Consider the following 57,671-nt stretch of genomic DNA (forward strand, 5'->3'; position numbering starts at 1 on the left):
CGGGGGGGTGGGGGCGGGGGCGGGGGGGGGGGGGGGGTGTTGGGGGGGGGGGGGGGGGCCCCCCCCCCCTTTTACGGGAGGGGGCGGGCTTGGGGGCCACCCGGCAGGGCACCCAGCCGCACCTCCGCCACCCCCGCCACCCCCTCCACCTCCAGCACCCACACCGCATTGGCCCCCTCCCGCAAGACCGCCCCCGGCACGAAGAGCCCCCGCTGCGGCCCCACCCCCCAGTACCGCCCCACACAGAACCCGTTCACCCAGGCGAACCCCCGCGTCCACCCGGGAAGTTCCAGCACCGCGTCCCCCGCCCCCACCACCTCCACCACCCCCCGGTACAGCCCGGCCCGCCCGTCCCCGGCCCCCTCCGAAGGCACCCCGTGTGCCGCGTCGAACGCCCCCAGCGGCACCCCCCCCGCCCGCACCCCGTGCACGTACTGCCGCTCGTGCAGGATCCCGCCCGTGAGCCCCTTCGCCTCCCCGAGCCGGGGCCCGTAGGAGACGCGCCCGAGCGACTCCACCCACAGCTCGACCCGCGCACCCCCCGGCACGGGCCCGGGCAGCGCGGGGGAGTCCTCGGTGAGCACCCCCGCCCGCACCCCGTCGACGTACACCACGGCTCGGTCCCGCAGCCCCGGCGCGCTCAGCGGATACGCCCCGCGCGGCCCGGGCAGCGTGACGGAGTAGCGCACCAGGCCCCGGTCGACGCCCAGGTCCTCGAAGGCGGGCGGCAGGGCGTGCTCGGCCTCGGGCGTGCCCAGGCACGCGGCCACCGCGGCCGGCGACGCCCACTCCCCGAGCCGCCCGGTCACGGGCCGGGCCAGCTCCGCCGGAGCGGGCGGCAGCCCGGGCGGGGGCCCGTCCGCGTACCGGGCGAGGACCTCACGGAAGAGCCAGAACTTCTCGGTGGGCCGCCCGTACTCGTCGATCGGCGCGTCGTAGTCGTACGACGTCACATCCGGCTCCAGGGGCCCGTCGTGCAGCGCGCCGCCCCGGTTCGCCCCCGCCCACCCGGCGAAGCTCGTCCCGCCGTGCGCCATGTACAGGTTCACCGACGCCCCGCACTCCAGGATCTCCCGCAGCGCGTCCGCCGCGTCGCGCGGCGCGCGCCCCACGTGCTCCGCGCCCCAGTGGTCGAACCAGCCGCACCAGAACTCCATGCACATCAGCGGCCCCGCCGGCCGGTGCCGGCGCAGCACGCCGAAGGCCTCCCGCGCCCGCGAGCCGAAGTTCACCGTGGCCAGTACGCCGGGCACGCTGCCGCCCGACAGCATGTGGTCCTCGGGCCCGTCGGACGTGCACAGCTCCGCCGTCACCCCGAGCCCCCGCACCAGGTCCGTCAGCGCCCGCAGGTACACCCGGTCCGAGCCGTAACTGCCGTACTCGTTCTCCACCTGCACGAGCACCACCGGACCGCCCCGGTCGTGCTGCCGCGCCACCACCTGCGGCAGCAGCCGCGCGAACCAGCGCTCCACGTGCGCCAGGTACCGCGCGTCGCGGGTCCGCACCCGCGGCCCCAACTCACCCGTCAGCCACCACGGGAGCCCGCCGTTGTCCCACTCGGCGCAGATGTACGGGCCGGGCCGCACGATCGCCCACAGCCCGGCCGCGCCCGCCGCGTCCAGGAACCGGCCCAGCGCCCCCACGTCGTGGAACTCTCCCGGCCGCGGCTCGTGCACGTTCCACGGCACGTACGTCTCCACGCAGTTCAGGCCCATCGCCCGCAGCATCGCCAGGCGGTGCCCCCACTGCGCCTCGTGCACCCGGAAGTAGTGCAGCGCCCCCGAGAGCAGCCGCACCGGCCGCCCGTCCAGCTCGAACCCGTCCTCGCCCGCCCGGAAGCCGCCCATCGCCCCGCCCGCCCCGCTTCCCGTACCGCCCCGTCACGTCCCCGCCACGATCACCCCTGGCGGACGGCCCGGTCCATGGACAAAGATCGGGCCGGGTTGGACACAACCGCTCGGCGCGGACCGCGTACGGCGTACGACAGCGATCGCGCACGGAGAAGGAGGCGGCCGCGGATGTACCACACCTGGATGCGGTATTTCACGCCCGGCCCGGTCCACCACCGCCTCGGCCTGGTGTGCCTCGGCGTCGGGCTCCAGCACGGGGCGCTGCCCGCCGTCGGCCCCCGCACCCTCGACCACCACGTCGCCCTCGTCGTCAGCGCGGGCGGCGGCTGGTACGCCGCCCCCGACGGCCGCCGCCAACCCGTGACCGCGCCCGCCCTAATCTGGCTCGTGCCCGGCGTCCCGCACCACTACGGCGCCGGCCCCGGCCACGGCTGGGACGAGTGCTTCGTCGACTTCGCCGGGCCCGCCACCGCCACCTACACCGAACTCGGCTACATCGAACCCGCCCGGCCCGTCGTCCCCCTGTCCGACCCGGCCCCCGCCCGCGCCGTCGTCGGCCGCATCGCCCGCGCCGCCCGCCGCGGCAACCCCCTCCTGGAGGTCGAGACCGGCGCCGCCGTCCACGAGCTCCTGGTCGCGCTGCGCCGCGCCCGCGCCGACCTCGCCCCCGGAGGCGACCCCGTCCTGGAGGCCCTGGCCCGCGACGCCTGCACCCCCCTGACCGTCGCCGAGCACGCCGCCCGCCAGGGCATGAGCCCCGCCGCCCTGCGCGCCGCCGTACGCCGCGGCGCCGGATGCAGCCCCAAGGACTACCTCCTCGGCGTCCGCCTCGGCCGCGCCAAGGAACTCCTCGCCGCCACCGAGCTGCCCGTGGCCGCCGTCGCCCGCCGCGTCGGCTACGACGACCCCGCCTACTTCTCCCGCCTGTTCACCCGCCGCGTCGGCACCGCCCCGGTACGCTTCCGCGCCCAGCAGGGCCGCGCCGTGCCCGGCGGCTGGTCCCGGCAGGTCCCCGACCCCGGCGATCCGCCGCAGCTCTCCCTGGACGGCCCGGGCGGCCCGGACGCGGCAACGTAGGCTTCCGTGCCATGACCACGAAGCACCCCGCCGACCCCGCCGTGCTCGCCGAGCTGACCCGGCTGCGCGACAGCATCGACAACATCGACGCGGCCGTCGTCCACATGCTCGCCGAACGTTTCAAGTGCACCCAGCAGGTCGGCCACCTCAAGGCCCAGCACCACCTGCCCCCCGCCGACCCGGCCCGCGAGTCCCGTCAGATCGCCCGCCTGCGCGAGCTCGCCGAGAACGCCAAGCTCGACCCGGCCTTCGCGGAGAAGTTCCTCACCTTCATCATCGCCGAGGTGATCCGCCACCACGAGCAGATCGCCGACACCACGGGCGGCGACGGGAGCCGCACCGCGTGAGGCCGGACCCGGCCGCCGGGGGCCCGCCTAGCGGCGCAGCGCCCGCGCCCCCGCGTACCGGGCGCTGTCGCCCAACTGCTCCTCGATCCGGATGAGTTGGTTGTACTTGGCGGTGCGGTCGGAGCGGGAGAGCGAGCCGGTCTTGATCTGGCCGCAGCCCGTGGCCACCGCCAGGTCCGCGATCGTCGTGTCCTCCGTCTCCCCCGAGCGGTGCGACATGACGACGGTGTAGCCCGCCCGGTGGGCGGCGTCCACGGTCGCCAGGGCCTCCGTGAGGGTGCCGATCTGGTTCACCTTGACCAGGATCGAGTTGGCGACGCCGGACTCGACGCCCTCCCGCAGCAGGGTCTCGTTCGTGCAGAACACGTCGTCACCGGTGAGCTGGCAGCGCCCGCCGACCCGCGCGGTCAGGTCCCGCCACCCCGCCAGGTCGTCCTCGGCCATCGGGTCCTCGACCGACACGACGGGGTAGGAGTCGATCAGCTCGACCAGGTGGTCGGCGTGCTCGGCGGGCGTGCGCCGTACGCCCTCCCCGGCGTAGTCGTAGACGCCGTCGCGGAAGAACTCGGACGACGCCGGGTCCATGACCAGGCCGACGTCCGTGCCCGGCCGGTAGCCCGCGCGCTCGATCGCCCGCACCACGAAGTCGAGCGCCTCCTCGGCGGTACGCAGGGCCGGGGCGAAGCCGCCCTCGTCGCCCACGCCGGTGGAGTGCCCGGCGGCCAGGAGGTCGCGCCGCAGGGTGTGGAAGATCTCGGACCCCGTCCGCACGGCCTCCGCGAAGGTCTCCGCACCGATCGGGGCGATCATGAACTCCTGGAAGTCCAGGGGATTGTCGGCGTGGGCACCCCCGTTGACGATGTTCATCATCGGTACGGGCAGCAGCCGGGCACCGGCACCCCCGAGGTAGCGGTAGAGCGGCAGCCGGTGCGCGGCGGCCGCGGCCTTGGCGGCGGCCAACGAGACCCCGAGGAGCGCGTTGGCGCCGAGCCTGGACTTGGCGGGGGTGCCGTCCGTGGCGACGAGGACGGCGTCGAGCCCCGCCTGGTCCTCGGCCTCGCGACCGGTGACGGCGGCGGCGAGCTCCGTGTTGACGTGCCGTACCGCCCGGTCGACGCCCTTGCCGTGCCAGCGGGCCGGGTCGCCGTCGCGCAGCTCGACGGCCTCGCGGGCGCCGGTCGAGGCGCCCGAGGGGACCGCGGCCCGGCCGAGGGATCCGTCCGCCAGCTCCACGTCCACCTCGACGGTGGGGTTGCCCCTGCTGTCGAGGATTCGGCGGCCGGTGACGGAGGTGATGGCGGTCATGGGAGTCCTTCCCGTTGTCGCGTACGCGCCGGGACCCGGCTGCGACGACGGTGGCGCTGGACCCGGCAGCAAAACTCTACAGCAAAACTGTGCAGTCGAGCTGTTCAGTCTCTCTGTTCAGGTCACCTGTTTAGCTCACCTGTTCAGGCTCGCTGCTCAGCTCTGCTGTTCAGGTCCGCTGCCCAGCCCTGCTGGTCAGTCCTGCTGTGCAGGCGCGCTGCGTTAACATCCGGTATGCCCCTTCCGGAATCCGCCGCCGTCGCGGCCGAACTGCGCACCGCGATCGGCAAGCTCACGCGGCGCGTGAAGCTCGAGGACCAGATGCCGTTCGGCCAGGTGGCCGTCCTCGGCGCGCTGGACCGCAGCGGCGCGATGACGACCAGCGACCTGGCGGCCGACCAGCGGGTACGCCCCCAGTCCATGGCCCGGGCCGTGGGGCTGCTCATGGAGCAGGGGCTGGTCACGCGCCGGGCGCACCCGACCGACGGCCGCAAGAGCCTGGTCGAGCTCTCCGCCGCGGGGCGGGCACTCCTGGAGGAGGAGCGGGAGCGCAGGGCGGACTGGCTCGCGCGGGCGATCGAGGCGGAACTGACGGGCGAGGAACGGGAGTTGCTGGCGCGCGGCATCGGGCTGCTGGAGCGGCTCGCGGCGCACTAGAAGAGCCCGGCGGACCAAAACCAGGACCCGGCCCCGCGAGGGCCGCAGCTCCGGCCGCAGCGCGAACCGGGCCCCCGCCGCGGCCAAAGGCGACAGCGCCCCGGGACACCCACTGCCAGGCGCCCCGCCAGATCAGGCACCATAACGAGATGCCCGCACTGACGCGCGACGAAGCGCAGACCCGAGCCCAGCTCCTCGACATCCAGCGGTACGAGATCAGCCTCGATCTCACCACCGGCGAGGAGACCTTCGACTCCCGCACGGTGATCACCTTCACCGCCGCCGCCGACGGCGACACCTTCGTCGAGCTGAAGCCCGCACACCTGCGCTCCCTCACGCTCGACGGCACCCCCCTCGACCCCGCGGACCTGACCGGCAACCGCTTCCCGCTGCGCGCCCTCACCGCGGGCCCGCACCGGCTCACCGTCGACGCCGCCATGCGCTACTCCCGCACCGGCGAGGGCATGCACCGCTTCACCGACCCCACCGACGGCGAGACGTACGTCTACACCCAGCTCTTCCTGGACGACGTGCAGCGCGTCTTCGCCGCCTTCGACCAGCCCGACCTGAAGGCCGTCTTCGAGCTCACCGTCACCGCGCCGCGGGACTGGACCGTCCTCGCCAACGGCGTCACCGAACGCGACGGCGACGGCACCTGGCGCGCCGCCCCCACCCCGCTCCTGTCGACCTACCTCGTCGCCGTCGCCGCCGGCCCCTGGCACTCCGTCCGCACCGAACACCGCGGCCTGCCCTTCGGCCTGCACTGCCGCCGCTCCCTCGCCCCCCACCTCGACGCCGACGCCGGGGAACTCCTCGACATCACCCGCGCCTGCTTCGACCGCTACCACGAGAAGTTCGCCGAGCCCTACCCCTTCGACTCCTACGACCAGGCCTTCGTCCCCGAGTTCAACGCCGGCGCCATGGAGAACCCCGGCCTCGTCACCTTCCGCGACGAGTTCGTCTACCGCTCCGCCGTCACCGACACCCAGCGCCAGACCCGCGCCATGGTCGTCGCCCACGAGATGGCCCACATGTGGTTCGGCGACCTCGTCACCCTCGCCTGGTGGGACGACATCTGGCTCAACGAGTCCTTCGCCGAGTACATGGGCTACCAGACCCTCACCGAAGCCACCCGCTTCACCGACACCTGGGTCGACTTCGGCGTCACCCGCAAGTCCTGGGGCTACGACGCCGACCAGCGCCCCTCCACCCACCCCGTCGCCCCCGACCCCGACGCCGTCCCCGACACCGCCTCCGCGCTGCTCAACTTCGACGGCATCTCCTACGCCAAGGGCGCCGGCGCCCTGCGCCAGCTCGTCGCCTGGCTCGGCGAGAAGGACTTCCTCGCGGGCATCAACACCCACTTCGCCCGCCACAGGTTCGCCAACGCCACCCTCGCCGACTTCATCGACTCCCTCGCCTCCGCCACCGACCGCGACGTCCACGCCTGGGCCGAGGCCTGGCTGCGCACCACCGGCGTCGACACCTTCACCCCCAAGGTCACCCACAGCGGCCGCGAGTGGACCCTCGCCCTCGACCGCGACGGCAGTCGCCCCCACCGCGTCGCCATCGGCGTCTACGACCGCGACCTGTCCGACGGCCGCCTGCTCGTCCTGCGCGAACGCTACGAGACCGACGTCCCCGAGCACTTCCCGCCCACCCCCCGCGACGGCGGCCGCCCCGCGCTGATCGTCCCCAACGACCACGACCTCACCTACGCCAAGATCCGCCTCGACGACGTCTCGCAGGACACCGCCCTGCGCTCCCTGTCCAGCGTCCCCGACCCCCTCACCCGGGCCGTGCTGTGGAACGCGCTGCGCGACATGGTCCGCGACGGCGACCTGCCGCCCGCCGTCTACCTCGCCACCGCCCGCACCCACCTGCCCGCCGAGACCGACCTCGCCCTCGTCTCCGGCGTCCTCACCTTCGCCCACACCGTCATCACGGACCGCTACACCCCGCAGCCCCACCGGCCCGCCGCCCTCGCCACCCTCGACGCCCTCTGCCAGGACATCGTCCGCCGCACCGAGGACGGCTCCCACGCGGGCCTCAGGCTCATCGCCGTACGCGGCCTCATCGACGCCGCCACCCAGGCCGAGCCCCTCCAGACCTGGCTCGCCCTCGGCGCCGTACCCGGCGGACCCGAACTCGACCCCGAGCTGCGCTGGCGCGCCCTCGCCCGCCTGGCCGCCCTCGGCGAGGCCGACGAGGACACCATCGCCGCCGAGCTGCGCCGCGACCCCAGCGCCACCGGCCAGGAGGGCGCCGCCCGCTGCCGCGCCGCCCTGCCCGACCCCGAGGCGAAGCGCCGCGCCTGGGACGCCCTGTTCGCCACCGACGAGCTGTCCAACTACCTGTTCACCGCCACCGCCCAGGGCTTCTGGCAGGCCGGACAGGACGACCTCGTCCGCCCCTACGTCGCCCGCTACTTCGACGACGCCGTCGGCCTCGCCGCCCGCCGCGGCCCCGCCATCGCCGAGGCCGCAGGCCGCCACGCCTTCCCGCTGCCCGCCGTCGACGACGACACCCTGCGCCTCGGCGAGACCTGCCTGGCCCGCACCGACCTCACCCCGGCCCTCCGCCGCCGCCTCACCGACCAGCTCGACGACCTGGCCCGAGCACTACGCGTACGCCGCAGGGCCGAACAGGGCTGACCCGCGGGGCCGCCCCCCGGCACGCCCACCGAGCAGCCCACCACCCCGAGCCCCGACACGGGCCGCTCCGCGATGCCTGGCGCGCGACCCGGCCCCAAGCCCCGCGCGCAGCCAGCCCCGAGGCCCGGCCCCGAACCCGCCCCGGCACCGGGCCCGATGCCCGGCCCGACGCCGGTGTACGACCTGCCGCTGAACCCTCCCGACCGCAGCTAGGGGAGCGCGGCCCGGCCCACCGCGCCGGGTCGTCCCGACGCCCGGCCTAGGACCGATTCCCTAGGCCGGGCTCCTCCCCGGCGACGATCCAAAGACGATCTCCCCTTGCCTAGGCTCCCGGGCAGACACCCCGACCACACCCCGAGGAGCCCTCATGATCGCCGTCACCGGAGCCACCGGAAACGTCGGCCGCGCCCTCGTCGGCCGCCTCGCCGCCGCCGGCACCCCCGTACGCGCCCTCGTCCGCGACCCCCACCGCGCCCGCCTGCCCGCCGCCACCGACGTCACCCCGCTCACCGTCACCCCCGAACCCGCCGCCATGACCGCCCAGTTCACCGGCGTCAAGTCCCTCTTCCTGCACGCCTCCGTCACCAGCGACCACACCGCGGCCTTCCTCGCCGCCGCCCGCGCCGCGGGCGTCGAACACGTCGTCGTCCTGTCCTCCATCGCCGTCGAGGACGACCCCGCACACGACACGTTCATCCACACCTGGCACCGCGGCCTCGAACAGCACGTCCGCGACAGCGGCCTCGACTGGACCTTCCTGCGCCCCGGCGTCTTCGCCACCAACACCCTGCAATGGGCCCCGCAGATCCACGCCGGCGACACCGTACGCGGCCCCTACGCCAAGGGCGTCTCCTCGCCTCTGCACGAGGCCGACATCGCCGCCGTCGCGCACCACGCCCTCACCGAACGCCACTCCGCGACCGCCCACGTCCTCACCGGCCCCGAGGCCCTCACCACCGAGGAGCAGCTCGCCGCCATCGCCCAGGCCCTCGGCCGTCCGCTGACGTACACCGAGATCCCGCCCCAGGACGTCGTACCGGAGATGTTCCCGATCATCCCCGCCGATCTCGTCCCCGGCTTCGTCGAAGCCCTGGCCACCACCGTCGGCACCACCCCGCCCCTGACCACCACGGTCCAGGACGTCACCGGCACCCCGGCCCGCACCTTCGCCCAGTGGGCCAAGGACCACGCGGACGACTTCAGGCCCACCAGCGCCTCCGGCGCCTGAGGACGAGCGCCGGGCGAGGACTCCAGCCCGTCCGGCGTTCGAGGACGAGGCGCGGAGCGCCGAAGAGGGGGAAAGGGGCGAAGCCCCGGACGAGAGGCGGGGCCCAGGGGCGGCTGCCCCCGGTTCCGGGAAAGGGGCGCCCGCGCGCGGAGCGCGCTGATGCGCGGGGCGGGCGGGGAACCCCCGGCAGGGCCCTACCACCCCGCGGGACGCAGACACGTTTTCCCCGCACGGCCGTACCCCTTTCGAGTACCGATCCCCGCCCACCCGGCCCCCACCCCACACACACCCACCACTCTGGTGACCCCGTCCGTCCACCCGGAGGTCACCGCCATGCGCACCCCGCCGCCCCTCGCCGGAGGCGTCCACGGCCCCGGCGCCCTGCGGCCCCTGCTCACCACCGTCCTGGACGCCCTGCACCAGGGCGCCCAGGACCGCGGCGGCCCCCTCCCGCGCGGCGGCCCCGCCGCCGTCGCCGACCGCCTCCGCCACACCGCCGGCGACCTCCTGCCCACCCACGGCACCGGCGCCGAAACCGCCCTGCGCACTCTCGTCCGCGCCCTCGCCGCGGGCGCCGCCGACCCCGCCGAACCCCTGTGCGCCGCCCACCTCCACTGCCCCCCGCTCGCCCTCGCCACCGCGGCCGACCTCGCCGCCTCCGCGCTCAACCCGTCCCTCGACTCCTGGGACCAGGCCCCCGCCGCCTCCGCCCTCGAAGCCCTCCTCACCACCACCCTCGCCACCGAGGTCCACGGCCGCGGCGACGCCCTCGTCACCACCGGCGGCACCGAGTCCAACCACCTCGCCCTCCTCCTCGCCCGCGAACAGGCCGCCGCCCACCACCAGAAGCCGCACATCATCACCGGCGCCAACGCCCATCACTCCCTGCACCGCGCCGCCTGGCTCCTCGGCCTGCCCCGCCCCCACACCCTCCCCACCCCCGCCGGCGTCCTCGACCCCACCACCCTCGCCGACACCCTCACCCACCTCACCCGCACCACCGGCACCCCGAGCCACATCCTCGTCACCGCCACCGCAGGCACCACCGACGCCGGCCTCATCGACCCCCTCCCCGCCCTCGCCGACCTCTGCCACGCCCACGGCGCCCGCCTCCACGTCGACGCCGCGTACGGCGCCGGACTCCTCTTCAGCACCACCCGCCGCCACCAGTTAGCCGGCCTCGACCGCGCCGACAGCACCACCCTCGACCTGCACAAACTCGGCTGGCAACCCGCCGCGGCCGGCCTGTTCACCGTCCGCGACCCCACCGACCTCCACCACCTCGACCACCGCGCCGACTACCTCAACGCCGACGACGACACCGAAGCCGGCCTGCCCGACCTCCTCGGCCGCTCCCTGCGCACCACCCGCCGCCCCGACGCCCTCAAGATCGCAGTCACCCTCACCGCCCTCGGCCGCACCGGACTCGGCACCCTCGTCGACCGCGTCTGCGACCGCGCCCACGACCTCGCCCGGCTCATCACCACCCCCCCCCGCTTCGAGCTCTACGCCCCACCCACCATCAGCACCGTCCTCTTCCGCCCCCGCGCCACCGACGACCACCACATCGCCCACGCCCGCCGCAGACTCCTCACCGACGGCACCGCCGTCCTCGGCCGCGCCCAGCTCGACGGCCGCCGCTGGTTCAAGGCCACCCTCCTCAACCCCCACACCACCCCCGACGACCTCGCCACCCTCCTCAAGCTCGTGGAAGGAACCACCCCCCGATGAGCGGCACGCCCGACACGCCCACCCCACCACCCACCACCCCCGACCACCACCCGCGCGACCTCGTCGGCGTCGGCATCGGCCCCTTCAACCTCTCCCTCGCCGCCCTCGCCCACCCCCTCGACGGCCTCGACACCGCCTTCTACGAACAGCGCCCCGCCTTCCACTGGCACCCCGGCCTCCTCATCGACGGCGCCACCCTCCAAGTCCCCTTCCTCGCCGACCTCGTCACCCTCGCCGACCCCACCAACCCCTGGTCCTTCCTCAACTACCTCAAGACCCGCGAACGCCTCTACCCCTTCTACTTCGCCGAGCACTTCCACATCCACCGCGCCGAATACGACGCCTACTGCCGCTGGGTCAGCGACAACCTCCCCCACCTCCACTACAACCACCAGATCGACGCCATCCGCTGGAACCCCGAACGCGCCGTCTTCGACATCGACTACACCCAGCTCGACCGCGACGGCGAAGCCGAAGCCGTCGGCCGCACCCACGCCAGGAACATCGCCCTCGGCATCGGCACCGCCCCCCACGTCCCCGAACCCCTCAAGCCCCTCGCCGACGCCCCCACCGTCCCCGTCATCCACGCCGCCGACTACCTCCTCCACCGCGACCGCTTCCTCACCGCCGACCACATCACCGTCATCGGCTCAGGACAGTCCGGCGCCGAAGTCTTCCTCGACCTCCTCCGCCACCGCCCCGCCGGCGCCGAAAAACTCCACTGGCTCACCCGCACCCCCGCCTTCGCCCCCATGGAGTACTCCAAGCTCGGCCTCGAACACTTCACCCCCGACTACACCCACTACTTCCACGCCCTGCCCGAAACCGTCCGCGACCGCCTCGTCCCCAGCCAGTGGCAGCTCCACAAGGGCATCGACGCCGACACCATCGCCGCCATCCACGACGAGCTCTACCGCCGCACCCTCCACGGCGGCTGGCCCGACGCCGTCCTCACCCCCGGCGTCCACGTCCGCACCGCCGGACGCGTCGCCACCACCCGCGTCGAACTCCACCTCGAACACGTCGAACAAGGCACCCGCTCCCGCCTCACCACCGACGCCGTCATCCTCGCCACCGGCTACCGCGAACGCCCCCTCGACCGCCTCCTCGCCGCCCTCGACCCCTACCTGCGCCGCGACGCCTCCGACCGCCCCCGCGTCGACGAACGCCACCGCCTCGTCCTCGACCCCACCGTCACCGGACACCTCTACGTCCAGAACGCCGAACGCCACACCCACGGCGTCGGCGCCCCCGACCTCGGCCTCGCCGCCTGGCGCGCCGCCCGCATCCTCAACCACCTCACCGGCACCACCCCCTACCCCCAGCCCCAGCGCACCGCCTTCACCCACTTCGGCCTCACCCCGCCGACCGGCCGCGCCACCCCCCGCACCCCCGCGGAGCAGCGCGGCACCCTCGTCCGCCTCAAGAACTGACACCCACCCCGGACACACCCCCGGACACCACCGGCATCAGCCACCCACCACCTCCGCCAGCGCACCCACCGGCGCCACCACCCGCCCCGACCGCGGACACGACCACACCGCCACCTCCCCGACCACCCGCGCCTCCAGCGGATGACCCCGCGGATGGTCGGGACACTCCGGCCACGCCGCCGGCAACAACCGCGCCGCCAACGCCTCCACCGCCCACTCCTGCACCTGCTCCGCCAGCTCCGCCACCTGCTCCGCCGGACCCACCCCCGCCGGCACCGAAACCCCCAGGCCCGAACCGTCCGGCTCGTACAGCATCACCAGCGGATCCCCGTCGAAATCCACCTCCTCCCGCACGATCGGCCGCACCGCGCACGTCGCCCACACATCACGCCGCACCACCGCCAACGCGGCCGCCAGATCCCTCTTCATGACACCGAAACCTCCTAGAACACCGGAGTACCCGCACGCGTCAACCGCCACCCCACCCGCGCGAACTCCGCCGGATCCACCGTCCCCTTCGCCCGCACCCACGCGATGATCGTGTTCCGGATCTCGTCCGAATCCGCCCACACCTGCTTGGCCCTCGCCACATGCGGGAAGTTCCCGCCCCCGCTCGCCCGGTAATTGTTCACCGCCAGCACGAACTGCGCCCCCGGATCCACCGGCTCCCCCTCGAACCGCAGATCCACGATCCGCGACCCCACCGGCTGCGCGATGTCCACGTCGTACGTCACCCCGTACAACGCGTCGTAGTTGTAGTCCGGCACACCCTCCGCGTTCGTCAGCTTCGCCGGATCCACCGGCACACCCGGCGCCGTCCGCGCGTAGTACCGCGCCGAGAACTCCAGGTACTCCTTCACCTGCGCACCCGTGAGCAGCCGCGCCTCCAGCGTGTTCTCGAACGGATACAGGCCCGCCGCGTCCCGCAGCGTTACCTCACCCTCCGGAATCCGCGCAGACCGCGAGAAGCACGACGCCTGCGACACCACCGGCACCCCCGCGTACGCGCCACCCGCCAGCGCCGCCCGCACCGTCTCCGCCTGCACATGGTTGATCAGATCGATGATCGGCACATCCTTGTACGGACCCTCCGCCGTACTCATCGCCGCCTTCGACGTCCCGATGACCTGGTTGACGTACGCCACGACCTTCCGGTGCTCGTCCCCGAGCAGCCGCGTGATCCGCCGGTCCTCCGCCACCGTGTTGGAGTTCAACACCCGCGCCCCCACCGACTCCACCCGCCACCGGCCCTTCGACCACACCAGACCGAAGTCGAACAACGTCAGCCGCTGCCCCCACTTCAACGGCTCCGACAGGACCACCTTCCTGCCCGTCGCCCTGTTCTCCACCACGTACTCGGGGATCTCCGTGTGCGCGTGCCCCACCAGGATCGCGTCGATCCCCGGCACCCGCTCCGCCACCAGCGCCGCCGCGTTCTCCACGTACGGCAACTGATCCCCGTACGACGACGTACCGCTCGACCCCGAGTGCGCCGACACCACCACCACGTCCGCACCCATCGACCGCAGCCGCGGCACCCACTTCGCCGCCTGCTCCTCCAGACCCGGGAACGTCATCTTCCCCTGCACATGCGCCCTGTCCCAGATCGCGATCCCCGGATTCGTCAGCCCCAGCACCGCCACCCGCACATCCCGCCCGCACGGCGTCCGCAACCGGTGCATGCTGTACGGCGGAAACGCCGGCCGCTGCGTCCGCGCGTCCAGGGCATTCGCCCCCAACAGCGGAAAATCGCACTGCTCCTGGAACTTCCGCAGCACCGGAATGCCGTAATTGAACTCGTGGTTGCCGAGCGCCGCCGCGTCATAACCGATCGCGTTCATCGCCTGCGCCATCGGATGCACCGGACCACCCTGCGCGGTGATCGGATCCACCTTCGCGTAGTAGTACGAGAGCTGCGTGCCCTGAATCGTGTCACCCGCGTCGATCAGCAGCGTGTTCCGCCGCCCCTTCTCCTCGCGGACCTGGTTCACCAGCGTCGATATCTTCGCCAGGCCCACATCGTTGTGGTCCTTGTCGTCGAACTCCCTGTCCGTGAAGTAATCCCAGTTGAAGACGTTCCCGTGCAGATCGGTCGTCCCCATCACCGTGAACGCGTACCGCCTCGCCCCGGCACCCCGCCCCCCGGGCGCCGCCTCGGCCGTCACCGCCGGACCCGCGAGCGCCACACCCGCACCCGCGGCGGCGGAACTCCCCAGGAACGACCTTCTGTCGAGCGGCATTTCGTCTCCTTCATGAACTTTCAGGATCTACGCGTACGGACGACGCGCGTAGATTCTGGCCCAGGACACCGAGCCGACAACAGCCCCGCCAGGTTTCGATCCGATGACCACCCACCACCGCGCGGCAGTGCCACAGTGGACCCCATGACCAGCGACGAGCCCACACCCACCACCGCCTACGCCACCCCCGACGCCCCCCGCGTAGCCGTCCGCGGCGAAGCCCACCTCGAAGTCGACCCCGAAATCGCCCGCATCGGCATCACCGTCACCGCCCGCGGCACCGACCGCCGCGACGCCCTCGACCACCTCACCCGCCGCAACAACGACGCCCTCACCCTCGTCAAAAGCTACGGAGACGCCGTCGAACGCATCGAGACCGGCGCCTTCTCCATCACCCCCGAACTCACCAAACGCGGCAAAGGCGAACGTGTCCGCACCTACCACGGCCGCGTCCACCTCACCGCCGAACTCACCGACTTCACCGCCCTCGGCGAACTCACCACCCGCCTCGCCGACCTCGACCTCACCCACGTCGACGGCCCCTACTGGACCCTGCGCCCCACCTCACCCGCCCACCGCACCGCCCGACAGCAAGCCGTCACAGAAGCCGTCCAGCGCGCCCGCGAATACGCCGAAGCCCTCGGCACCACCCTCGACGCCCTCCTCGACCTCGCCGACACCGGCACCGACAACGCCCCCTACCCGCCCTACCCCCCGGCCCCCGGCATGACCCGCGCCGCCTTCGCCGGCGCCGCCCCCGAAACCGCCGCCCCCCTCGACCTCGAACCCCAACGCCAAACCGTCTACGCCCAGGTCACCGCCCGCTTCACCCTCCACCCGCCGCAACTCTGAGCCACCCCGCCCACCCCCTCCGTCACCACCCCGCCGCCCGACACCCCTTGAACACGCTCATCGGAGCAGCCCCCCGCACACTTCAACAGTTGTCAACCCCCCGTCACGGAAAGGTTGTTGAGACGTCACGCCCAACCGGACCTCTACCGGCCGGTAAGCCCTACTGTCGAACCATGCGCCGAGCGAAAATCGTCTGCACCCTGGGACCCGCCACCGACAGCTACGACCAGATCAAGGCCCTGGTCGAAGCCGGAATGGACGTGGCACGCTTCAACCTCAGCCACGGCACCCACGCCGACCACGAGGACCGCTACCGGCACGTACGCAAGGCCGCCGAGGAGACCGGCCGCAGCGTCGGCATCCTCGCCGACCTTCAAGGCCCGAAGATCCGCCTCGGCCGCTTCACCGAAGGCCCCGTACTCCTCGAACGCGGCGACGAGTTCACCATCACCGTCGAAGAAGGCGTCGAAGGCGACCGCAACCTCTGCGGCACCACCTACCACGGCCTCGCCGACGACGTCACCCCCGGCGAACGCATCCTCGTCGACGACGGCAAAGTCACCCTCGAAGTCACCGCCGTCGACGGCCCCCGCGTCACCACCACCGTCGTCGAAGGCGGCATGGTCTCCGACCACAAGGGCCTCAACCTCCCCGGCGTCGCCGTCTCCGTCCCCGCCCTCTCCGACAAGGACGAGACCGACCTCCGCTGGGCCCTGCGCACCGGCTTCGACGTCATCGCCCTCTCCTTCGTCCGCAGCGGCCGCGACATCCAGGACGTCCACCGCATCATGGACGAGGAGGGCCACCGCCTCCCCGTCATCGCCAAGGTCGAGAAACCCCAGGCCGTCGACAACATCGACGACATCGTCGCCGCCTTCGACGGCATCATGGTCGCCCGCGGCGACCTCGGCGTCGAAATGCCCCTCGAACAGGTCCCCATCGTCCAGAAGCGCGCCATCAAGCTCGCCCGCCGCAACGCCAAACCCGTCATCGTCGCCACCCAGATGCTCGACTCGATGATCGACAACTCCCGCCCCACCCGCGCCGAGGCGTCCGACGTCGCCAACGCCGTCATCGACGGCACCGACGCCGTCATGCTCTCCGGCGAGACCAGCGTCGGAAACTACCCCGTCGAAACCGTCCGCACCATGGGCCGCATCGTCGAAGCCGCCGAGGAGGACATCCTCGCCAAGGGCCTCCCCGCCCTCACCGAACGCAACAAACCCCGCACCCAGGGCGGCGCCGTCGCCCGCGCCGCCGCCGACATCGGCGACTTCCTCGGCGCCAAGTACCTCGTCGCCTTCACCCAGTCCGGCGACACCGTCCGCCGCCTCTCCCGCTACCGCTCCCCGATCCCCCTCCTCGCCTTCACCCCCGACCCCGCCACCCGCGCCCAGCTCAACCTCACCTGGGGCGTCGAGACCTTCCTCGGCCCGCACGTCGACTCCACCGACGCGATGGTCGGCCAGGTCGACGAACACCTCCTCAAGATCGGCCGCTGCCACCCGGGCGACACCGTCATCATCACCGCCGGCTCCCCACCCGGAGTCTCCGGCACCACCAACCTGGTCCGCGTCCACCACATCGGCGAAGCCACGCGCTAGTCAGTACTTGGCCCCGACATACGCGTCCATGAGCGCCACGGAGCCCTTGCGGGCGATGGAGACGTTGAACGGGTCGCTGCCCCGGGCGAGCGTCGTCCACTCGACCCCCACCTTGTCGAGGGTGTCGGTGAGCAGCTTCCGGATGTCGTCCGACTTGTTGGTGAAGAAGTACCGCGGATACTCGTAGCGCTTGCGCTCACCACCCACGACCCGGGTGGTCCAGTTGATGATCCGACACCCGTCGGAGTGGATGAGCCCCCGAACGAACTCCCACGGGTACGCGTCGACGATGTCCCGCTGCCAGGGTTCGAGGACGATGCTGCGCTCGTGTTTGCGGCCGGGGCCGTGCTGGGGGAAGAGGCACCACATGTGCATGGAATAGAGCTTCACGTCCCGGCAGCCTTTTCGCCGCACTCTGCATACGGAGTTTCCAGGGAACACCAAGCGCATGGCCTGCTCGCACTCGTCCATGAGGCCGGGGTGGGTCTCGGCGCAGGTGATCGAGAGGCTCGGAGCTCGCATGGCGCGGTTGTGGCTGATGTGCCCGTCACCCAGGTAGAGACCCAGCAGGTAGGAGTACGCCGCGAGGTGCAGGTCGCCGTCGCAACGGGGGCAGGGCGGCTGGACGCGTCCGGGGCACTCGCCGCGCTTCGCTCGGTCTGAGTGCTTCCAGTAGCTGATGGTGCCTACGGGGACATTCAGTTGTCGGGCGACGTCGGCATTCTTGGCTCCGCCGCGTAACAGCGTCAGCGCCTTCTGTCGCACTTCTGTGCCGTGGAAGTTCATGCGACTACTCTGCGCGACTGATCGTATCCCTGTGCAGCAAAAAGCGGAGGTTCACGAGAACGTGATCCTCCGCTACAGCGTGTGCCGGGTACGGGATTCGAACCCGTATGTCCTTTCGGACAGATGTGTTTGAGACATCCGCGTAAGCCTATTCCGCCAACCCGGCTAGAGCGCCGCGCGCCCCCGGGAAGCATACCGGTTCACCGCGCAGCACCGCAGCTAGGTACTCTGACGAGGCAGTGCACCTGCCATGAACGAGGAGCTCCCGTGACCGCGCCCGAGTCGCCCCAGCCCGTTGACGCGTCCGACGACAAGTCGCACGTCCCGCCGCTGACGACCCGTGTCGTCATCGCCGAGGACGAGGCCCTGATCCGCCTCGACCTCAAGGAGATGCTGGAGGAAGAGGGCTACACGGTCGTCGGCGAGGCCGGTGACGGCGAGACCGCCGTGGAGCTGGCCCGGGAGCACAAGCCGGACCTGGTGATCCTGGACGTGAAGATGCCGGTCCTCGACGGCATCTCCGCGGCGGAGAAGATCGCCGGGGAGTCGATCGCCCCGGTCCTGATGCTGACGGCGTTCTCGCAGCGGGACCTGGTGGAGCGCGCCCGGGACGCGGGCGCCATGGCGTACCTGGTGAAGCCGTTCAGCAAGAGTGACGTCGTACCGGCGATCGAGATGGCGGTGTCGCGGTTCACGCAGTTGCAGGCGCTGGAGCAGGAGGTCGCGGACCTCACGCAGCGCCTGGAGACGCGGAAGCTGGTGGACCGGGCGAAGTCGATCCTGCAGACGGAGTACGGCCTGACGGAGCCGGCGGCGTTCCGGTGGATCCAGAAGACGTCGATGGACCGTCGCCTGTCGATGCAGCAGGTGGCGGAGGCGGTCATCGAGGACGCCGAGGAGAAGAAGGCCGCGAAGGGCTGATCATCCCCGATGCCCTGGGGGGCGCCCCACCAGGGGCGCGGGGAACTGCGCGAGCAACCCCCACGGGCGGTCAGCCGACAGCAGCCGGGTGCGCCCCGTAGGGGGCGCGGGGAACTGCGCGAACAGCCCCCACCGGCGGTCAGCCGGAGACAAGCTGCACAGCGAAGAGGGCGGCCACCCCGAAGCCGGGGCGGCCGCCCTCTTCGCAGCTGGCGGGGCCCGGGGCCGAGCCCCGCTCAAGGCCCAGGGGCCAGGCTAGTCCTCGCCGAGGTAGGCCTTGCGTACGGACTCGTCGTGGAGGAGATCCGCTCCGCTCCCGGAGAGGACGACGCGCCCCACTTCCATGACGTGGCCCTGGTCCGCCAGGGACAGCGCTGCTTGGGCGTTCTGTTCGACGAGCAGGATGGTGGTGCCCTGGGCCTTGAGCTCGGCGATGGTGTGCATGATCTTCTGCATCATGATCGGGGAGAGTCCCATGGAGGGCTCGTCGAGCATGAGCAGTTTGGGCTGGGACATCAGGGCGCGGCCCATGGCGAGCATCTGCTGTTCGCCGCCGGAGAGGGTGCCGGCGGCTTGTTTGCGGCGTTCGCCGAGGATGGGGAAGAGGTCGTAGGCGCGCTGGATGTCTTTCTGGATGGCTGCTTTGTCGTCGCGGAGGTAGGCGCCGAGCTGGAGGTTCTCGGTGATGGTGAGGCGGGGGAAGATGTGGCGGCCTTCGGGGGAGTGGGCGAGTCCGAGGGCGACGATCTTGTGGGCGGGGATGCCGGTGAGGGGGCGTCCGTCGAAGGTGATCTTCCCGGAGAGGGGTTTGAGGAGTCCGGACAGGGTGCGCAGGGTGGTGGTCTTGCCGGCGCCGTTGGTGCCGATGAGGGTGACGACCTGGCCGGCTTCGACGGAGAAGGAGATGCCTTTGACGGCTTCGATCTTGCCGTAGGCGACCCTGAGGTCCTCGACCTCCAGCAGTGCGGTCACGGGGCTTTTCCTTCCGGGCCGGTGGCGCGGGGTGTGGCGCCGTCTTCGTGGTGCGGTGGTTCGGTGTCCGGCGGGGTGTCGGCGGAGGGGGCCGTGGCGGGGGTGTCGGCCGCGGGGGCCGTGTCCGGGGTGTCGGCCGGGCCTGCTGCCCGCGGGGCGGGGGCCGGGCCGGCTCCCTCCTGGTGGGCTTCGGCGGCTTCGACCTCGGCGACCTCGGCGGCGCCGGGGGCGCCTTCGAAGGGGGTGCCGAGGTAGGCGGCGATGACGCGCTCGTCGGCCTGGACGACGTCGGAGGTGCCTTCGACGAGCTTCTCGCCCTGGACGAGGACGGCGACGCGGTCGCAGAGGTTGAAGATGAACCGCATGTCGTGCTCGATGACGAGGACGGCGATGCCCTGGTCGCGGATGGCGAAGACGAGTTCCTCGGCGGCGCGGGTCTCCTGGGGGTTCATGCCGGCGGTGGGCTCGTCGAGGAGGAGCAGGCCGGGTTCGCTGGCGAGGGCGCGGGCGATCTCGAGCTTGCGCTGCTCGCCGTAGGGGAGGTTGCGGGAGAGGTGGTCGGCCTTGTGGGCGAGGCCGACGAACTCCAGGAGTTCCATGGCGCGGGCGTGGGAGGCGGCTTCGGCCTTCTTGAAGCCGGGGCCGCGCAGGAGGGCGGACCAGAGGCCTTCCTTGGTGCGGGTGTGCCGGCCGACGAGGACGTTCTCCAGGACGGTCATGTTGGCGAAGAGCCGGATGTTCTGGAAGGTGCGGGCGATGCCGGCGGTGGTGACGAGGTGGGGTTTGGCGGGCAGGACGGTGCCTTTGTAGGCGACCTTGCCTTCGGTGGGGACGTAGAGGCCGGTGAGGCAGTTGAAGAAGGTGGTTTTGCCGGCGCCGTTGGGGCCGATGAGGCCGACGATTTCGCCGCTGTTGACGGTGAGGTCGACGGCGCGTACGGCGGTGAGGCCGCCGAAGCGCATGGTGACGCCGCTGGCCTGGAGGACGGTGGTGGTGGTCGCTGTGGTGGTCATGGTGGTCACGCCCCCGCCTTGTGGACGCCGACGGTGCCTTCGGGCAGTTTCTGCTGGTCGGGTACGTCGAGTTGGTCGGTCTCGTGGTATTCGAGCTGGGCGCGCTTGTTGGCGACGAGGCCTTCGGGGCGGAAGCGCATGAGCAGGATGAGGGCGAGGCCGAAGAGGAGGAGCTGGTAGTCCTCGAGGAACTGGAGTTTGGCGGGGATGAGGTAGAGCAGGGCGGCGCCGATGAGGGGGCCGCTGATGGTGCCCATGCCGCCGAGGATGACGGCGGCGAGGAGGAAGGCGGAGTTGGGCGGGACGGTGTTGGCGAAGAGGTACTGCTCGGGGGTGATGCTGTAGGAGACGTGGGCCTGGACGGTGCCGGCGAAGCCGGCGAGGGTGGCGCCGAGGGCGAAGGCGATGAGTTTGACGCGGAAGCCGTTGATGCCCATGGCGGTGGCGGCGGTCTCGTCCTCGCGGATGGCGACCCAGGCGCGGCCGATGCGGGATTCGCCGCTGCGGCGGAAGACGAGGACGACGACGGCGGTGAACAGGAGCATCAGCAGGTAGTAGTTGGCGGGCCTGCTGAGGGTGAAGCCGAGGACGTCGTGTTCGATGCCGAGGTTGTAGCCGAGGAGTTCGAGGTCGGGGATGTTGGGGATGCCCTGGGCGCCGTTGGTGAGGTCGGGTCCTGACCTTCCGTTGAGGTTGTTCATGGTGATGCGGAAGATCTCGCCGAAGCCGAGGGTGACGATGGCGAGGTAGTCGCCGCGCAGCCGCAGGGTGGGGGCGCCGATGATGACGCCGAAGGCGAGGGAGGCGGCGGCGCCGGTGAGGACGGCGGCCCAGAAGGGGAAGTGGACGTCGAAGGTGGAGGCGGGGGAGCCGGAGACGAGGGCCGCGGTGTAGGCGCCGACGCCGAGGAAGGCGACGTAGCCGAGGTCGAGGAGTCCGGCGAGGCCGACGACGACGTTCAGGCCGAGGGCGACGGTGGCGAAGATGAGGATGTTGACGCCGATGAGGGCGTAGCTGGCGTCGCTCTGGGTGAAGGGGAAGAGGGCGGCGGCGACGAGGGCCGCGGCGAGGGTGACGTTGCGGTGTTTGGCGGTGAGGGCGTTGAGGCGGGGGATGAGTCCGGCGCGGTGGAGTGCGGTGGCGCCGAAGCAGGCGGTGATGAGGAAGCCGATGAAGAGTTCGGAGTAGGCCTCGATGCCGTAGGCGAAGACGTAGAGGCCGATGCCGAAGGAGGCGGCGATGATGAGGATTTCGGCCCAGTCGGGGAGGGTTCTGGCGCGGGGTGGTGCGGGGGCCTTGAAGCTGTGGCGCAGGCGTTGCCAGGGGTTGGTGGTGGGGGTGTCGGGGGTGGCGGGGGTGTCGGAGGGGAGTCCGAGGGCGCCGATGGCGGCGATGAGGGCGCCGATGCCGGAGACCCAGGCGCCGGGTTCGAGGTTGACGATGCCGCCGAGGTGTTCGGCGATGGCGCCCATGGTGTAGCCGGTGGTGCCGAGAACGCCGAGGCTGAGCAGGAGGACGGGGCTGTTGGTGCCGCCGGGGGTGAGCCAGGTGAGGCCGCGGATGCGGTGTCCGGCGAGGGTGAGGACGAGGGTGAGGGCGGCGCCGGTGAGGGTGACGACCTGGAGTCCGCCGGGGTAGCCGGTGACGGTGAGGTTGCCGGGGAAGGCGGTGGTCCAGGTCCAGGCGAGGAAGGTGCCGAGGAGGGCCGCGGCGGAGCCGGTGAGGACGAGGAGCCGGGCGAGGCGTTCGGGCAGGGGCAGGGTGGAGATGTGGGGGCCCGCGTCGGTTGTGGTGAGGCGCGGGGTGCCGGGGGTGCTGGGTGTCTTGGTTGTCATGGGTATCACGCTCGATCCGCGACGCGTTCGCCTAGGAGCCCTTGGGGCCTGAGGAGGAGGACGAGGATGAGGAGGGCGAAGGCCCACACGTCCTTCCAGGCGCCGCCGCCGAACTGTTCCATGCCGGGTACGTCGTGCATGTAGCCGGTGGCGAGGGCTTCGGCGACGCCGAGGACGATGCCGCCGAGCATGGCGCCGTAGATGTTTCCGATGCCGCCGAGGACGGCCGCGGTGAAGGCTTTGAGGCCCATGATGAAGCCCATTTTGAAGCCGACCTGGCCGTTGTGGAGGCCGTAGCCGACGGCGGCGACGGCGGCGAAGGCGGCGCCGATGGCGAAGGCCATGACGATGATGCGGTCGGTGTTGATGCCCATGAGTTTGGCGGTGTCGGGGTCCTGGGCGGTGGCTTGCATGCCGCGCCCGGAGCGGGTCTTGTTGACGTACCAGCCGAGGATGAGCATGCAGGCGGGGGCGGCGATGATGAGGAAGAAGTCGCCGCGTTGGATGTCGGCGCCGAAGATGTGGACGGGGTCGCCGCCGAATTGGGGGAAGGTGCGGTCCTTCTTGGCGTCGGGGTACCACTTCCATACGGCCTGCTGGAGCAGGATGGACAGGCCGATGGCGGTGATGAGGGGGGCGAGTCGTGGGGCTCCGCGCAGGGGGCGGTAGGCGAAGCGTTCGGCTGCGGTGCCGACGGCGACGGAGCATATGACGCCGCCGATGATCATGAGGGGGACCGCGGCGAGCAGTGAGAACCCGTCGGGGAGCCAGAGGAAGACGGTGAGGGCGCCGAAGCCCCCGACCATGAAGATCTCGCCGTGGGCGAAGTTGATGAGCTGGACGATTCCGTAGACCATCGTGTAGCCGATCGCGATGAGACCGTACATCGCGCCGAGGATGAGTCCATTGGCCAGCTGTTGCGGCAGTTCGTTCACCGCAGGGCCTCCGTTGGATGGTTCGGATACGGCACCGCGCGGGAGCGCTGGTAGCGCGTCCCGCGCGGCCTTGTGTCAATGGGTGCGTGGGGTGGGTGTCAGCGCGGCTTGTAGGCCTCGCTGAACTTGGACTCCCACTTGTTCTGCTTGTTGACCTGGTAGGCGGTCATCATGGTGTTCGTGGTGTCGCCGTACTCGTCGAAGGAGACGGTGCCGGTGACGCCGTCGAACTTGACCTTGCTCATGGCTTCGAGGACTTTTTCGCGGCTGTCGGAGGGGAGCTTTCCGTCGTTGTCCTCGACGACGATCTTCACGGCTTCGATGATGGCCCAGGTGGCGTCGTAGGTGCCGCCGCCGTAGGTCTCCATGTTCTCTTTGTAGTTCTTGTTGTATTCCTCGATGAACTTCTTCGCGGAGTCGAGTTCCTCGACGGGTTTGCCGACGGAGGTGCCGAGGTCGCCGACGGCCTTCTTGTTGAGCTTGGGGAATTCTTCGCTCTTCATGCCGTCGCCGCCCATGAGCGGGATCTTGGCGCCGGATTCCTTGAGCTGTTGGCTGAGGGGGGCGGCGGCGGGGTATTCGCCGCCGTAGTAGACGGCTTGGGCGCCCTTGCCCTTCACCTTGGAGACGACGGACTTGAAGTCGCGGTCCTCGGGGTTGACGTGGTCCTGGCCGACGATCTTTCCGCCGAGGTCGGTGAAGGTGTCCTTGAAGGAGGCGGCGAGGCCGGCGCCGTAGGTCTTCTGGTCGTCGATCAGGTAGACCTTCTTGATGTTCGCCTTCTGGTAGAGGTACTGGGCGGCGAACTGGCCTTGGACCTGGTCGGTGGTGGCGGTGCGGAAGAAGGTCTTGAACTGGCGCTTCTTGTCGCCCTTCTTCCAGCCGTCGCCCTGGGTCAGCTCGGTGCCGGTGTTGGCCGGGGAGATCTGGGTGAGGCTGGCGTCGCTGAAGGGCTTCTGCATCGACTGGGAGACGCTGGAGTTCAGCGGGCCGACGACGCCGAGGACGTCGTCGTTGCTGATGAACTTCTGGGCGTTCTGGCCGCCGACGGAGGGCTGGGCCTGGTCGTCGAGGGGCTGGAGCTTGAACTCCACGCCGTCGACGGTGTTCTCCTTGTTGGCGGTCTTGACGGCCAGTTCCGCGGAGTTGCGCATGCCGATGCCGAGGGCGGAGAGGTCGCCGGTGAGGGGGGCGTCGAACCCGATGACGACGGTCTTCTTGTCCCCGGCGTTGTCGTCGTTGTTGTCCTTGTCGCGCGACCCGCAGGCGGTGAGCGTGAGTGCCCCGGTGGTCAACACCGTGGTGAGGATGAGCGCGGAACGGTTTCGCACGATTGGTCCTTTCCCCAGGCGCGGCCCTCTGCTGAGGGGCCGTGAAGATCGCCGGGCCGTACTGGTGGTGGTACAGGGCCGTGCAATTCAGTTCGCGCCCGGCGGCGCGGTGACTGGCCGTGACTCTAAGGGCCTTATTGATCCTGGAGGAGTGGTCGGACCTAGGCTGTGACGCTCTTGTTATGCCACGGAGTATTCCGCGCTGGCCCGCAGGGGTTGGTTGTGGCGGAATATGCACGCTTCGGCGCATCGGGCGCGGTGCCGCGTGCAGGACTGTTTCCGCGTTTTACTCATGACGCCGGTGTTCGGGGGGTTGCGGGCGGGGCCCTCCGAAAAAGATCTTCCAGGGCTGGACGCCGCTCTTCGATCTTGTTTCGCACGGGCTGTCCGTATTACGGAGTGTGACGCGAAAGAAAGGGAGCCCAGCATTCCGTGCCACCTTTCCGCGTTCGCGGATGTGTACGGTCAGGAGTGTTTTAGCGCAGCACTCCTGTTCCTCCGGTGAAGCCCCAGTCCGAGGGGCCTGCTGCGACACCGGGGCGCGCCGCGGGGCGGCCGAGCCGACGCCGGACGCTGCGCGCGGCGCGGGTATTCCAGCCCGTCCGGCGTTTGAGGACGAGCGCGGAGCGCGAAGGGGTTGGCCTCAGCCGGTGTTGGGGGCGGGCGCGTGATGCGGAGGCCGGGTTGGGCCGGTGCCGGCCGCTGCGCGCGACGCGGGCGCCTCAGGCCGCACCGGGCCGGTGCTGGACGCTGCGCGTGGCGCGGGTATTTCAGCCCGTCCGGCGTTTGAGGACGAGCGCGGAGCGCGAAAGGGTGGGCTCGCAGGGCGCGCGGGGTGGGCGCGAGGCGCGCGGGTCAAGGCCGATCGGCGGCGGCCGGGCCTGGCCAGGGCCGCCGATCGGCCGGGAGCGGGAGAGCCCGAGCGGTCAGCTGGAGCCCGGCTCGGCAGGGCGGAGGAGGCAGGTGAGCCGCGCGCTGCACACCCGCCGCCCCTCCTCGTCCGTGATGGCGACCTCGTACGTCGCCGTCGTACGGCCCCGGTGCACCGGCGTGGCCACGCCGGTGACGAGGCCGGAGCGCACCCCCCGGTGGTGGGTGCAGTTCAGGTCGACGCCCACGGCGACCTTCCCGCTGCCCCCGTGGAGCATGGAGCCGACCGATCCGAGCGTCTCGGCGAGCACGGCGGAGGCCCCGCCGTGCAGCAGCCCGTACGGCTGGGTGTTGCCCTCCACGGGCATCGTGCCGACGACGCGCTCGGCGGAGGCCTCAAGCACCTGCACGCCCATGCGGCTGCCGAGGTGCCCGGCGGAGAAGAGGGCGGGCAGGTCGACGCCGAGTGCGGCGTACTCGTCGATGACCTCTTGCGGGAACTTCGTTGTGTGCTGCTCGCCCATGGGCCGGGCTCCGTTCGTCGACGACACCTGAAGGTCAGCTTCCGCTGAGCGAACGCTCAGTCGGTGGCTGATTGTTCCAGTCGTACGACGACGGACTTGCTGGCGGGGGTGTTGCTGGTGTCGGCGGTGGCGTCCAGCGGGACCAGCACGTTGGTCTCCGGGTAGTAGGCCGCCGCGCAGCCGCGGGCGGTCGGGTAGTGCACGACGCGGAAGCCGGGCGCGCGCCGCTCGACGCCGTCCCGCCACTCGCTGACGAGGTCCACGTACGCGCCGTCGGCGATGCCGAGCGCGTCGGCGTCGGCGGCGTTGACGAGGACGACGCGGCGGCCGTTCCTGATGCCGCGGTAGCGGTCGTCGAGGCCGTAGATGGTGGTGTTGTACTGGTCGTGGGAGCGCAGGGTCTGCAGGAGCAGGCGGCCTTCGGGCAGGGCGGGGTACTCCACGGGCGCGGCGGTGAAGTTGGCCTTGCCGGTGGCGGTGGGGAAGCGGCGCTCGTCGCGCGGGGCGTGGGGGAGCGCGAAGCCGCCGGGGCGGGCCACGCGGGCGTTGAAGTCCTCGAAGCCGGGGACGACGCGGGCGATGCGGTCGCGTACGCGCGCGTAGTCCTGCTCGAACTCCTCCCAGGGGGTGGCGGACTCGGGGCCGAGGACGCGGCGGGCCAGGCGGCACACGATGGCGGGCTCGGAGAGGAGGTGGGGGCTCGCGGGCTCCAGGCGGCCGCGGGAGGCGTGCACCATGCCCATGGAGTCCTCGACGGTGACGAACTGCTCGCCGCCGGCCTGCCGGTCGCGTTCGGTGCGGCCGAGGGTCGGCAGGATGAGGGCGCGGGCGCCGGTCACGGTGTGGGAGCGGTTGAGCTTGGTGGAGACGTGGACGGTGAGGCGGGCGCGGCGCATGGCGGCCTCGGTCACGTCGGTGTCGGGGGAGGCGGAGACGAAGTTGCCGCCCATGGCGAAGAACACCTTGGCGTCGCCGTCGCGCAGGGCGCGGATGGCGCGGACGACGTCCAGGCCGTGGTGGCGGGGCGGGGCGAAGCCGAACTCCCTCTCCAGGGCGTCGAGGAAGGCGGGCGCGGGGCGTTCGAAGATGCCCATGGTGCGGTCGCCCTGCACGTTCGAGTGGCCGCGGACCGGGCAGACGCCCGCGCCGGGGCGGCCGATGTTGCCGCGCAGCAGCAGGAAGTTGACGACTTCGCGGATGGTGGGCACGGCGTGCTTGTGCTGGGTGAGGCCCATGGCCCAGCAGACGACGGTGCGTTCGGAGGCGAGGACCATGCGCAGGGCGCGCTCGATGTCGGCGCGCTTCAGGCCGGTGGCGGTGAGGGTCTCGTCCCAGTCGGCGGCGCGCGCGGCGGCGACGAAGTCCTCGTACCCGTGGGTGTGCTCGCGGACGAAGGCCTCGTCGACGGCGCCGTCGGTCTCCAGGACGAGCTTGTTGAGCAGGCGGAAGAGGGCCTGGTCGCCGCCGAGGCGGATCTGCAGGAACAGGTCGGTCAGGGCGGTGCCCTTGAGCATGCCCTGCGGGGTCTGCGGGTTCTTGAACCGCTCCAGGCCGGCTTCGGGCAGCGGGTTCACCGTGATGATCTTCGCGCCGCCGCGCTTGGCCTGTTCCAGGGCGGAGAGCATGCGCGGGTGGTTGGTGCCCGGGTTCTGCCCGGCGACGATGATCAGGTCGGCCTGGTGGAGGTCTTCGAGGAGGACGCTGCCCTTGCCGACGCCGAGGGTCTCGGTGAGGGCGGACCCGGACGACTCGTGGCACATGTTCGAGCAGTCGGGGAGGTTGTTGGTGCCGAGCTCGCGGGCGAAGAGCTGGTAGAGGAACGCCGCTTCGTTGCTGGTGCGGCCCGAGGTGTAGAAGACGGCCTCGTCGGGGGAGTCGAGCGCGGTCAGCTCCTCGGCGACGATGTCGAAGGCCCGCTCCCAGGAGACGGGTTCGTAGTGCTCGGCGCCTTCCGGCAGGTACATGGGGTGGGTGAGGCGGCCCTGCTGGCCCAGCCAGTACCCGCTGCGGGTGGCGAGGTCGGCCACGGAGTGCGCGGCGAAGAAGCCGGGGGTGACGCGGCGCAGGGTGGCTTCTTCGGCGACGGCCTTCGCGCCGTTCTCGCAGAACTCCGCCGTGTGCCGGTGCTCGGGCTCGGGCCAGGCGCAGCCGGGGCAGTCGAAGCCGTCCTTCTGGTTGACGCGCAGCAGGGTCAGCGCGGTGCGCCTGACGCCCATCTGCCGCTGGGCCACGCGCAGGGTGTGTCCGATGGCGGGCAGCCCGGCGGCGGCGTGCTGGGCCTGGGTGACCTGCGGCGCGTCCTGGACCGGGTCGCCCTTGGGGGGCTTGGTGGCCATCGTCTGCTCCTCGTCGAGCCGAGCGTGTGCGGTACGTCACCGATCCTCGCACGGGGGACTGACAGCGGGTCCGCCCGGGGCGGGGCGGCCCGGGCGCGGGAGGGGTGGTCGCGGGGCGACGCGTCGGGAGGCGGCCGCGGGAGACGGGCGGGAGTGTCAGTGGGGCGTGGCAGGATCGGGGGCGTGGCAGAGAAAGCATCGAAGAAGACCGAGAAGACGACCGCCGGCGTTCGGCCGCGCCTGCTCCTGATGGACGGGCACTCCCTGGCCTACCGGGCGTTCTTCGCGCTGCCCGCGGAGAACTTCACGACGGCGACGGGCCAGCCGACGAACGCGATCTACGGCTTCGCGTCGATGCTGGCGAACACGTTGCGTGACGAGGCGCCCACGCACTTCGCGGTGGCCTTCGACGTCTCGCGCAAGACGTGGCGCTCCGAGGAGTTCGCGGAGTACAAGGCGAACCGCTCCAAGACCCCGGACGAGTTCAAGGGGCAGGTGGAGCTGATCGGGGAGCTGCTCGACGCGATGGGCGCGGTGCGCTTCGCGGTGGACGGCTTCGAGGCGGACGACGTCATCGCGACGCTGGCCACGCAGGCCGAGGCGGAGGGCTTCGAGGTCCTGATCGTCACGGGTGACCGGGACTCCTTCCAGCTCATCACCGACCACGTGACGGTGCTGTACCCCACCAAGGGCGTCTCGGAGCTGACCCGTTTCACTCCGGAGAAGGTGCAGGAGAAGTACGGCCTGACCCCGAGCCAGTACCCGGACTTCGCGGCGCTGCGCGGCGACCCGTCGGACAACCTGCCGGGTATCCCGGGCGTCGGTGAGAAGACGGCCGCGAAGTGGATCAACCAGTTCGGTTCGTTCGCGGAGCTGGTGGAGCGCGCCGACGAGGTCAAGGGCAAGGCGGGGCAGAACTTCCGCGACCACCTGGAGGCGGTGAAGATGAACCGCCGGCTCACGGAGATGGTGCGCGACGTCGAGCTGCCCAGGACGGTCGCCGACCTGGAGCGCGCTCCGTACGACCGCAAGGCGGTCGCGATGGTCCTGGACACGCTGGAGATCCGTAACCCGTCGCTGCGGGAGCGGCTCCTCGCGGTGGACCCGGGTGGGGAGGAGGCCGAGCAGGCGCCCGTCACGGAGGGCGTCGACATCGACGGCGTGGTGCTCGGCACGGGCGAGGTCGCCCCGTGGCTGGCCGAGCACGGGAGTGCGGTCCTGGGTCTCGCGACGGTCGACTCCTGGTCGCTGGGTACGGGCTCGGTGACCGAGGTCGCGCTCGCCGCGGCCGGGGGAGCGGCGGCCTGGTTCGACCCGGCGCAGCTCGACGAGGCCGACGAGAAGGCGTTCGCGGCCTGGCTGGCGGACGCCGCGAAGCCCAAGGTGCTGAACAACGCCAAGGCGGTCATGCGTGTCGCCGCCGAGCACGGCTGGCGCGTCGAGGGCGTCACGATGGACACGGCGCTGGCGGCGTACCTGGTCAAGCCGGGCCGCCGCTCGTTCGACCTGGACGCGCTGTCGCTGGAGTACCTGGGCCGGGAGTTGGCGCCGGCCGCCGCGCCGGACGGGCAGCTCGCCTTCGGTACGGAGGACGACGAGCAGGCCGGTGCCGAGGCGCTGATGGTGCAGGCGCGCACGATCCTGGACCTGGGCGCGGCGTTCGGCGAGAAGCTCACGGAGGTCGGTGCGGCCGGGCTGCTCACCGACGTCGAGCTGCCGACGTCCGCGCTGCTGGCCCGCCTGGAGCGGCACGGCATCGCCGCCGACCGGGCCCATCTGGAGTCCATGGAGCAGCAGTTCGCGGGCGCCGTGCAGCAGGCGGTGAAGGAGGCGCACGCGGCGGCGGGCCACGAGTTCAACCTGGGCTCGCCCAAGCAGCTCCAGGAGGTCCTCTTCGGCGAGCTGGGCCTGCCCAGGACGAAGAAGACGAAGACGGGGTACACCACCGACGCCGACGCGCTCGCCTGGCTCGCCGCCCAGACGGACAACGAACTGCCGGTGATCATGCTCCGCCACCGTGAGCAGGCCAAGCTGCGCGTCACCGTCGAGGGCCTGGTCAAGTCGATCGCCGCGGACGGCCGCATCCACACGACGTACAACCAGACGGTGGCCGCCACCGGCCGGCTGTCGTCGACGGATCCGAACCTGCAGAACATCCCGGTGCGCACGGACGAGGGCCGGGCGATCCGCCGCGGCTTCGTCGTCGGTGAGGGCTTCGAGTCGCTGATGACGGCGGACTACAGCCAGATCGAGCTGCGGGTGATGGCGCACCTGTCGGAGGACGAGGGCCTCATCGAGGCGTTCACCTCCGGCGAGGATCTGCACACCACGGTCGCCTCGCAGGTCTTCGGCGTGGAGCGCTCCGTCGTCGACGCGGAGATGCGCCGCAAGATCAAGGCGATGTCGTACGGCCTGGCGTACGGTCTGTCGGCGTTCGGCCTGTCCCAGCAGCTCAGCATCGAGGCGGCCGAGGCGCGTGCCCTGATGGACACGTACTTCGAGCGGTTCGGCGGGGTGCGCGACTATCTGCGGCGCGTGGTGGACGACGCCCGAGCCACCGGTTACACGGAGACGATGCTGGGCCGCCGCCGCTATCTGCCGGACCTCAACAGCGACAACCGGCAGCGGCGCGAGATGGCCGAGCGGATGGCGCTGAACGCGCCGATCCAGGGCACGGCCGCCGACATCGTGAAGGTCGCCATGCTGAACGTGGACCGGGCCCTGCGGGAGGCGGAGCTGACTTCGCGGATGCTGCTCCAGGTCCACGACGAAATCGTCCTGGAGATCGCCCCCGGTGAGCGGGAGGCCGTGGAGGAGCTGGTGCGCCGGGAGATGGCCGGCGCGGTGTCGTTGCGCGCCCCTCTCGACGTGTCGGTGGGTGTCGGCGCCGACTGGGAGTCGGCGGCGCACTAGCCTCCGGCGGGTGGCCGTTGACCGGCCTTGCCGCCGCGCCCTGACCCGCCGGACGGGCTTCGTGGCCCGTCCGGCGCGGTGGGGGAGCCTCAAGGCCGGGCGACGGCGCGGTGAACGAGGGGTGGCGGATGTGGGGACGGTGCCCTGGTCCATGGTGAAAAGCCCTGCGAACAGGTGTCTGGAGCCCCTAAGTTGTCGTAGGGTCGCCTGAGCTGTCTTCCGAGGCCCCGGAGCGGGTTCCTGGTCGGCACGGGCGGCCACGTAGCGACCGAGTGGCGACTACGGGCTGCTACGGGCGGCTACGGATCAGCATCAGCGACAACGCGAACCGGTACGGCCGGGGACAGCCCGAGCAGGGTCGGCAAAGGGGAGGGATTCACGGACATGGCGCCGGTTATCGGCAAGCGGCTCCGCAAGGCGACGGTGACCACCGCGGTCGCGGCCGCCGCGGTGGCGGCCCTGGCCGCCTCGCAGGCCCCGGGTGTGGCGACGACGGACAAGGCGCAGGGCGAGCAGGCCGCCGACACCACGCCGCCGCCCGGCGGTGACTCCGCGACCGGTAACTCGCCCTACTACACGGACCTGCCGCCCCTGCACAGCCCGGTGCCGCCCGTCTCCAAGCCGGGTGGCAAGGGCGACCCGGAAGCCGGCCTCCCGGCCACCGTCCTGGACGCGTACAAGAAGGCCGAGGCGGCCGTGCGCACGGCCAAGCCGGGCTGCAACCTCCCCTGGCAGCTCCTCGCGGCCATCGGCAAGGTCGAGTCCGGCCAGGCCCGCGGCGGCCGCGTCGACGCCGACGGCACGACGTTCACGCCGATCCTCGGCCCGGTCCTCAACGGCAACGGCTTCGCGAAGATCACCGACACCGACGGCGGCGCGTTCGACGGCGACACCACGCACGACCGGGCCGTCGGCCCCATGCAGTTCATCCCCTCGACGTGGGCGACGTCGGGCCAGGACGGCAACGGCGACGGCAAGAAGGACCCGAACAACATCTACGACGCGGCCCTCGCCGCCGCGCACTACCTGTGCGGCAACGACCGCGACCTCGCCGTCACCGACGACCTGCACGCCGCGATCCTCAGCTACAACCGCTCCACGGAGTACCTGAACACGGTCCTGTCGTGGCTGGAGTTCTACCGCAAGGGCACCCACCAGATCCCCGACGGCACCGGCAAGCTGCCCGTCGACCGCAGCGACGAGCAGCCGCGGCGGCCCGGCCCGACCACGCCGCCCTCGACGCCCCCCGTGCTGTCGCCCGACCCCGCGCCGCTGGAGCGGCAGGGCCACTACACGCCGCCGCCCTCGGACGGCTCCGGCAAACCGGGCAACGGCGGCAACAACGGGGGCAACGGCAACGGCGGCAACAACGGCGGCGGCTCGCACAAGCCGGGCGACGATGACAAGCCGTCCAAGCCCCAGCCCAAGCCCGACCCGCAGGACCAGGTCGCCCGCCTGGAGAACGCGGGCCCGCCCGCGCTCACCGCGACCGCGGGCGAGGCCTTCGAGCGGCGCGCCGTGGTGCGCGCCGAGACCGGGTCGGGCCGCGGCGTGCCCAAGGCCAAGATCCGGTTCACGATCAGCGGCAAGACCGACACCCGCTTCGAGGGCGGCCGGCGCAGCGTCACCGTCACCACCACCGGCGACGGCGTCGCCACCTCGCCGAAGCTGACGGCGGGCGAGACCACCGGCACGTTCACCGTCCGCGCCCTGGTCGTCAGCCGCTCCCTGGACCAGCTGGAGGTCCCCGGCACGGTCACCGCCCGCAAGGCCGACAAGCTGACCCTCCTCAACGAGGAGCCGCCCGTCTGCGAGGCGGGCAAGGCGTTCGCCGACCGCGTCGCGGTCGCGGCGACGTACAAGAAGAAGCCGCTCGCCGGTGCCGCGGCCACCGCCACGCTGGTCAAGGCGGCGGACAATCCGGCCGTGAACGACAAGGGCCCCTACTTCAAGGACGCCGCCGGCAAGCCGGTGCGCGCCCTCAAGGGCCTCACGACGGACGCGCGCGGCACGCTGCTGCTGCCGAAGCTGTACGCGGGCGACGCGGCGGGCACGTACCTGCTGCGCGTCGTCACCGACGGCGGCGCCACGCTCGTCGTCGAGCTGAAGGTGACGGCCCCGGCCGCCGGTGAGCCCGGCCAGTCGCAGTCGCCGTCGGCCACCCCGTCCGGCTCCGCGTCCCCGTCCACCGGTTCCTCCCCGTCCGCCGGCTCGTCCCCGAGTGCCTGACGACGGCTCACCGGCCCGGTCTCACCCCGCCGCCCCCGCGCCCCCGAGGCGCGGGGGCGGCGCGCGTCCGGCCGCCTCCGGACCCGGGCGCCCCGCCCGACCTGTTCTCATCTCACCCGCGCGTTGCTACGGTGCCCCCGCCTGACGAACTGTCAGCTCCCCTCGGCCCGTCCGGCCCGAGCCCGCCCGGGAGGCCCGTATGCGCGCCCTCATCGCCGCCGCCACCGGCCTGGTCGCCGCCCTCGCCCTGGTCCTCACCGTCACCGCCGTCGGCGCCCCGTCCGGCACGACCTCGCCGAAGCCGCTGCTCACCACCGTCCCCGAGCACCCGTAGGGAGGGGCCGCGATGCGCCGCAAGGCCGGCCTGGTCCTGCTCGCCCTCGCCGTGTTCCTCGCGGCCCTGGCCCCGCTCCTGCGCTGGTACGCCTACCCGCGCCTGGTCAAGGTCCCGCCCGACCGGTACGAGACGATGGTCCTGGAGGCGGCACCCGCGACCCTCATCGACTACGGCACGATGAAGGCGAAGAAGGTCCCCAAGGTCACCGTCGTACAGACCCTCAAGGGCAACGTGGAGGCCTCCGAGAAGATCGAGGAGGACGACGGCTCCGACCGCGACGTCGTCGTCTGGGACGCGCTGTCGTACGTCCAGGGCCCCGACGGCAAGATGGTCTCCAAGGTCCCCGAGCGCTACATCTTCGACGCGCACACCCAGGAACCCGTGCACGCGCGCGGCGAGATGGTCGACGGCGACCCGGTCCGCCGCGAGGGCATCGAGTTCAAGTGGCCGTTCCGGACACAGAAGCGGGACTACGCGTACTTCGACGCGCAGGCCCGCGTCACCGCGCCCATCCACTACCAGGGCACCCGCACCTTCCGGGGCCTGGAGGTCTACTACTTCGAGCAGACCATCCCCTGGACCAAGGTGCCGCTGCCCCGGACGCTGCCCGTCGAGGGCCTCACGCGCGAGTCCGTCGCGAGGACCGGCACCACGCGCTGGTACACCACGGTCCGCAAGTTCTGGGTCGAGCCGGTCACCGGGGCGCCCGTGTACGGCGAGGAGATCCACAAGGAGGAGCTGCGCGGCGGCACCCTGCTCGGCGACCGCGACAAGGTCACCGCGTTCTCCGGGCACGTGAAGATGCGCGAGGACTACATCCGCCACACCGTCGACATGGTGACGTCCCAGCGCCTGCTCGTGCTGCTCATGACGTCGTACCTGCCCTGGGGCTTCCTCGGCCTTGCCGGGCTCCTGCTGGCCCTGGCCCTGTGGCTGGAGGCGCGCGGGCGCCGGCCCGGCCGCCCGGCGGCGGCGACGGGCGAGGAGGCCCGGCCGCAGCCGGCGGACGCCCGGCCCCCGGCCTGAGTCGGCAGGCCCGACCCCTCCGGGCCTGAGCCGCCCCGCCCGGCCCCGGGCCCGAGTCGGCCCGCCCGCACTCAGTCCCGTCCCGCGCGCTCCTGGCGGGCCTTGGTGTGCCGGGTCGCCACGGCGTGCGCCGGGTCCTCGGGCCACGGGTGCTTCGGATAGCGGCCGCGCAACTCCGCCCGCACCGAGCGGTAGCCGTCGCGCCAGAACGACGCCAGGTCGGAGGTGACGGCCGCGGGACGCCCGGCGGGCGACAGCAGGTGCACAAGGAGCGGCACCCCCGCCACCCGCGGTGTGTCGTCGAGCCCGAACATCTCCTGGAGCTTCACCGCGAGCACCGGCCGCTCCGGGTCCGCGTAGTCCACCCGGATCCGCGAGCCGCTCGGCACCTCCACGCGCTCCGGCGCCAGCTGGTCCAGGCGCGCCGCCTCGCCGCCCGCCCACGGGAGCAGCCGCGTCAGCGCCTGCCCGGCGTCGATCCGGGCCAGGTCCGCGCGGCGCCGGGCCCGGCCCAGCTCCGGCTCCAGCCACGCCTCGGGCGCGGCGAGCAGCGCCGCGTCGGACACGTCCGGCCACGGCTCGCCCAGGTGCAGCCGCAGGAACCGCAGCCGGTCGCGCAGGACACCGGCGTCCCCGCCCCAGCGCAGCAGCGCCAGGCCCTCCCGCCGCAACCCGTCCAGCAGCGCCTGCCGTACGAGGGCGGGGTCGGGGTCCGCGAGCGGCCGGACCGTGAGTTCCACCGCGCCGAGCCGCTCCACGCGCCGTGCGACCACGTCCCCGTCCGCCCAGGCGACCTCCTCGCCCTCCGCGTACAGGGACGCGGCGGCGGCCCGGGCGGCCTCCTCGTCGACGGCCGCGCCGAGCCGCACGCGCGCGTGCCCGGCCCCGGCGGGCCGGTCGGCCACCGCCACGGCCAGCCACGGCGCCCCGCCGAGCCGCGACCCCGCGCCCAGCTCGGCCCGGGTCCCGCCCGCCATCAGGTACGCCCCCTCACCGGTGCGCCGGGCGACCCGCTCGGGGAAGGCGAGCGCGGCCACGAGCCCGACGACGCCCTCGTCCCCGCGGACGGGCGCCCCGGCCGCGGCCGTGTCCGACCGGGCGGACCGGGACTTCTCCGCCGCCGCGTCGGGACCGGGCGCCAAGGAGACCTCCCGCGCCGAAGCCGCGGTTCCCACGGCGGCGGAGAGCCGCGACACCTCGGCACGCCATCGCGCGGCATACCCGTCACCCCCGCGGCGGGCGCCTCGCAGGGCCGCCGCCAGGTCGTCGCCGTACTCCCGCGGCGGCTCCTCGCTGAGCAGGGCGACGGCCTCGGCGGCCCGGCGGGCGCCGACCCGGGGCGCCGCGTCGAGCAGGGCCCGGGCGAGGCGCGGGTGGACGCCCACCCGGGACAGCCGCAGCCCCCGCTCGGTGGCCCGGCCGCTCGCCCCGTCGACCGCGCCGACGGCGGTCAGGACCTCCCGGGCGGCCGCCATGGCACCGCCGGGCGGCGGGTCGAGCAGCGCGAGCCCGGACGCGTCCGGGTCGCCCCAGCACGCCGTCTGCAGGGCGAACGCCGTCAGGTCCGCGACCTTGATCTCCGGGGCGGGGAACCGCGGCAGCCGCCCGTCCTCGGCCTGCGACCAGCAGCGGTACACGGTGCCCGGCGCCTCACGCCCGGCACGCCCCGCCCGCTGCCGCCCCGCCGCCTGCGATGCCCGTACCGTCGTCAGGGAGCTGAGGCCCCGCGCGTGGTCCACGCGCGGCTCCCGCGCCAGGCCCGCGTCGACGACGACCCGCACCCCGGGCACCGTCAGGGACGACTCGGCCACGGACGTCGCGAGCACCACGCGCCGCCGCCCGCCCCCGGCGAGCACCGCGTCCTGCGTCGCGGCCGGGGCGCGCCCGTGCACCTGGAGGACCTCCACGCCGTCCAGGTCGCCGAGCTGTCCGGCGACCCGGGCGATCTCGCCGACCCCCGGCAGGAAGCACAGCACGTCCCCGTCCCGCTCCCGCAGGGCCCGCCGCACCACCGACGCCACGTGCGCGAGCAGCGCCGGGTCCACGCGCAGGCCGTGCGGCGGCCGCACCGGGCGGGCCGGCGGCGCCCACACGACCTCCACGGGGTACGCGGTCCCCGCCGCCTCCACCACGGGCGCGCCGCCGAGGACCCGCGCCCAGCCCGCCGCGTCCGTCGTCGCCGACGCGGCGATCAGCCGCAGGTCGGGGCGGAGCGTCTCGCGTACGTCGACGAGGAAGGCCGCCACGGTGTCCGCGTCCAGGTGCCGCTCGTGGCACTCGTCGATGATCACGACGTCGACGCCGGGCAGCTCCTGGTCGCGCTGGAGCCGCTGCGCCAGCACGCCGGTCGTGACGACCTCCACGCGCGTGCGCGGCCCCACCACGCGCTCCCCGCGCACCGTGTGGCCGACGCTGTCGCCGGGCTGCTCGCCGAGCAGCCAGGCCATCCGCCGGGCGGCGGCCCGCGCGGCGATGCGCCGCGGCTCGGCGACGACGACCCGGCGCGCGGGACCCTCGCCGGTCAGCCCCGCGAGGGCCAGCGGCACGAGCGTCGTCTTGCCGGTGCCCGGCGGCGCGCACAGCACGGCGGCACCGGGCCCCTCCAAGGCGTCGCGCAGCGCGGGCAGCGCCTCGCGCACGGGCAGGTCCAGGGCGGCGTCACGGATCACCCACCCAGTGTCGTACGGGGCCGGGAGCGGCCCGCGCGCGGGCGCGGGGTCACCCTCGCGACCCGGGCCACCCGCGCGCGGGCGCGAGCCTCACTCCGGCCGAGCCACCCGCGCGCCCCGCGCGCGAGCCCCAGTACCCCAGTGCCTCAGTCGCGCTCGCAGACGAAGACCGCCGTGCCGGGGATCAGGTTCCCGCGCAGCGGGGACCAGCCGCCCCACTCCTGGGTGTTCCACGCGGGCCACTCCGGCTCCACCAGGTCCACCAGGCGGAACCCGCCCGCGACCACGTCCCGCACCCGGTCGCCGACCGTCCGGTGGTGCTCGACGTAGACCGCGCGGCCCTGCTCGTCCTGCTCCACGTACGGGGTGCGGTCGAAGTACGAGGCCGCCACCGACAGGCCCTCGGGGCCCGGCTCGTCCGGGAACGCCCAGCGGATCGGGTGCGTCACCGAGAACACGAACCGGCCGCCGGGCCGCAGCACCCGCCGCACCTCCTGAAGGACCCGCACCGGCTCCGCGATGAACGGCAGCGCCCCGTACGCGGAGCAGGCCAGGTCGAAGGAGCCGTCGGCGAAGGGCAGCGCGCCCGCGTCGGCGCACACCAGCGGGAAGTCGCCGCCGATGCGCAGCGCGTGCTGGAGCTGGCGGTGCGAGAGGTCGAGCGCCACCGGGCGGGCGCCCTGCCCGGCCAGCCAGCGCGCGCACTGGGCCGCGCCCGCGCCGATCTCCAGGACGGCCTTGTCCTTCAGCTCCTCCACCGGCCCGAGCAGCCCCGCCTCCGCCTCGTCGAGCCCCTCGGGGCCCCAGACGAAGCGGTCGTCACCGAGGAACGCGCCGTGCTCGGTCTGGTACTCGTCGGCGTTCCGGTCCCACCAGCCGCGGTTGGCGCGCACACTCTCGGTGACGTCGGCGGCGCGGCGCGTGGCATCGGGCTCGGGTGCGGCGGGCTCTTGGATGATCTGCTCCCTGGTCGGTACGCTGCGGGCGCTGTCGTCCGGGCGCGGCGCGGCAGGGCGCGCTGCGGCCCGTGTGGCCTCTTGTAACTGGTTTTGTGCCGGGAATGCGGCGATCCGCCCCGGGTGTGCGCCTTCGCGCATTGACCCTGTCCGGCAGCCCCCGTATGCTACAAGTTGCGCTGCGGGCCTGCGTTCCTCAGACATAGCAGGTTGCGCTCGCGTCTGTTGTATGTCCCCTCGGTTGTCGAGGTGCCTTCCGTTTCCTTTGGGAACCCGGGAAGTAGGGCGCCTCCTAGGCTGTCCGGCTTCTGCAGAGCGAAACGGGCTCCGGCGTAAGCAGTACCTACGACTTCAATGTCCGTACCGGAGCCCTTTCCCACATGACGAGCAGCACCGAGACCACCGCCACCACCCCGCAGGTTGCGGTCAACGACATCGGTAACGAGGAAGCCTTCCTCGCCGCGATCGACGAGACGATCAAGTACTTCAACGACGGCGACATCGTCGACGGCGTCATCGTGAAGGTCGACCGGGACGAGGTCCTGCTCGACATCGGTTACAAGACCGAAGGCGTCATCCCGAGCCGCGAGCTCTCCATCAAGCACGACGTCGACCCGAACGAGGTCGTCGCCGTCGGTGACGAGATCGAGGCCCTTGTTCTCCAGAAGGAGGACAAGGAAGGCCGCCTGATCCTCTCGAAGAAGCGCGCCCAGTACGAGCGTGCCTGGGGCACCATCGAGAAGATCAAGGAAGAGGACGGGATCGTCACCGGTACCGTCATCGAGGTCGTCAAGGGTGGTCTCATCCTCGACATCGGCCTCCGCGGCTTCCTCCCGGCCTCCCTGGTCGAGATGCGCCGTGTCCGCGACCTGCAGCCCTACGTGGGCAAGGAGCTCGAGGCCAAGATCATCGAGCTGGACAAGAACCGCAACAACGTGGTCCTGTCCCGCCGTGCCTGGCTGGAGCAGACGCAGAGCGAGGTCCGCCAGACCTTCCTCACCACCCTCCAGAAGGGCCAGGTGCGCTCCGGCGTCGTCTCCTCCATCGTCAACTTCGGTGCCTTCGTGGACCTGGGTGGCGTCGACGGTCTCGTCCACGTCTCCGAGCTGTCCTGGAAGCACATCGACCACCCGTCCGAGGTTGTCGAGGTCGGCCAGGAGGTCACCGTCGAGGTCCTCGACGTCGACATGGACCGCGAGCGCGTCTCCCTGTCGCTGAAGGCGACCCAGGAAGACCCGTGGCAGCAGTTCGCCCGCACCCACCAGATCGGCCAGGTCGTGCCCGGCAAGGTCACGAAGCTGGTTCCGTTCGGTGCGTTCGTCCGCGTGGACGAGGGCATCGAGGGTCTGGTCCACATCTCCGAGCTGGCCGAGCGCCACGTGGAGATCCCGGAGCAGGTCGTCCAGGTCAACGACGAGATCTTCGTCAAGGTCATCGACATCGACCTCGAGCGCCGTCGCATCAGCCTCTCGCTGAAGCAGGCCAACGAGTCCTTCGGTACCGACCCGGCCTCGGTCGAGTTCGACCCGACCCTGTACGGCATGGCCGCGTCCTACGACGACCAGGGCAACTACATCTACCCCGAGGGCTTCGACCCGGAGACCAACGACTGGCTGGAGGGCTACGAGGCCCAGCGCGAGGCCTGGGAGACCCAGTACGCCGAGGCCCAGCAGCGCTTCGAGCAGCACCAGGCGCAGGTCATCAAGTCCCGCGAGGCCGACGCCCAGGCGGCGGCCGAGGGCGGCGACGCCGCGGCTGCGGCCCCGGCCGCTTCCGGTGGCGGCGGCGGTTCGTACTCCTCCGAGGGTCCGGACAACTCCGGCGCGCTGGCTTCGGACGAGGCGCTGGCCGCGCTTCGCGAGAAGCTCGCCGGCGGCCAGAGCTGAGGCTCGCCTCTAGGCGTTAGCAGGTGACTGTGGGCCCGCACTCCTCGGAGTGCGGGCCCACAGGCGTTTTCCCGGGGGCCGCGTCTGCTCTTCGTCCGCGGGTTCCCTTCGGGCCGCGCAGTTCCCCGCGCCCCTTAGGGGCGCTTCCTCGGGCTACGGCGTGACGGGGATGTTCGTCAGGCCCTTGCCGCCCTTGACCGTGTTGCTCGCGTGGACCGTCGTGCGGCAGGTGTCGCTCTGGTTGGTCACGTTGATCGCCAGCTGCCGGGAGCCCGTCGCGCCCGTGAGGTCCGACCTGTTGCCGCGGAAGACCGTGCCGCAGCCCCAGCCGGGCTGCTGGGTGTGGGTCTCGTAGCCGTTGTTCGTGGTGTTCCTGCCGGTGTTGTCCTCGATGACGTAGCCGTTGCCCTTCACGTCGACCCACGAGTCGTCGTAGTTGTTGCCCGTCAGGCCCCGGCCGTCGAAGGTGTTGCCCGCGACGCGGCCGTTCCTGGTGCCCTCCTTGAGGTCGACGGCCTCGCCGCCGACGTCCGGACCGATGACGTTGTCCAGGATCCGCACGTTGTCGCTCCGGTCGGAGAGGGTGTTCGCGGAGCCGACGTACACGCCCTCGCCCATGCCGCGGTTGTCGTTCCCGGTGTCGTGGATCCGGGAGTTCCTGAGCACGCCGTCGCTGCTCGACCTGCGGAAGTGCACCCCCTCCATGGCGAGGCCGTGGACCGTGACGCCGTCCACGACGACGCCCCGCGCCGCGTCGATCATGATGCCCTTCTGGCCGCCGGTCACGGTGACGCCCTTGACCGTCCAGTACGAGGCGCCGTCGAGGTGCAGGCCGTAGCCGCCGCCCGCCTTGAGGACCGCCTTGGAGGAGCCGGTCAGGGTGATGCGGGACCCGGCGCTCGCGGCGACGGTGGACTTGAAGTTCCCGTTGTACGTGCCGTCGGCGAGGCGGATCGTGTCGCCGGGCGAGGCGGACGCGAGGGCCGCCTTGAGCTGGGCGGCCGTGGAGACCTCGATGGTGCCGGCGGGCGCCCCGGCCCACGCGTGCGGGCCGAGGGCGAGCGAGCCCGCGGCGACGGTGGCGGCCAGGACGGGGGCGAGCAGGGAGCGGCTGCGCATGGGGGGTGCCTTCCCGTGGGTCGATCGGGTTCGCGTTCTGGGTTGTAGCGCTGTTCTTGTACGTGAATATCGGACAGCGAGCTGAATGCTGTCGCCTCGTGACGGTAGGGCTGGGGCATATCCGCGTCAAGGTCTGTACCAGAACCCGGGGCGTGCGGGCGCGCGTTGGCCGGGCGCGGGCGCGAACTCGCCGAGTGCGACGGGCAGTTCATGGATGGGAACGTCCGGGGAGTTCCGGTTCGTCAACAGGGCCTCCTGGTCAGGCTCCGGTGCGTGCGTGCGCTGTGTCAGCGGCATATCAACCGACCCTGTGAATCTGGCCCGCGGGGAATGCCCGCCTCGCGGGGCGCGTTCTGCTCTATGAACACGAGGAGGAGCGGTCACTGTGCTTGATCCGCAGGGTTTGTACGCGTGGGAGCCCAAGGGGCTCGCGGTCGTCGACATGGCGCTCGCCCAGGAGTCGGCCGGTCTTGTCATGCTCTACCACTTCGACGGATACATCGACGCCGGTGAGACCGGCGACCAGGTCGTCGAGCGGCTCGTGGACAGCCTGCCCGGGCAGGTCGTGGCCCGCTTCGACCACGACCGGCTCGTGGACTACCGTGCCCGCCGCCCGCTGCTGACCTTCCGCCGCGACCGCTGGAGCGCCTACGAGGAGCCCACGCTGGACGTGCGGCTGCTCCAGGACGCCACTGGCGCGCCCTTCCTGCTGCTCTCCGGGCCCGAGCCGGACATCGAGTGGGAGCGCTTCGCCGCCGCCGTCAAGGAGATCGTCGAGCGGCTCGGCGTCCGGCTCTCGGTGAACTTCCACGGCATCCCGATGGGCATCCCGCACACCCGCCCGGTCGGCCTGACCCCGCACGGCAACCGCACGGACCTGGTGCCGGGCCACGCCAGCCCCTTCGACGAGGCGCAGGTCCCCGGCAGTGCCGAGGCCCTCGTCGAGTACCGCCTGGCGCAGGCCGGCCACGACGTCCTCGGCGTCGCCGCCCACGTGCCGCACTACGTGGCCCGGTCCTCCTACCCGGACGCCGCCCTCACCGTCCTGGAGGCGATCACCGCCGCCACCGGCCTGGTCCTGCCCGGGGTCGCGCACGCCCTGCGCACGGAGGCCCACCGCACGCAGACCGAGATCGACCGGCAGATCCAGGAGGGCGACGAGGAGCTGGTCTCGCTCGTCCAGGGCCTTGAGCACCAGTACGACGCGGCGGCGGGCGCCCAGGCGCGGGGGAACATGCTCGCCGAACCCGCGGACATCCCGTCGGCGGACGAGATCGGCCGCGAGTTCGAGCGCTTCCTCGCGGAGCGGGAAGGCGACGGCTGAGCACGGCCCCGCGCCCAGGCCCTAAGCTGCCCGTCATGCTGAAGGTGGGTTTGACCGGCGGTATCGGCGCCGGAAAGAGCGAGGTGTCCCGGCTGCTCGTCGCGTCCGGGGCCGTCCTGATCGACGCCGACCGCATCGCGCGCGAGGTGGTGGCGCCCGGCACGGACGGGCTCGCCCGGGTCGTCGAGGCCTTCGGCGAGGACGTCCTCGCCGCCGACGGCTCCCTGGACCGGCCGAAGCTCGGCTCGATCGTCTTCGCCGACCCCGCGAAGCTCGCCACGCTCAACGGCATCGTCCACCCCTTGGTCGGCGCGCGCTCCGCCGATCTCGAGCGCGCCGCCGCCCCCGACGCGGTGGTCGTGCACGACGTGCCGCTGCTCACCGAGAACGGCCTCGCGCCGCTGTACGACCTCGTGATCGTCGTCGACGCGAGCCCCGAGACCCAGCTCGACCGCCTGACGCGGCTGCGCGGCATGACCGAGGACGACGCCCGCGCCCGCATGGCCGCGCAGGCGACACGCGAGAAGCGCCTCGCCGTCGCCGACATCGTCATCGACAACGACGGGCCCCTCGACGACCTCGCCCCGCGCGTGGCGGCCGTCTGGCAGGAGCTGCGGAAGCGGGCGTCCGCCTAGGCGCACCGGGAGGGGGGAGGCTCGTGGTCGTCCTGGCGTCGTTCACCGCGCTGGGCGGGCTCGTGGCGCTGCTCGCGGGCGCGTACGGACTGTGGCGGACCCGGCGCATCACCGAGGCCGGAGCGCTGGCGGAGGCGCTCGTCAAAGCCGTACGGCAGGGCGCGGACCGGCCCACGCTGCAGTTCGAGACGGCGGACGGCCGGGTCGTGGAGGTCGGCTCCCCGGTCCCGGAGACCCGGCGGCGGCCGCTGCGGGCCGGGCAGCGGGTGTCGATCGCGTACGACGCCGACGACCCGCGCGACGTGGTGGTGCTCGGCAGGGAACGCCGCGGCCTCGACCGCGCCTTCGTCGCCGCGGGCGCGGGCCTGGTGGTCCTCGGCCTCGCCCTCGCGCTCACGGCGTAGCGCTCACGGCTTAGCGCGCGCGATGGAGCGCGGACGGTGCGGCAGGAGCGCGGCCCCGGCGGCCCGAGCGCATGACACGGCACGCGGCGCATGCCCGTGCGGGCCCCGGAATAAGCGTGCCCGTCCGAGGCGTTGCACCGGGGAGGCAAGGGAAGGAGTCCGGCGTGCCCGAACGCAGTCCGGAGAGCCATGTCATCGACTTCCGCGCGGCGGAGCAGCTCCTCGCCGCCCGCGATCCCCGAGGTGCGGTGAAGCTGCTCGACGAGGTCATCGCCGCCCACCCGGAGAACACGGCGGCGCGCCTGCTGCGCGCCCGCGCGTTCTTCGCCGCCGCCCAACTGCGCGCCGCCGAGCTGGAGTTCAGCATCGTCCTGGAGCGCGAGCCGGACAACGCGTACGCGCACTTCGCACTGGCCCGCACCTATGAGCGCGCCTCGCGGCCCGACCGGGCCCGCCGCCACTTCCGGCTCGCGGCGGCGCTCGACCCGCAGCCCGAGTACCTGGCGGCGGCGCGGTTCGAGGAGGCGGGCGGCACCGACGGCGGCGCGTGAGGGCCCCGCCGCCCCGCACTCCAGCCACCCCCGCCTCCCCGCACGCCGCCCCCCGCTCGGGACCCCGGCGGGCCCCCGCTCAGGACTCCGGCGGCTCGTACGGCGGCACGTCGCGGCCCGGCTGGTAGTGCGGCCCCTGCCGGATGTGGCGCAGCACCAGGAGCAGGTCGACGGTGACCACGAGCCACAGCGCGCCGCACGCCGCCGCCCAGCCGGGGCGCCCGGCGAGCGCGAAGGCCACCGTGCCCGCAATCGTCCAGACCAAGCCCCATACGCTGAACCAGAAGCGCATGCGCAGGGGGCTGCGTGCCGTGACCGGTTCACTGCCTGTGCGCATCGGACGTCACCTCTCCTTCCAGGGTCCCCCCGGCGCGGGCGGAGCGGAAGGGGCGATTCGAGGGAAGGGCGGGACCGTGCTGGACGTGCTGCGGGCCGCGGCGGAGAGTGACCAGGGGCTCGCCGCGTGGCTGAAGGAGCTTCAGGAGGTGGGGGAGCCGCGGACCGAGCTGGTCCTGCCGGACCCCGACGACCTGCCCGAGGTCCTGCTCGACCTGGCCGTGCCCCACGAGGACGTCAACGCGCTGGTGGCCCTGCGCGCGCACGTCCTGGGCCACGACGACACCCGCTGGCTGCTCGAACGCTGCGCCGACGCGCTCCTGCGGAACCTGGGCGAGCCCGGCGGGCAGCCGCGGACGCCGGTCCTGCCGGAGGAGCTCGGCGAGCTCGGCACCTGCTTCTACGTGTTCGTGTTCCTCGCCGCGCTGCCGCACGTGCGCGCCTACCACCGCCGCCGCGGCATACCCGACGACGTCGCCCGCCGCACCCTCGCCGACCTCGGGCGGCACATGGCCGTCCACCGCAGGAGCCACGGCGGCCGGGGCGTACCGGTGCCCGACTGGAACGCGCTGCACTTCCGGGGCGAGCTCTACCAGCTCGGGCGGCTCCAGTTCCAGCGGGCGCGGCTCGGCCCGCGCATGGCGGAGGCCGTCGCCCGGGCCGGCCTCGCGCTCGGCCCCGAGGACCGCTGCCTGAGCGTGCACATACCCGACTTCCGCGGCCCGCTCTCGCCCGCGGCGTGCGACCGGTCGGTGGCCCTCGCCCGGGAGTTCTTCCGACGCCACTTCCCCGACGAGCGCTACGAGGTCGCGGTGTGCCACTCGTGGCTCCTCGATCCCCAGTTGCGGCGCTACCTGCCCGCCGACGCGAACATCGTGCGCTTCCAGGACCGCTTCCGGCTCGCCCCCCAGGGCGCCGACGAGGAGCCTGACGACACCGTCCCCGTCGGCTTCGTCTTCGGCGACCGCGACCTGCCGGTGGACCGGCTGCCCCGGCGCACCCGTGTGGAGCGCGCCGTCGGGGACCATCTGCGCGCGGGCGGCCACTGGTACGGCGGCCACGGCTGGTTCGCGCTGTAGGGCGCGCGTGCCGCGGGCCGAGGCCGCCGCCCTCAGCCGCCGGTGGGGCCGCCCTCACGCGCCGGTGGGAGCCGCCCTCACCCGCCGGTGGGGCCGTCCTTCCGGCCGAGCGCGCCCCGCAGCCGCTCCAGCTCGCGACGGTCCCGCTTCGTCGGACGGCCGGCGCCCCGGTCGCGGACGCCCGCGGGGGCCACGGCCTCGCGCGGGGGCGGCGGCGGGCTGTTGTCGACGTAGCACTCCACGGCGACGGGCGCCCCCACGCGCTTGCGGATCAGCCGCTTGACGACCACGACCCGCTCGCGGCCCTGGGCCTGGCGCAGCCGGACCTCGTCGCCGGGCTTCACGCCGTGGGCGGGCTTGACCCGCTCGCCGTTCACCCTGACGTGGCCGCCCTTGCAGGCCGCCGCGCCCATCGACCGGCTCTTGACCAGGCGTACCGACCAGATCCAACTGTCGACGCGCACGGTGCCGCCCGCCGCGTCGCCTCCCGCAGTCTCCGAAGCCATGCGTCGACCTTAATGCGACATCGGTGCGGGTGCCCGGGACGACCGGCGAGCCGTCCGTCATCCGCGCGCCACTGCACCCGATAATGCGGGCTTATCGTGGCAAAGCGCGCGCCCCAGCCGGTGCGGAGGATGCGGAGGTGCTGCCCATGACGCCCCAAGAGCCCGCCACCACGGCCGACGGCCCGGCGGACGGCTCCCGCGAGGGCCGGGCATGAGCGTCCCGCCGCCCCCACCCGGCGGCGAAGAGCCCGCGCCGCGGGCGAAGTTCACCTTCCCCAGCGCCCTGACCGTGCTGGTCGTCGTCACCCTGGCGGTGTGGCTGCTCGCCTTCCTCGTCCCCTCCGGAGCCTACGACCGCGACGACAAGGGCGCGCCCGTCCAGGGCAGTTACCACCGCGTCCCCGGCGACCAGTCCCTCACCGACCGCCTCGACGACCTGTTCCTGGCGCCCGTCAACGGCCTGTACGGCGTGCGCGACCCGGAGTCCGGCCGGGTCGGGCCCGACCTCACCGGTGAGCTGTACGGCAGCGCGGGCGTGTTCCTCTTCGTCCTCGCCATCGGCGCGTTCATCACCGTCGTCTTCGCCACCGGCGCCCTCGACCGCGGCATCGGCCGCCTCGCCCACCGGCTGCGCGAGCGCGGCGCGCTGCTCATCGCGGGCGTCATGGTCGTCTTCTCCGTCCTCGGGACGGTGGAGGGCTTCGCCGAGGAGACGCTCGGGTTCTACGGCCTGGTCGTGCCGCTGATGCTGGCCCTCGGCTACGACCGCATGACCGCCGTCGGCGTGATCATCCCAGGCGCGGGCATCGGCGTGCTCTGCTCGACCGTCAACCCGTTCGCGACGGGCGTGGCCTCCTCGGCGGCCGACGTCCCGCTCGGCGACGGCATCGTGCTGCGCGGGGTGATGTGGCTGGTCCTGACGGGGGTGACGGTCGCGTACGTCCTCCGGTACGCGCGGCGCGTGCGGAAGGACCCGGGGCGTTCGCTCAGCGGCTTCCTGCCCGGCGACCGCGAGCGGGCCGGCGCCGGGCGGGCGGACGCGGAGGTGCCCCCGCTGACCCGGCTGCACCGGACCGTCCTCGTGGTCGTCGCCCTCGTCTTCGCCTTCATGATCTTCGCGGTGGTGCCCTGGGCCGGCGCGTTGACCGGGGACGCGGACGCCGCGCCGTACGCCTTCGAACTGGGCTGGTCCTTCCCGCGGTTGGCGGCCCTGTTCCTGTGCGCGGCGGTGCTCGTGGGCCTGGTCGCCCGGATGGGGGAGCAGGAGCTCAGCGCCACGGTCGTCCGCGGCGCGGCCGACTTCGTCACGCCCGCCCTGGTGATCGTGCTTGCGCGCGGGGTCACGGCCATCATGAACAACGCGCGGGTCACGGACACCGTGCTGCACTCGATCGAGGGCGTGGTCGAGGACACCTCGTCCGCGGTGTTCGCGGTCGCCGTGTTCCTGGTCAACCTGCCGCTGGCCTTCCTCATCCCGTCCACGTCCGGGCACGCCACGCTCGCCATGCCGATCCTCGCGCCGCTCGCGGACTTCGCCGGGGTGCCGCGGTCGGTCGTCGTCACCGCCTGGACCGCGGCCAGCGGGTGGATGAACCTGTGGGTGCCGACCACCGCCGTGACGATCGGCGGGGTGGCGCTTGCCAAGGTCGGCTACGACGCCTACCTGCGGTTCCTGTGGCCGCTGCTGGTGCTGCTCGCCGTGCTCGTCTGCGGGTTCGTGGCGCTGGGGGCGGTGGTGACGTGACGGGCCGCCGCTTCCCGGACCCACCGCCCGCCCCGGGCGCGGCGCGCCGCGCCCCCTTCCCCGTCCTTCGCGCCCGGCCGCAGCCGCCGGCCGGGCCCCGACCCTCCCCGGGAGTCCGGATGCCGTTCCTGCCCGTCGCCCGCCGCCTCGTCGTCGCCGTCCTCGCCCTGGCCGCCCTCGCCGCCGCCCCGGCCCCGGCCCCCGCCCGGGACGAGGCCGACGACGACGTCTCCTTCTGGGTGAACCCGGACACCGGCGCCGCCCGGCAGACCGCCGCGTGGAGCCGCCAGGGGCGGTTCGCCGACGCCTGGACGGTGGCCCGCATCTCCGTACAGCCCCAGGCCGAGTGGTTCAGCGTGGACGACCCCGGGCCCCGGGTGCGGTCCATCGTCGAACGGGCGGCCGAGGCGGAGCGCACCCCCGTGCTCGTCGCGTACTTCGTCCCGGACCGCGACTGCGGCGCGTACTCGGCCGGGGGCGCGCGCGACGGCGACCACTACCGGCGGTGGATCGACGACTTCGCGGACGGGCTCGGCCCGCACGGCGCGTTCGTGGTCGTCGAGCCGGACGCCGTCGCGCACGCGGTGGCCGAGGACTGCGAGGGCGCCGACGACGAGGAGCGGTACGAACTCCTCGCGTACGCGGTGGACCGGCTCAAGCGGCAGGCGGGCACCCGGGTGTACCTCGACGCCGGCAACGCCGGGTGGATCCCGCAGGTGCGCCGGCTGGTCACGCCGCTGCGGCTGGCGGGCGTCGAGCGCGCCGACGGCTTCGCCCTGAACGTGTCCAACTTCCACACCGACGAGGTGAGCGCCGCGTACGGGCACGAGCTCGCCCGGGCCCTCGGCGGCGAGCCGCACTTCGTCATCGACTCCAGCCGCAACGGCAACGGCCCGTACAAGGGAGACGAGCCGTGGTGCAACCCGCCCGGCCGCGCCCTCGGCAGGGCGCCCACGACCCGCACCGGCGACCCCGCCGTCGACGCCTACCTGTGGGTCAAGCGCCCCGGCGAGTCCGACGGCACCTGCCGGGGCGGGCCCGAGGCGGGCCGGTGGTGGCCCCGGTACGCCCTGGAGCTGGCCCGCAACTCCCTGGGCTGACGTCACGCGCCGGGCCGTTCCGGGACGACGGCCGTGGCGGTGATCTCCACGAGCTGCCCGGGGTAGCCGAGGACCGTCACGCCGAGCAGCGTGGACGTGTGCGGCTCGGTCGCGAGCAGCCCCGAGGCGCGGACGACCGTCCAGGCCTCGCTGAGGACGCCCGGCTCGTCCCCGACGACGTACACCGTGCTCGCCACCACCTGGGACAGGTCGCTGCCGACGGCGCGCAGGGCCTCGTCGAGGTTGGCGACGACCTGCCGGGTCTGCGCCGCGACGTCGCCCGCGCCGACGAGCGCGCCGTCGGCGTCCAGCGGCACGGAACCGGCCATGAAGGCGAGCCGGGTCCCGGCCTCGACGACGGCGGCGTGGGCGTAGCCCGGGGGCGGGAAGAGGGTCGGGACGACGGTGCGGTGGGTGGTCATGGCCGCATCCTCCGGGTCCGCGCCCGCGCCCGCATCCGAATTTCCCGCGGCCCCCGGCGCGTGCCGCGTCCGAAGCTCGCGCGGCCCGGCGCGTGCCGCATCCGCGTTCCGCGCGGGCCCCGGCGCGGCGCCGCATCCGAGTGCCGCGCGCCCCGGCGCGGCGCCGGGCTCAGCGCACCGCCGCCGGGGAACTCCCGCCCGGCACCAGCAGTTCCGGGCGGCCCGAGCCGTCGGCGGGCACCGTCCAGATGTCCGACTTCCGTCCGTCGCGGCCCGGCAGGGCGTACGCCAGGGTGCCGTCGTCGCGCCACGCCGCCTGGTCGTCGACGGAGCGGTCCTCGGCGAGCGGGCGCTCGCGCAGGGTGCGCAGGTCCAGGACGTACAACCGCCAGGGGTCCTTCGTACCGCCCCGGACCCGCTTCTTGAAGGCGAGGCGCGTGCCGTCGGGGGACAGGGACGGGCACTCGGCGTTCTCCCGGAGGGTTTCGGCGGTCCACTTCCGCAGGTCGCCGCGGACGAGGTACGTCTTCCCGCGCGTCGAGACGGTGGCGTAGAAGCGGTTGTCGTCGCGGGCGAAGGTGACGCCCCAGTAGTTGACGTCGGGGGAGTGGTGGCGGCGGCCGCCGAGGGTGAGCGGGATCTCCTCCATGTTCTTGATCAGGTAGCCGGTGCGGGTGTCCAGGATGGAGGTGCGGGTGGAGAAGGACGCGCCGCCGCCCGCGTAGGAGTCGCCGGTGGTGAACATCGTCCACGACAGCATCCGGCCGGACGCCGACACGCGGGCCCGGTTCGGGATGCCCGGCAGCGCGATCCGCCGCTTCTCCCGCAGCCTGCCGTCCAGGACGACGGCGTACGCCTTGGGCGGGATGCCGGGGCGGCGCAGCAGGCACAGGCCGGTGCCGCCGGACGCGTGGAAGCGCTCGCAGGAGGGGCCGCCGGTGGTGCGCCGCCCCGCGCCGGTGAGGGGCAGCCGGGCGACGCGGCCCGCGCCCGCCTCGGTGGACCGGAAGTACAGGTGTCCCCGGTCGAGGGCGAACGCGGAGGTGGCGGCGGCGGGCTGGGCGTCGTGGGCGGCGCGCACGGTGTACGCGACGGCCACGGTGGCGAGGACGGCGGCGGCCACGGAGACGGCGAGGACGCGCAGCCGGGTGGACAGGTGCGGGAGGGCGTTCATACGGTCAGGCGGTCCTTTCCGAGGCGCCGGCGGGGGAGGCGGAGGAACCGGAACGGGAGCCGGACGGGGAGCCGGACCCGGACCCGGAGCCGGACCGGGGCAGCAGGGCCGCCGCGCCCGCGATGGCCGCCGCGAGCGCGAGGGCCGCGCAGGCCAGCGCGGTGCCGACGCCCCACAGCGTCCAGGCGGCACCGAACCCGGCGGCGGCGACGAGCCGGCTGAGCGCCTGGCCGGTCTGCACCACGGCCATGCCGCTGGCCCGCCGGTCCTGCGGCACGTACGGGGCGACGAGCGCCATCAGGACGCCGTCGGTGGCGGCGTAGAACACGCCGAGGGCGAGCAGCACCCCGACGAGCAGCGTCCGGCCGCCGGTCGGCAGGAGCAGCAGCGCGTACGCGGCGAGCAGCGCGGCGTGCCCCGCGAGGAACGGCCCGCGCCGCCCGAACCGGTCGGCGAGCCTCCCTACGGGGACGGCGAGCAGCAGGTACACGGCGGCGGTGCCGAGCGGAAGCAGCGGGAACCAGCTCTCCGCGAAGTCGAGCCGCCGCTGGAGCAGCAGGTACAGGAAGGCGTCGCCGACGGTGGCGGCGCCGAGCAGCGCGGCGGCGCCGCACACCCGCCGGAAGGCGGGGTGGCGGAGCAGGGCGAGGGCGGAGCGGGCCCCTTCGGCCGCGCGCGCCGTCCGGCCGGTGCGCCCGGCCCGGGGGGAGCGCTCGGCCGGAGGCGTGCCCCCGGGGACGAACGCGACGAGCAGCAGCACCCCGAAAAGACCGAAGCAGAAGCTGACGACGAACACGGCGTCGTACGCGTCCGCCGTCGCCCACAGCAGCGCGAACGCCGCGAGCGGGCCGAGCAGCGCGCCTGTCGTGTCCATCGCCCGGTGCACGCCGAAGGCGCGGCCCAGCGCGTCGGGCGGGCAGTGCAGGGAGATCAGCGCGTCGCGCGGCGCGGTGCGGACGCCCTTGCCGAGCCGGTCGGCGGCCAGGGCCGCGCCGATCCCGGCGGTGGCCCCGCCCGCGAGCAGCAGCCCGAGCCGGGAGAGCGCGGACAGCAGGTAGCCGGAGCCGGCGACGGCCTTGTGCCCGCCGCGCCGGTCGGCGACGTACCCGCCGAGCAGCCGGACGACGGCCGTGACCCCGTTGTACAGCCCGTCCAGGAAGCCGAACTGGAGCGGGGAGAGCCCTAGTCCGAGGACGAAGTAGAGCGGGAGCACGGCGGTGACCATCTCCGAGGAGATGTCCGTGACGAGGCTGACCGCGCCGAGCGCGAGGACGGGGCCGGTGACGCGGCCGCGCGTGCGGCGGCTGCCCGCGGCGGTGGCGACCGCGTCCGTACTGGCCAGATACATGGGCGGGAACCGGGCCCGGCGTCAGCGGCAGGAGTACGCGGGGCTGGTGTCCTTCGTGGACCCGTCGGTGCCGACGAGCTTCCACGAGAACCCGTCGTCCTTGAAGTCGAACCGCACCACGCCGTAGGTGTTGGTGATCCGCTTCTGGCTGTGGGGCTGCACTTCCTCGATCTTGTACGGGTTGGCGCCGCCGGTCCCGGCGACGACCTCGACGATGCCCTTGCCCGCGTCGGCGTTGCCGTTCTCGTCCTGCGGCGCGAACCGCTCGTAGTGGTGGTCGTGCCCGCCGAGCACGAGCTCGGTCCGCGCGCCGCGCAGCAGCTTCCACACGGGCTTGCCGACGGGGTTGTTGCCGTGCTCGCCGGAGGAGTACAGCGGGTGGTGGAAGTACGCGGCCACGCACTTCTTGTCGTTGGCGGCGAGGTCCCGCTTGAGCCAGTCGATCTGGGCGCGGTCGTCGAAGCTGTTGGAGTCGAGGGCGATGAAGTGCCAGCTGCCCTTGTCGAAGCTGTAGTAGCTCTTGCCGTCGGGGTAGGCGACGGATCCGAAGTAGCTCTTGTACCCCTTGAGCGGGCCCGCCGGGTCGTACGTCTCGTGGTTCCCCGGCACCGGCCGCGTCTTGTCCTTGAAGGCGCCCCACGTGGTCGCGTAGTACTTCTGGAAGTCCTTGAGGCGGGCGTCGTCGTACTGGTTGTCGCCCATGGTCATCACGAAGTCCGGGTCGAGCCGCTGCACGAGCGCGGCGGTCTTCGGGTGCGCGCACCCGCTGTCGCTCTTGGTGCACTGCTCGGCGATGTCGCCGACCGCGACGGCGGAGAACGCCGCGGCCGCCCGGCTGGGACTGGCACCGGCCTCCCCGGCGGGGGACCAGAGCAGCAGGCCCGCGGTGGCGGCGAGCGCGGTGGCGGCGGCCACGGGCACCAGCCGGCGGGCGCGTCGCGCACGGCGGTCGGCGGCGGGGCCGGTGCCGGGGCCGGTGCCGGTGGTGGCGGTGCCGGGCTCGCTCGCGGCGTTCGGGTTCGTGGCATCGGGTGTCTGCGGCATGTCCGTCTCCTGGCGGGTGGGGGGTGCGGGAGGGGGCGTGCGGAAGCGGCGCGCGCGGCTGGGCCCCGGGTGGTGCGCCGGTCGTGCGCGGGGCCGTGACAGGAATGGTGGCCACTGGTCATGAGCAGGTCAATGGACGTGACCGAGAATTGTTAGGAAAGTTTCCTACCGGATGGAGGCGGCGCGCAACACCAACTACGGGACGCGCGGCTACCGTTGACGTGAGGCGGCCGCCGACCGCCGCCGCTCCCTGACGAAGGAGACCCCGTGGACGCAGAGTTGGCCGCCCTCGCGGCGGCCGGTGCTACGGCGCTCGTGCAGGCGATGGTGGGGGACGGGTGGGCCGCCGCGCGCGGGCGCGTCGCGGCCCTCCTCGGGCGGCGGGACGGTGCCGACGAGGACGCGGTGGTGCGCGAACTCGACCTGGCGCGGGCCGAGTTCACCGCGGCCCAGGACACCGGGGACGGTGCGGCAGCGGACGACGTACGGGCCGAGTGGCGCGCCCGTATGCGGCGGGCGCTGCGCGCGGACCCGGAGGCGGCGGCGGAGCTGCGGGCGCTCCTCGAGGAGCTGGGGTACGGGGACGACGGCCGGGGCGGGGGCGCCCGCAACACCGTCAGCGGCGGGGTGCAGTACGGCGGTGTCGTCCAGGCGCACACCGTGGGGGACGTGCACCTGGGGTAGCGCCCTGGCCGGGCCCGGCCAGGGCGCGCGGCCTCAGAAGTCCACCCGGGCCCGGTCGTCCAGCCGGCCCACGGACTCCTGGGCGAACTTCTTCTCGTAGTCGGAGCGGATCTCCTCGATGAGCCTGCCGCGCCGCTGGGCCTCGGCCGCGGGGTACAGCAGGATCAGCTCGTAGCTGCGCTCCCGCTCGATCGTGCCGGTGCCGTCCTTCCACTGGCCCCGGCCCTGCTGGATCGTCAGGCCGTCGGGGAAGCCCGGCGTCACCTCGGTGTCGACGAACCGCATGAACTGCCTGTCCGTGACGGCGGGGCCGCCGTCGGGGCGTGCGGTGCCGAAGAACAGGTGGGTCTCGACGTAGGGCTCGCCCCGGGAATCCGTCGCGGTGGCGGCCGCGGGCCGCGGCCCGTCGCCGTCGAGGGCCGCGTACGCGGTGGGCGCGCCGACCGCGAGCACGGCGGCGGTGGCCGCCAGGGCCAGGCGGGGGCCGGTGAGCGTGAGGGTGAGGGGCATGGCGGGGGCCTTTCCGGTGGTCGGGCGGGGCAGGGCGGCGGGCCTCCGCCCACGGGCGCGGGGCCTGTCGGCGGGCACGGGCTCTGTCGGCGGGCGCGGGTCCTGTCGGCGGGCACGGGCTCTGTCGGCGGGCTCGGGTCCTGGCGTGCAGGCCCGGCCTGCGGGCGTGCGGCCGTGGTCGTCGCCGGCGCGGCCGGCGGCGGTCGACCACAGTAGGGGCCGCGGGGGCCGCGCGGCGGCCACGCCGAGCCGGGTGGCCGTAAAGAGCCGTCTTCCGTGACGCCACGTCAATCCCGTACGTTTCCGTGGACTTGATCAGTGGTGTGGAAGGGGACGGCTGTGCGCGCGGTGACGGTGCGGAAGGCGATACGCGGGGTGGTGGCGGGGTGCGTCGCCGCGGGGGTGCTCGCGGGGGCACCGGCGGCGGCGCGGCCCGGGGCCGCCACAAACGGCCCCTCGTACGCCGCGACCACCGGGGTGGGCCTGCACAACGCGTACGAGAAGGCCAAGTACCCCTACCTCGCCGACGCGCTCGACTCCGGCGCCGCCATGCTCGAACTCGACGTGTGGACCAACGCCTTCGGCCGCGGCTGGCGCGTCTCGCACGGCAACCCGCTCGGCAACGACAACAACTGCGAGAACGCCCGGCGGCCCGGCGAACTGCGCACCAAGCCGCGCGACCAGCCGCTCGACGGGTGCCTGGCGGACCTCAGGGCCTGGCACGACGCCCACCCCGGGCACCGGCCCGTGCTGCTCAAGGTCGAGCTGAAGGACGGCTTCCAGGCGCGCCACCGGCGCGGCCCCGCCGACCTGGACGCGCTGCTGCGCACCGGCCTCGGGGACGCCCTGTACCGGCCCGGCGACCTCGCGGCGGGCGGGCAGACGCTCGACGCGGCTGTCCGCGCCGAGGGCTGGCCCGGCCGGGCCGCGCTCGCGGGGAAGTTCGTCGTCGAGCTGATCCCCGGCACCGTCGAGCAGAACAACCCCGTCGACACCCTGTGGACCGACCGCGAGTACGCCACCCACCTGCGGGACCTGGCCGCCGCGGGCCGACTCGGCGACGCCGCCGCCTTCCCGGCCGTGCTCGGCGCCGCGCCCGGCGACCCGCGCACGCGGTACGCGGACGCCTCGATCCGGCCGTGGTTCGTGCTGTTCGACGGTGACGCGTCGGTGTACGCGGGCGGGTCCGTCGACACGAAGTGGTACGCCGACCGGGGCTACCTGGTCGTCATGACCGACGCCCACAAGGTGCCGCCCGCCATCGACGGCACCCGGCCGACCGAGGCCCAGGCCCGGGACCGGGTCACCCTGCTCGCCCGCCGCCACGCCAGTGTCGTGTCGGCGGACTGGTACCCGCTGCCGGGGGTGCTGTCGACGGTGCTGCCGCGCGGGTAGCGGTACGCCGTCACCTCCCATGGCCTTCTGCGGCGGCCGGCCTGCCCGAGGTGCCCGCCGCTGGCGGCCGTCCGCGCCGGTCATGGGCGCCGACGGGGGCCGAGGCCGTGGGGCCGGGCGGGGGCCCGGCCCTGAGCAGGTCCCGATGTTCGTGGCCGGGTTCTTGAACAGGCTCCGATCCTCGTGGCCGGGTCCCCGCCGGACTGTCCGCGCCCGTACCGTGAACGGATGACAGAGCGCCCCGCCCCCGCCGACCTCGTCATCAGCGGCTGCACCGCCCTTGTCCACGACCCGGCCGAGCGGATCACCTTCGCCGAGGACGCCGCCGTCGTCGTCCGCGACGGCGTGATCAGCGACGTCACCACCGCCGCGGCGGCCGCCGGGATCGACGCCGCCGAACGCCTCGACGCGCGCGGCCAGGCCGCCCTGCCCGGCCTGATCAACTGCCATACGCACGCGCCGATGGTGGCCCTGCGCGGCGTCGCCGAGGACCTGCCCGTCGAGGAGTGGTTCAACGACCGCGTGTGGCCCATCGAGGCCAACCTCCGCGAGCGCGACGTGGAACTCGGCGCCCGGCTCGCCTGCGCCGAACTGATCCGCGGCGGCGTCACCACCTTCGCCGACCACTACTTCGCCATGGACACCGTCGCCGACGTCGTCGCCGAGACCGGCCTGCGCGCCGTGCTCGGACAGGCGTACTTCTCCTCGCAGGGGCCCGGCGGCCGGGAGGCGTCCCTGGACTTCGCGCTCCGCCGTGCGGGCGCCGCCGACGGCCGCGTCACCACCTGCCTCGCCCCGCACGCCCCGTACACCGTCGACGACGCCGACCTCGCCGCCACCGCCGGACTCGCCCGCGACCACGGCCTCCTCGTCCATCTGCACGCGGCCGAGAGCCGCGCCCAGACCGAGCACAGCCTCGCCCGGCACGGCGCCACCCCCGTGGAGGTCCTGCACCGCGCGGGCCTGCTCGACGTCGACGTCCTCATCGCCCACGGCACCGGCATCGTCGACCGCGACGCCGCCGCGCTGCGCGCCGCCACCGGCCGCGTCGCCGTCGCCAGCGCGCCGCGCGGCTATCTGAAGTTCGCCTGGGACCCCACCCCCGCACGGTTCCTCAGCGACCTCGGCATCCCGGTGGGGCTCGCCACCGACGGCGCGGCCTCCAACAACACCCTGGACGTGTGGGAGTCCATGGCGCTCACCGCGCTCGTACAGAAGGCCGCCACCGGCGACCCCCGCTGGCTGACCGCCCGGCAGGCCCTGCACCACGCCACGCTGCAGAGCGCCCGCGCCGTCGGCCTCGGCGACCGGATCGGCTCCCTCGCCCCGGGCCGCCGCGCCGACCTGATCCTCGTCGACCTCACCGGGCCGCACACCCAGCCCGTGCACGACCTGGCCGCCACGCTCGTCCACAGCGCCCGCAGCGGCGACGTCCGTACGACGATCGTGGACGGGCGGATCCTGATGCGCGACCGCGAGCTGCTGACCGTCGACGTCGCCGCGGTGGCAGCCGAGTTGACCGAGCGCCTGCCCGCCCTCGTCGAGCGGGGCCACGGCCGGCGGATCCAGGAGTACGACGCGTGACCCGCCGCGCGGGACCGCCTCGGCGCCCGGGCGCCGAGGCGGCCACCCGCCCGGGCGCGGGCACGGCCCGGCCGCGAGCCCCCGGGCACCACTCGTTGGGGTGACCTCGCCGTACCGGAGGAGGAGCCGCGGTGGCGCCCCTCCATCCGGGCGCGCGGCCCGCTCGCCCCGCCGGCCACGCTCTGAGGCCCTTCC

Annotated in this window: 47 protein-coding genes and 1 tRNA gene; 25 read left to right on the forward strand and 23 right to left on the reverse strand. The window is 73.1% G+C overall.

All coding sequences use genetic code 11. The annotated features are described in order from the left end of the window. Window positions 1-71 precede the first annotated feature (71 nt). Window positions 72-1,847 (reverse strand): beta-galactosidase family protein, encoded by a 1,776-nt coding sequence (locus QK440_RS24040; RefSeq protein WP_282795265.1) that lies wholly within the window; start codon window positions 1,845-1,847, stop codon window positions 72-74. Window positions 1,848-2,018: 171 nt separating this feature from the next. On the opposite strand from QK440_RS24040, the gene QK440_RS24045 reads away from it, so the two are divergent. Next, a complete protein-coding gene (locus QK440_RS24045) occupies window positions 2,019-2,927 on the forward strand; it encodes an AraC family transcriptional regulator (RefSeq protein ID WP_282795266.1) in 909 nt (302 codons plus the stop codon). Window positions 2,928-2,938: 11 nt separating this feature from the next. Next, window positions 2,939-3,274: a chorismate mutase gene (locus QK440_RS24050; protein WP_282795267.1), complete on the forward strand. Its 336-nt coding sequence runs from the start codon at window positions 2,939-2,941 to the stop codon at window positions 3,272-3,274. 27 nt (window positions 3,275-3,301) lie between these two features. On the opposite strand, the gene eno is transcribed toward QK440_RS24050, so the two are convergent. Further along, a complete protein-coding gene (gene eno / locus QK440_RS24055) occupies window positions 3,302-4,579 on the reverse strand; it encodes a phosphopyruvate hydratase (RefSeq protein ID WP_282795268.1) in 1,278 nt (425 codons plus the stop codon). Between the two features lie 234 nt (window positions 4,580-4,813). Between eno and QK440_RS24060 the strand changes: the two genes are divergently transcribed. From QK440_RS24060 to QK440_RS24080, 5 genes are all read left to right on the forward strand, one after another. Beyond that, window positions 4,814-5,236, forward strand: coding sequence for a MarR family transcriptional regulator (locus QK440_RS24060; RefSeq protein ID WP_282795269.1), 423 nt, complete (start codon window positions 4,814-4,816; stop codon window positions 5,234-5,236). Window positions 5,237-5,385: 149 nt separating this feature from the next. Further along, window positions 5,386-7,890 (forward strand): aminopeptidase N, encoded by a 2,505-nt coding sequence (pepN, locus tag QK440_RS24065; protein WP_282795270.1) that lies wholly within the window; start codon window positions 5,386-5,388, stop codon window positions 7,888-7,890. Between the two features lie 367 nt (window positions 7,891-8,257). Then, window positions 8,258-9,118, forward strand: coding sequence for an NAD(P)H-binding protein (locus QK440_RS24070; RefSeq protein ID WP_282795271.1), 861 nt, complete (start codon window positions 8,258-8,260; stop codon window positions 9,116-9,118). A 333-nt stretch (window positions 9,119-9,451) separates the two neighbouring features. Next, the gene (locus QK440_RS24075) at window positions 9,452-10,849 is read left to right on the forward strand and encodes an aminotransferase class V-fold PLP-dependent enzyme (RefSeq protein ID WP_282795312.1); all 1,398 of its coding nucleotides are present in this window, start codon (window positions 9,452-9,454) and stop codon (window positions 10,847-10,849) included. Beyond that, window positions 10,846-12,282, forward strand: coding sequence for a SidA/IucD/PvdA family monooxygenase (locus QK440_RS24080; protein ID WP_282795272.1), 1,437 nt, complete (start codon window positions 10,846-10,848; stop codon window positions 12,280-12,282). The genes QK440_RS24075 and QK440_RS24080 overlap by 4 nt, the downstream gene beginning before the upstream one ends. A gap of 36 nt (window positions 12,283-12,318) precedes the next feature. Here the strand turns inward: QK440_RS24080 and QK440_RS24085 are convergent, their stop codons facing one another. Then, complete coding sequence (locus QK440_RS24085; RefSeq protein ID WP_282795273.1) at window positions 12,319-12,711, reverse strand: hypothetical protein; 393 nt, start codon at window positions 12,709-12,711, stop codon at window positions 12,319-12,321. Between the two features lie 14 nt (window positions 12,712-12,725). Continuing rightward, window positions 12,726-14,522: a 5'-nucleotidase C-terminal domain-containing protein gene (locus tag QK440_RS24090; protein ID WP_282795274.1), complete on the reverse strand. Its 1,797-nt coding sequence runs from the start codon at window positions 14,520-14,522 to the stop codon at window positions 12,726-12,728. Window positions 14,523-14,666: 144 nt separating this feature from the next. Here QK440_RS24090 and QK440_RS24095 point away from each other — a divergent pair, with 144 nt between their 5' ends. Together QK440_RS24095 and pyk are read left to right on the forward strand one after the other, a co-directional pair. Then, window positions 14,667-15,374, forward strand: a complete 708-nt coding sequence (locus QK440_RS24095) for an SIMPL domain-containing protein (protein ID WP_282795275.1) — start codon at window positions 14,667-14,669, stop codon at window positions 15,372-15,374. 173 nt (window positions 15,375-15,547) lie between these two features. Beyond that, the gene (gene pyk, locus QK440_RS24100) at window positions 15,548-16,978 is read left to right on the forward strand and encodes a pyruvate kinase (protein WP_282795276.1); all 1,431 of its coding nucleotides are present in this window, start codon (window positions 15,548-15,550) and stop codon (window positions 16,976-16,978) included. Here pyk and QK440_RS24105 read toward each other — a convergent pair whose 3' ends face one another. Both QK440_RS24105 and QK440_RS24110 read right to left on the reverse strand, forming a co-directional pair. Continuing rightward, window positions 16,979-17,764 carry a helix-turn-helix domain-containing protein gene (locus tag QK440_RS24105; RefSeq protein ID WP_282795277.1) on the reverse strand — a complete coding sequence of 262 codons (786 nt, stop codon included), beginning with the start codon at window positions 17,762-17,764 and terminating at the stop codon, window positions 16,979-16,981. 82 nt (window positions 17,765-17,846) lie between these two features. Continuing rightward, a tRNA-Leu gene (locus QK440_RS24110) sits at window positions 17,847-17,930 on the reverse strand. A gap of 101 nt (window positions 17,931-18,031) precedes the next feature. On the opposite strand from QK440_RS24110, the gene QK440_RS24115 reads away from it, so the two are divergent. Next, window positions 18,032-18,685: a response regulator gene (locus QK440_RS24115; protein WP_282795278.1), complete on the forward strand. Its 654-nt coding sequence runs from the start codon at window positions 18,032-18,034 to the stop codon at window positions 18,683-18,685. 255 nt (window positions 18,686-18,940) lie between these two features. Here the strand turns inward: QK440_RS24115 and QK440_RS24120 are convergent, their stop codons facing one another. The 7 genes from QK440_RS24120 to QK440_RS24150 form a co-directional block, all read right to left on the reverse strand. Continuing rightward, a complete protein-coding gene (locus tag QK440_RS24120) occupies window positions 18,941-19,657 on the reverse strand; it encodes an ABC transporter ATP-binding protein (protein ID WP_282795279.1) in 717 nt (238 codons plus the stop codon). After that, complete coding sequence (locus tag QK440_RS24125; RefSeq protein WP_282795280.1) at window positions 19,654-20,679, reverse strand: ABC transporter ATP-binding protein; 1,026 nt, start codon at window positions 20,677-20,679, stop codon at window positions 19,654-19,656. Before QK440_RS24125 ends, QK440_RS24120 begins: the two co-directional genes overlap by 4 nt. Then, entirely contained in the window at window positions 20,676-22,505 is a 1,830-nt protein-coding gene (locus QK440_RS24130) for a branched-chain amino acid ABC transporter permease (RefSeq protein ID WP_282795281.1), read from the reverse strand. Before QK440_RS24130 ends, QK440_RS24125 begins: the two co-directional genes overlap by 4 nt. 5 nt (window positions 22,506-22,510) lie before the next feature. Then, entirely contained in the window at window positions 22,511-23,440 is a 930-nt protein-coding gene (locus tag QK440_RS24135; RefSeq protein ID WP_282795282.1) for a branched-chain amino acid ABC transporter permease, read from the reverse strand. 98 nt (window positions 23,441-23,538) lie between these two features. Then, window positions 23,539-24,771: a branched-chain amino acid ABC transporter substrate-binding protein gene (locus QK440_RS24140; protein WP_282795283.1), complete on the reverse strand. Its 1,233-nt coding sequence runs from the start codon at window positions 24,769-24,771 to the stop codon at window positions 23,539-23,541. Window positions 24,772-25,697: 926 nt separating this feature from the next. Continuing rightward, window positions 25,698-26,165: a hotdog fold thioesterase gene (locus tag QK440_RS24145; RefSeq protein WP_282795284.1), complete on the reverse strand. Its 468-nt coding sequence runs from the start codon at window positions 26,163-26,165 to the stop codon at window positions 25,698-25,700. 56 nt (window positions 26,166-26,221) lie between these two features. After that, the gene (locus tag QK440_RS24150) at window positions 26,222-28,501 is read right to left on the reverse strand and encodes an FdhF/YdeP family oxidoreductase (protein ID WP_282795285.1); all 2,280 of its coding nucleotides are present in this window, start codon (window positions 28,499-28,501) and stop codon (window positions 26,222-26,224) included. A gap of 183 nt (window positions 28,502-28,684) precedes the next feature. On the opposite strand from QK440_RS24150, the gene polA reads away from it, so the two are divergent. The 4 genes from polA (at window position 28,685) to QK440_RS24170 (ending at window position 35,006) form a co-directional block, all read left to right on the forward strand. Then, a complete protein-coding gene (gene polA, locus QK440_RS24155) occupies window positions 28,685-31,414 on the forward strand; it encodes a DNA polymerase I (RefSeq protein WP_282795286.1) in 2,730 nt (909 codons plus the stop codon). A gap of 384 nt (window positions 31,415-31,798) precedes the next feature. Next, complete coding sequence (locus tag QK440_RS24160; RefSeq protein WP_282795287.1) at window positions 31,799-33,643, forward strand: lytic transglycosylase domain-containing protein; 1,845 nt, start codon at window positions 31,799-31,801, stop codon at window positions 33,641-33,643. A gap of 199 nt (window positions 33,644-33,842) precedes the next feature. Then, window positions 33,843-33,977: an SPW_0924 family protein gene (locus QK440_RS24165; protein WP_282795288.1), complete on the forward strand. Its 135-nt coding sequence runs from the start codon at window positions 33,843-33,845 to the stop codon at window positions 33,975-33,977. 12 nt (window positions 33,978-33,989) lie between these two features. Continuing rightward, window positions 33,990-35,006 carry a DUF3068 domain-containing protein gene (locus tag QK440_RS24170; protein WP_282795289.1) on the forward strand — a complete coding sequence of 339 codons (1,017 nt, stop codon included), beginning with the start codon at window positions 33,990-33,992 and terminating at the stop codon, window positions 35,004-35,006. Between the two features lie 71 nt (window positions 35,007-35,077). On the opposite strand, the gene hrpB is transcribed toward QK440_RS24170, so the two are convergent. Next, window positions 35,078-37,675, reverse strand: coding sequence for an ATP-dependent helicase HrpB (hrpB, locus tag QK440_RS24175; protein ID WP_282795290.1), 2,598 nt, complete (start codon window positions 37,673-37,675; stop codon window positions 35,078-35,080). A 146-nt stretch (window positions 37,676-37,821) separates the two neighbouring features. Continuing rightward, window positions 37,822-38,772, reverse strand: coding sequence for a class I SAM-dependent methyltransferase (locus tag QK440_RS24180; RefSeq protein ID WP_282795291.1), 951 nt, complete (start codon window positions 38,770-38,772; stop codon window positions 37,822-37,824). A 239-nt stretch (window positions 38,773-39,011) separates the two neighbouring features. On the opposite strand from QK440_RS24180, the gene rpsA reads away from it, so the two are divergent. Beyond that, entirely contained in the window at window positions 39,012-40,517 is a 1,506-nt protein-coding gene (gene rpsA / locus QK440_RS24185; RefSeq protein WP_282795292.1) for a 30S ribosomal protein S1, read from the forward strand. A gap of 153 nt (window positions 40,518-40,670) precedes the next feature. On the opposite strand, the gene QK440_RS24190 is transcribed toward rpsA, so the two are convergent. Further along, window positions 40,671-41,636, reverse strand: a complete 966-nt coding sequence (locus QK440_RS24190; protein WP_282795293.1) for a right-handed parallel beta-helix repeat-containing protein — start codon at window positions 41,634-41,636, stop codon at window positions 40,671-40,673. Between the two features lie 385 nt (window positions 41,637-42,021). Here QK440_RS24190 and QK440_RS24195 point away from each other — a divergent pair, with 385 nt between their 5' ends. The 4 genes from QK440_RS24195 (at window position 42,022) to QK440_RS24210 (ending at window position 44,550) form a co-directional block, all read left to right on the forward strand. Next, window positions 42,022-42,960 carry a PAC2 family protein gene (locus QK440_RS24195; RefSeq protein ID WP_282795294.1) on the forward strand — a complete coding sequence of 313 codons (939 nt, stop codon included), beginning with the start codon at window positions 42,022-42,024 and terminating at the stop codon, window positions 42,958-42,960. Between the two features lie 35 nt (window positions 42,961-42,995). Then, complete coding sequence (gene coaE / locus QK440_RS24200; protein WP_282795295.1) at window positions 42,996-43,595, forward strand: dephospho-CoA kinase; 600 nt, start codon at window positions 42,996-42,998, stop codon at window positions 43,593-43,595. A 23-nt stretch (window positions 43,596-43,618) separates the two neighbouring features. After that, window positions 43,619-43,999 carry a DUF3592 domain-containing protein gene (locus QK440_RS24205; protein ID WP_282795296.1) on the forward strand — a complete coding sequence of 127 codons (381 nt, stop codon included), beginning with the start codon at window positions 43,619-43,621 and terminating at the stop codon, window positions 43,997-43,999. Window positions 44,000-44,163: 164 nt separating this feature from the next. After that, entirely contained in the window at window positions 44,164-44,550 is a 387-nt protein-coding gene (locus QK440_RS24210; protein WP_282795297.1) for a tetratricopeptide repeat protein, read from the forward strand. A gap of 79 nt (window positions 44,551-44,629) precedes the next feature. On the opposite strand, the gene QK440_RS24215 is transcribed toward QK440_RS24210, so the two are convergent. After that, window positions 44,630-44,887, reverse strand: a complete 258-nt coding sequence (locus QK440_RS24215) for a DUF6343 family protein (protein ID WP_282795298.1) — start codon at window positions 44,885-44,887, stop codon at window positions 44,630-44,632. 76 nt (window positions 44,888-44,963) lie between these two features. On the opposite strand from QK440_RS24215, the gene QK440_RS24220 reads away from it, so the two are divergent. Further along, complete coding sequence (locus tag QK440_RS24220; RefSeq protein ID WP_282795299.1) at window positions 44,964-45,965, forward strand: acyltransferase domain-containing protein; 1,002 nt, start codon at window positions 44,964-44,966, stop codon at window positions 45,963-45,965. Window positions 45,966-46,042: 77 nt separating this feature from the next. Here QK440_RS24220 and QK440_RS24225 read toward each other — a convergent pair whose 3' ends face one another. Further along, complete coding sequence (locus QK440_RS24225) at window positions 46,043-46,471, reverse strand: RNA-binding S4 domain-containing protein (RefSeq protein WP_282795300.1); 429 nt, start codon at window positions 46,469-46,471, stop codon at window positions 46,043-46,045. 211 nt (window positions 46,472-46,682) lie between these two features. Here QK440_RS24225 and QK440_RS24230 point away from each other — a divergent pair, with 211 nt between their 5' ends. Together QK440_RS24230 and QK440_RS24235 are read left to right on the forward strand one after the other, a co-directional pair. Further along, entirely contained in the window at window positions 46,683-48,215 is a 1,533-nt protein-coding gene (locus QK440_RS24230) for a Na+/H+ antiporter NhaC family protein (protein ID WP_282795301.1), read from the forward strand. Window positions 48,216-48,334: 119 nt separating this feature from the next. After that, entirely contained in the window at window positions 48,335-49,315 is a 981-nt protein-coding gene (locus QK440_RS24235; protein WP_282795302.1) for a glycoside hydrolase family 6 protein, read from the forward strand. Window positions 49,316-49,317: 2 nt separating this feature from the next. Here QK440_RS24235 and QK440_RS24240 read toward each other — a convergent pair whose 3' ends face one another. The 4 genes from QK440_RS24240 to QK440_RS24255 form a co-directional block, all read right to left on the reverse strand. Further along, window positions 49,318-49,737, reverse strand: a complete 420-nt coding sequence (locus tag QK440_RS24240) for a RidA family protein (RefSeq protein ID WP_282795303.1) — start codon at window positions 49,735-49,737, stop codon at window positions 49,318-49,320. A gap of 169 nt (window positions 49,738-49,906) precedes the next feature. Then, a complete protein-coding gene (locus tag QK440_RS24245) occupies window positions 49,907-50,911 on the reverse strand; it encodes a hypothetical protein (protein ID WP_282795304.1) in 1,005 nt (334 codons plus the stop codon). A 4-nt stretch (window positions 50,912-50,915) separates the two neighbouring features. Continuing rightward, the gene (locus QK440_RS24250) at window positions 50,916-52,259 is read right to left on the reverse strand and encodes an MFS transporter (RefSeq protein WP_282795305.1); all 1,344 of its coding nucleotides are present in this window, start codon (window positions 52,257-52,259) and stop codon (window positions 50,916-50,918) included. 21 nt (window positions 52,260-52,280) lie between these two features. Continuing rightward, window positions 52,281-53,303 (reverse strand): metallophosphoesterase, encoded by a 1,023-nt coding sequence (locus tag QK440_RS24255; protein ID WP_282795306.1) that lies wholly within the window; start codon window positions 53,301-53,303, stop codon window positions 52,281-52,283. A gap of 267 nt (window positions 53,304-53,570) precedes the next feature. On the opposite strand from QK440_RS24255, the gene QK440_RS24260 reads away from it, so the two are divergent. Further along, the gene (locus QK440_RS24260; RefSeq protein WP_282795307.1) at window positions 53,571-53,987 is read left to right on the forward strand and encodes a hypothetical protein; all 417 of its coding nucleotides are present in this window, start codon (window positions 53,571-53,573) and stop codon (window positions 53,985-53,987) included. 33 nt (window positions 53,988-54,020) lie between these two features. Here the strand turns inward: QK440_RS24260 and QK440_RS24265 are convergent, their stop codons facing one another. Beyond that, the gene (locus QK440_RS24265) at window positions 54,021-54,497 is read right to left on the reverse strand and encodes a DUF3574 domain-containing protein (RefSeq protein WP_282795308.1); all 477 of its coding nucleotides are present in this window, start codon (window positions 54,495-54,497) and stop codon (window positions 54,021-54,023) included. 402 nt (window positions 54,498-54,899) lie between these two features. Here QK440_RS24265 and QK440_RS24270 point away from each other — a divergent pair, with 402 nt between their 5' ends. Beyond that, window positions 54,900-55,892, forward strand: a complete 993-nt coding sequence (locus QK440_RS24270) for a phosphatidylinositol-specific phospholipase C domain-containing protein (RefSeq protein ID WP_282795313.1) — start codon at window positions 54,900-54,902, stop codon at window positions 55,890-55,892. Between the two features lie 228 nt (window positions 55,893-56,120). Then, complete coding sequence (locus QK440_RS24275) at window positions 56,121-57,476, forward strand: amidohydrolase (RefSeq protein ID WP_282795309.1); 1,356 nt, start codon at window positions 56,121-56,123, stop codon at window positions 57,474-57,476. The last annotated feature ends 195 nt before the right edge of the window (window positions 57,477-57,671 follow it).

This window comes from Streptomyces sp. CC224B, from assembly GCF_030010595.1.
Lineage (GTDB): Bacteria > Actinomycetota > Actinomycetes > Streptomycetales > Streptomycetaceae > Streptomyces > Streptomyces longispororuber.

Bases quoted from the DNA above. Each gene is read 5' to 3' on its own strand.
- QK440_RS24250 (WP_282795305.1), bottom strand. From the start codon at position 52,259: ATGTATCTGGCCAGTACGGACGCGGTCGCCACCGCCGCGGGCAGCCGC.
- QK440_RS24180 (WP_282795291.1), bottom strand. From the start codon at position 38,772: ATGCGCGAAGGCGCACACCCGGGGCGGATCGCCGCATTCCCGGCACAA.
- QK440_RS24085 (WP_282795273.1), bottom strand. From the start codon at position 12,711: ATGAAGAGGGATCTGGCGGCCGCGTTGGCGGTGGTGCGGCGTGATGTG.
- QK440_RS24255 (WP_282795306.1), bottom strand. From the start codon at position 53,303: ATGCCGCAGACACCCGATGCCACGAACCCGAACGCCGCGAGCGAGCCC.
- QK440_RS24105 (WP_282795277.1), bottom strand. From the start codon at position 17,764: ATGAACTTCCACGGCACAGAAGTGCGACAGAAGGCGCTGACGCTGTTA.
- QK440_RS24075 (WP_282795312.1), top strand. From the start codon at position 9,452: ATGCGCACCCCGCCGCCCCTCGCCGGAGGCGTCCACGGCCCCGGCGCC.
- QK440_RS24095 (WP_282795275.1), top strand. From the start codon at position 14,667: ATGACCAGCGACGAGCCCACACCCACCACCGCCTACGCCACCCCCGAC.
- QK440_RS24060 (WP_282795269.1), top strand. From the start codon at position 4,814: ATGCCCCTTCCGGAATCCGCCGCCGTCGCGGCCGAACTGCGCACCGCG.
- QK440_RS24130 (WP_282795281.1), bottom strand. From the start codon at position 22,505: ATGACAACCAAGACACCCAGCACCCCCGGCACCCCGCGCCTCACCACA.
- QK440_RS24145 (WP_282795284.1), bottom strand. From the start codon at position 26,165: ATGGGCGAGCAGCACACAACGAAGTTCCCGCAAGAGGTCATCGACGAG.
- QK440_RS24245 (WP_282795304.1), bottom strand. From the start codon at position 50,911: ATGAACGCCCTCCCGCACCTGTCCACCCGGCTGCGCGTCCTCGCCGTC.
- QK440_RS24275 (WP_282795309.1), top strand. From the start codon at position 56,121: ATGACAGAGCGCCCCGCCCCCGCCGACCTCGTCATCAGCGGCTGCACC.
- QK440_RS24190 (WP_282795293.1), bottom strand. From the start codon at position 41,636: ATGCGCAGCCGCTCCCTGCTCGCCCCCGTCCTGGCCGCCACCGTCGCC.
- QK440_RS24170 (WP_282795289.1), top strand. From the start codon at position 33,990: ATGCGCCGCAAGGCCGGCCTGGTCCTGCTCGCCCTCGCCGTGTTCCTC.
- rpsA (WP_282795292.1), top strand. From the start codon at position 39,012: ATGACGAGCAGCACCGAGACCACCGCCACCACCCCGCAGGTTGCGGTC.
- QK440_RS24045 (WP_282795266.1), top strand. From the start codon at position 2,019: ATGTACCACACCTGGATGCGGTATTTCACGCCCGGCCCGGTCCACCAC.
- pyk (WP_282795276.1), top strand. From the start codon at position 15,548: ATGCGCCGAGCGAAAATCGTCTGCACCCTGGGACCCGCCACCGACAGC.
- pepN (WP_282795270.1), top strand. From the start codon at position 5,386: ATGCCCGCACTGACGCGCGACGAAGCGCAGACCCGAGCCCAGCTCCTC.
- eno (WP_282795268.1), bottom strand. From the start codon at position 4,579: ATGACCGCCATCACCTCCGTCACCGGCCGCCGAATCCTCGACAGCAGG.
- QK440_RS24160 (WP_282795287.1), top strand. From the start codon at position 31,799: ATGGCGCCGGTTATCGGCAAGCGGCTCCGCAAGGCGACGGTGACCACC.
- QK440_RS24040 (WP_282795265.1), bottom strand. From the start codon at position 1,847: ATGGGCGGCTTCCGGGCGGGCGAGGACGGGTTCGAGCTGGACGGGCGG.
- QK440_RS24070 (WP_282795271.1), top strand. From the start codon at position 8,258: ATGATCGCCGTCACCGGAGCCACCGGAAACGTCGGCCGCGCCCTCGTC.
- QK440_RS24050 (WP_282795267.1), top strand. From the start codon at position 2,939: ATGACCACGAAGCACCCCGCCGACCCCGCCGTGCTCGCCGAGCTGACC.
- QK440_RS24235 (WP_282795302.1), top strand. From the start codon at position 48,335: ATGCCGTTCCTGCCCGTCGCCCGCCGCCTCGTCGTCGCCGTCCTCGCC.
- QK440_RS24215 (WP_282795298.1), bottom strand. From the start codon at position 44,887: ATGCGCACAGGCAGTGAACCGGTCACGGCACGCAGCCCCCTGCGCATG.
- QK440_RS24080 (WP_282795272.1), top strand. From the start codon at position 10,846: ATGAGCGGCACGCCCGACACGCCCACCCCACCACCCACCACCCCCGAC.
- QK440_RS24090 (WP_282795274.1), bottom strand. From the start codon at position 14,522: ATGCCGCTCGACAGAAGGTCGTTCCTGGGGAGTTCCGCCGCCGCGGGT.
- QK440_RS24240 (WP_282795303.1), bottom strand. From the start codon at position 49,737: ATGACCACCCACCGCACCGTCGTCCCGACCCTCTTCCCGCCCCCGGGC.
- coaE (WP_282795295.1), top strand. From the start codon at position 42,996: ATGCTGAAGGTGGGTTTGACCGGCGGTATCGGCGCCGGAAAGAGCGAG.
- QK440_RS24225 (WP_282795300.1), bottom strand. From the start codon at position 46,471: ATGGCTTCGGAGACTGCGGGAGGCGACGCGGCGGGCGGCACCGTGCGC.
- QK440_RS24265 (WP_282795308.1), bottom strand. From the start codon at position 54,497: ATGCCCCTCACCCTCACGCTCACCGGCCCCCGCCTGGCCCTGGCGGCC.
- QK440_RS24150 (WP_282795285.1), bottom strand. From the start codon at position 28,501: ATGGCCACCAAGCCCCCCAAGGGCGACCCGGTCCAGGACGCGCCGCAG.
- QK440_RS24230 (WP_282795301.1), top strand. From the start codon at position 46,683: ATGAGCGTCCCGCCGCCCCCACCCGGCGGCGAAGAGCCCGCGCCGCGG.
- QK440_RS24165 (WP_282795288.1), top strand. From the start codon at position 33,843: ATGCGCGCCCTCATCGCCGCCGCCACCGGCCTGGTCGCCGCCCTCGCC.